Genomic DNA, 57,671 nt, shown 5'->3' on the forward strand with positions numbered 1-57,671 from the left:
GTAGAAAGCATTCACATTTGTGGATGCTTTTTTTGTGTATTGCTTTTCATTTCGTTTGAAATACGTTATCATAATAGTAATGTAACTATGAATCTTTGGGGAGAAGGGATTGATAGACAATGCTACGCCTTCCGGTGAAAAATCTTAAGCAAGGTATGATAATCGCACAGAGTATCTATAATCGGCATGGTGCCTGTTATTTGGTTAAAGGGCAGCCAATTACTAACGAGTACATCCGGCAACTTGAGAAAATTGGGATTCCCACGGTAGCGGTTACTTCCGCCAATCCAAATTTCCAGTTGATGCCGCCAGAGGATATCGTCCAGGAAAAGACACGCATCAATGCTATCGAGAAGGTTTACGATACATTCCAAAGTGTTGAGGAACAGGGGCAGATCGATGTCGATGCTATGCAGGGCGTTTCGGAAAATATCATTTTCGATATCATCGATCGCAGGGAAAATCTTGTCCAGCTTACGGATATCCGCCTTCATGACACTTATACCTTTGCTCATAGCGTTAATGTAGCCATTTTGTCGGCAATGCTCGGGATGCTTTGCCATTATACCAAAAAAGAGTTGCTGCTGCTTACTTTAGGGGCGCTCCTTCACGACCTGGGAAAGATTAATGTTCCAGCGGCTATTCTGACAAAAACAACCGGTCTTTCGGACGAGGAGTTTTCTCTCATCAAACGTCATCCCTTAGATGGCGCCAAGCGCATCAAGGAAATGGAGCTTAGCCTGCCCTCGCCAGCTATTTTGGCAGCGATTGCCTCAGAGCATCACGAACATATTGATGGGCATGGATACCCGCGAGGCTTGAAAGCGGACCAGATTCACCGCTATGCCAAAATCGTTGCGATTGCGGATGTTTATGACGCTTTGACCAGTGAGCGTCCTTATAAGAAAGCGTATACCCCGAATATTGCCTATAATATTATGCGGAATGTCAATCAGGGGCAGTTTGACCAGGATTTGCTGACCTTGTTCTTTAACAATATATCCCTTTATCCGACAGGAACCGTGCTCAAGACGATTTATGGGTATGGTATTGTCAAGGAGTGCAGTTTTGGCAAGACGGAGACGCCGACGATTGTCCTGTTTGCCGATGAGGATGCGAATATTATAAGTGTTCCCCATACGATTGACTTGTCAAAAGATGTTGCAGGAAATCATGCGATATCGATGGTAATAAACGACAATGACCTGCGCCATTTCATTCATGAAATCAATATTGACCCATCAATTTATCTGGTTTGAGGGAATCTTTCGAAAAGGCCGTTTCCGTTTGCGGAGGGGGCCTTTTTTTGTTATACTAATGAAGTTAATATAAAAGCTAAGGAGCGCGATGGGATGCGGCAAAGACGCAGACAGAAACGCAGTTATAAACGCATCAAAATTGTTTTGATGATTCTGTTGGTAATACTGGTTGCTGTCATGGGAGTTGTCTGGGGACAACACGTAAAAGAACATAACCAGTCTGGAATCGAAGCGGCACTGTCCGATGATGAGATTGTCCATGTGATGATTTTGGGCATTGACAGCCGTCAGGGAGATACCGGCCGTAGTGATACGATGATGGTTACGGCTATTGATACCGATAAGGGCAAGGCCGCTCTTATGTCGGTGCCGCGCGATACGCGTGTTCCGATAGAGGGCCATGGCTACGAAAAAATCAATCATGCCTATGCGTATGGCGGGCAGGAACTCACGCAGAAATCTGTTGAGTCGCTGCTCGGCGTGAAGATTGACCATTATGTACTGATAAACACGACGGCTTTTGAACGCATTATCGATGCCTTAGGCGGTGTGGATATCAATGTAGAAAAGCGCATGCATTATGAGGACCCATGGGATGACAACGGGGGACTTGTTATTGACCTTTACCCGGGTGAGCAGCATATGGATGGCAAGAAGGCAATCCAATATGTGCGCTACCGTGATGGCGAGGGCGACATCGGCCGTATCGGCCGCCAGCAGAAATTTGTGAAGGCATGCCTTTCGAAGATGATTTCCCCGCAGATGCTGCCAAGACTGCCAAAGCTTATCGAAGAAATCAATTCAGCAGTAACGACGGATATGTCGCTGGCAGAGCTGCTGCGTTTTGCCAAGCTCATGAAGAGTGTTCATGATAATGGCCTTACGGCACAGATGGTTCCAGGTCAGCCGGCTTACCTGGAGGATGTCAGCTATTGGATTCCGGATATCACGGATTTGCGCCAGCTCATCATGGAAGAGTTGGGGCTCGAATTATCCGATGAAGCGAAGGCCAAGGCCCAGGCTGATGAAGATGAATACATGAAATCTTTGCCAAAGAACATGCAGATTTTGGCTCAGTCCAAGAATTCCTCAGGGAAAATCCAAGAGGATATGGCAGCTAAAGAGCAGGAGAAAAAGCCGATGAAGCCGTCGCAGATTTCGGTTATGGTTATCAACGACAGCGGTATCAACGGTGCTGGTGCGGAAGTAGCTGGTATCCTGCAGCGCAAGGGATTTGTCATTTCGGGCGTGGAAACGGGTATCACCAATTCCCGCACCCAGACGACGATTACGACTTCTACGCGCAATACCGACGTCTTTTACGGTATGCCGTTTAAGTGCGTGATTATGGATGGCGGCAGTTCGAATCAGGCGGTTGTTCATATTGGTGTGGATTATCGAAAATAAGCAGAGGATGACGGAGCTAGGCTCCGTCATCCTATATAAGACGAACAAATATTCTTGAGGTGAAATAATTTTGGGTATATTGAAAGTCAATGGACTGGCCAAGGCCTTTGGCATTGAAGAGTTATTCCATGATGTAAACTTTGAGGTAAGACGTGGTGAGCGCGTGGGATTTGTCGGGGCAAATGGCGCTGGCAAGAGTACGCTGATGAAAATCCTCATGGGACAGGTGGAGGCCGATGGCGGCCAGATTCAATTTGACAGTGCGGACACGATTGGCTATGTGGAGCAGCAGTCTGATTTTGGCGAAGGTACACTCTATGATGAATTCCGCCGTGCCTTTGATGACATCATCGAATTGGGTGAGCGCAAGCGGGCTTTGGAGAAGAAGATTGCGGTGGACCACGATGAGGAGACAATGGCTGCTTACAGCAAAGTGGTAGAGCAGTTCGAACGCCTCGAGGGCTATGATTATGAGAGTAGAATCCGCCGGGTTGCGTTTGGCCTTGGCTTCACCGAAGAAGATTTTGCCAAGGATGTTCAGCATTTTTCCGGCGGACAGAAGACGCGTATCTGCCTCGTAAAGGCCCTGCTGCGGGAGCCGGATTTCCTGTTCCTCGACGAGCCGACAAACCATTTGGACATCCACATGATTGAATGGCTCGAGGGCTTTTTAAAAAGCTATAACGGCGGTGTGCTGCTCATTTCGCATGACCGCTATTTCCTCGATAAAGTGGCAACCCGCATCATCGAATTGGAGAATAAAACGGTTACCAGTTATGAGGGCAATTACACGTATTTCATGAAGGTCAAGACGCAGCGCCGGGCCGCCTTGCAGTCAGCCTATGAAAAACAACAGGAGCACATCCGCAAAACGGAGGAATACATCCGCAAGTATAAGGCCGGTATCAAGTCAAAGCAGGCCCGCGGACGCCAGAGTCAGCTCAACCGCCTCGAGCGGATTGTCCTGCCACCGGAGGATGCTTCCTTTAACTATTTTGCGCTCAATACGCCGCCGGAATGTGCACAGCGTGTGGCCGAACTCGAAGATGTATCGATGTCCTTTGGCGCGCATGAAATTTTTCAGCACATTTCCCTGTTGATTCGAAACGGTGATGGTGTGGCGCTCGTCGGCCCGAATGGTGCTGGCAAAACTACGCTGTTGCGCGTGCTGGTAGGGGAACTGGAGTCGCCTACTGGCCGTGTCAAGATTGGCAGCCGCGTTAAAATCGGTTATTTCTCCCAGCAGCATGAAGGGCTCCATATGGAGAATACGGTTCTCGATGAAATCATGTATGAGTACGGTATTGGCGAAGAACAGGCACGCAAATACCTCGGGGCGTTTTTGTTCCATGGTGACGAAGTGCTTCGCCGCATTGGCGATATGTCCGGCGGTGAGCAGTCACGCGTGGCCTTTTTAAAACTCATGCTGACCGGTGCCAACTTTTTGGTGCTCGATGAGCCGACGAACCATTTGGATATTCCAGCCCGTGAGGCAGTCGAGGAAGCGCTCATGGCTTATCCGGGAACTTTCCTGGCGGTTTCGCATGACCGCTATTTCCTCGATAAGGTGGCAAATTGCACCCTTGAACTCGAAAATGGTTCTATCACGGAGTACATGGGCAATTACAGCTACTATCTGATGAAGAAAGAGCTGGCTGAAGCCGAAGCAGAGGAAGAACGGCTGGAGGCCGAAAAAGCTGCCAAGATTGCTGAAGCCCGCGAGAAGGAAAAACAGGCCAAGGCCAGAAAAAAGGCAGGCCTAAGTACAAAGCCTTCCGCGGAGGAGAAAGCCAAGGCAGAGGCAAAGCAACAGGCAGAACTTGGCCGCATTCAGAGCATGAGTGATGCCAAGCGGACGGAAATGATTCAGCGCGCCGAGGCCGAAATCGCTATGGCGGAAGCCGAACTCAAGGGGCTCGAGTACCAGATGAACGACCCGGCGGTTCAGGCCGACCCGGCCAAGAGCCAGGAAATCGCGGAAGCCTATGCGGCCAAGGAAGAAGAAATCGAGCAGCGCTATGAAAAATGGGAACGCCTGACGGAGGCATAAGGAAAGGAGCAGCAGGCTATGGCAAATTCGGAGTATCAGCAGATGGCATTGGGATTACAGGCTGAAGAAGAATTGGAAGGGCTTGTAGACAGTATCATCTTTGCCAGTGATGATGGGCAATTTGCCGTATTCCGCCTGCGGCCGTCACATCAGAACAGCCGCGTCAACGTAACGGTAAGTTCGGAACCGCCCTTGGTAGGGCAGCAGATTCACCTCAAGGGGAGCTGGATTACCCATCCGCGGTTTGGCCAGCAGTTCAAGGCTGTCAGTATGCGGCTGGAGGCGCCAACGAGTGTGGAGGGCATCGAACGATTCCTGGGTTCAGGCGTTATTGATGGCGTCGGACCGGCAATGGCCAAGCGGATTGTGGCCAAGTTTGGGGCGGATACGCTCGATATAATTGAAAAGAAGCCCCATCAGCTGGAATTGGTAGAGGGAATTGGACGCAAGACAGCCGAGAAGATTGCCGCTTCCTATATGGACCAGTCCGAACTCCGGGACATTATGGTCTGGCTCGAAAGCCATGGCGTTTCGGGTTCCTTTGCGGCGCGCATCTACAAGAAATACAGTTCCTTTGCGCTGGATATGCTCGAGAGTCATCCGTATCAGCTGGCACAGGAAATCGAAGGTATCGGCTTTGCCACGGCCGATGCCATTGCCGCCAGCCTGGGCATGACGAAAGATAACGAGGATCGCGTGGCGGCTGGCATTGATTACGCGCTGCAGCAGATTTCCCTGAACGGGCATTGCTGCATTCCTGAAGGGCCGTTGGTGGAAAAAGCGGCAAAGCTTTTGCAGGTAGACCGGGAAAGTGTCCGGAATGTCCTTAAAAAGCAGCTGGAAATGCAGCGGCTTTCGGTGGAATACGTGGGGGCGGAGGCGCTCATCTATCCGCCGTATCTCTACCGGGCCGAAAAGAAAGTGGCCAGAAAACTGCTGTATCTGCAAAAATATGCCAATCCGCTTTCGGTGGCCGATCCTGCTAAGCTTGTGACCGAATGGGAGACAATGACCGGGCTTGATTTGGCCAACGAGCAGCGCGAAGCCATGGCCGCGGTACTTACCCATGGCATCTTTGTATTGACCGGCGGACCGGGTACCGGCAAGACGACGGTCGTCCGCGGTATGCTCGATATGCTGGAACTGGCAGGGCTCGAAATCCTGCTCGGAGCACCGACGGGAAGGGCGGCAAAGCGTTTGGCAGAGGCAACGGGACGCAAGACCATGACCATCCATCGCATGCTGGAGGCACAGGGGGGACGGCAGGAAGATGGCGGCTCGATGTTTGCCAAGGATTCAGACGAGCAGCTCGAAGCTGATGCCATCATTCTCGATGAAGTTTCGATGATGGATATTGTGCTGATGCAGCACTTCCTCGAGGCCGTTCCCGATGGCTGTCATGTGATCCTCGTCGGGGACGTTGACCAGCTGCCAGCCGTAGGACCCGGTTCCGTATTAAAGGATATCCTGCGTTCGGGGACAATCCCCAGTGTGCGCCTGACGGAAGTATTCCGTCAGGATGAGGAAAGCACGATTGTGCTCAACGCTCATGCCATAAACGCCGGCCGTCTGCCCGAGTGCAGGCAGAGCGGAGATTTCCAGTTCATCGAGTGCCGTGATGCCCAGCAGACAGCCGAGGTAATTGTCCGCCTTTGCCAGGAATCCCTGCCGGCTATGGGATATAATCCCTTGACCGATGCGCAGGTGTTGTCGCCGATGCACCGGCAGGAATGCGGAGTAGCAAATCTCAACAAGCTGCTTCAGGAAGTTTTGAATCCCAAAAGTCCCCGTAAGGCGGAATTTGTCAACAGCGTGCAAACTTTCCGTTATGGGGATAAGGTCATGCAGACGAAAAACAATTATACAAAACAGGTATTCAATGGGGATATCGGTTTCATTACGGCCGTTGAACCCAGCCATATCACCGTGAAATTCAGCGAAGAAATCAGCGCGGATTACGAGAAAAGTGAACTTGGGGAGCTGATGCTGGCTTACGCCATGAGTGTGCATAAGAGCCAGGGCAGTGAATACCCGGTCATCATCCTGCCGCTTACGCCGGGACATCATATCATGCTGCAGCGCAATTTGCTCTATACAGCGGTGACCAGGGCCAAATGTCTCGTTATTTTGGTTGGCAGCAAGGGCGCCTTGTCGACGGCAGTAGAAAATGACCGCACGCGTAAGCGATATACATTGCTGGCTGAACGATTGAGCCAAAAGCTGGAAAGTTAATTATTTTAAGCCATAGGTCCCATTTACCCGAAACCATGCGAATGATAGAATAATAAGAGTGGTTCAATTCTAAGGGGGATACTATGTCTTTATTAACAATCATGTTGTTTTTGGCCTGTCCATTACTGGTTTTTGCCGTTGGTGGCATTTTCCTGCGCCGCCGCCGCTATCCGTTGGCTGCCCTGGCAGTGCTGCTGGGCGTGGTGGCTGCTGTTATTGGCGGTATCAATGGATTTCATGAGATGAAGGCGCAGGTCGTTCACGAGTACAGCCAGGAATTGGATGGCGAATACAAGGCTGCTTTGGCGAAGAAATACCAGCAGGCGCTGAGCATTTTGCAGGGACTGTCGTTTACGAAGCCGGACCCGGAGCAAATTGATAAAGCGCTGGAGCTGCTGCATGATTTTGATAGTGCGCAAATTGCGGAAAAGATGGCAGATGACTGCCCCAATGCCGATGCACTTATCACCTATGCCAAGGCGATGAAGCAGGTCAGTACGTATGGCGGTCACATGACGAATATGAATGTCAATGAAAATACGGAGCTGCAAAAGCTCGTAGCGTCGTTCCCCGAAAATTACAATGGTGTGCTGCAGGATAAGATTATTCCGTTCCGGCGGCTGATTATCGGCATGGAAAAGGAAGCCAAGAAACAGGCCAAACTTGATGCGGAAAATGCAGCGTCCCATAAACAATCGATGAAGGAAGGGCAGTATGGCAACATTCGCCCCGGTGACCCCGAGGAAAAGATTTCTGCGGCTATGGGACAGCCTGACCATGTAAATTCGAGCAAGACCAGCGATGGTGAAATCAAGCAATACGTGTTCAATCACAACGGCAAGAATTTTTATGTTTATACCAAAAACGGTGTAGTTACGGAAGTCCGTTAAATACGAACCCCCGCCAGCTCGTAGTGAGCCGGCGGGGTTTTTGTCATTGCCGTTGGCAGATATTTTATTTGTCACCACGGAAGCAGCCGTGACCGTGACGGCCGTGATTCTTTCCATCCGCATTCGGGCAGTCGTTATGCTGGCGGCAGTAGCCTGGGCCATAGTCATTTGCATCCTTGCTGCTGGATGCGGCAAAAGCCGGAACGGCAGTGAGTACCATAAGGCCGGTGAGAAGTGCAGCAAATTTCTTTTTCATCATAAATTCCTCCTGAAATATGGGTTGTTTTTCTTTTCTGGGTTTAGTATAACAGGCAGTTGTGACAAAACTGTTACAGAAAAATTTATTTTTTATTTTCAGAGAGAACCCTTATAATGGTTTGTTGGAGGAGGCGGTGCTATGCGGCTTTTGATTGCGGACGATAATGACGCAATTCGCGATATACTGGATAATTTTGCACGTGCGTCCGGCTATGAAACCGTTCTAGCGGTAGACGGACAAGATGTTTTAGATAAAATGGCAGCAGGGGGAATCGACCTTATCCTGCTCGATGTCATGATGCCGAAAATTGATGGCTTTGAAGTCTGCCGGAAAATCCGGGAGCAGTGTGAGGTGCCGATTATCATGATAACGGCCCGCGGTGAGGATTATGACCGGATCATGGGGTTGGAAATCGGAGCCGACGATTATGTCGTGAAACCTTTTTCAGCACCTGAGGTCATGGCGCGGGTCAAAGCGGTGCTTCGGCGGCTTCAGCTGACACAGCGCGAGACGCCGACGGCAAGCGGCCGGATGATGGGAAATATGGTTTTCGATGAACAGCGCGGCGTTGTTTCCGTAAATGATAAGAGCGTTAGGCTGACGCATAAGGAGTTTGATATCCTCAGGCTGCTGGCGGAATATCCGGAGCAGTTGTTTTCCCGGGACAAGTTATTGGATACGGTTTGGGGCTATGATTACACGGGGGATATCCGCACCGTGGATACCCATATCCGGCGCTTGCGGGCAAAGCTGGAGCAGGCAGGCCTGGAAGGCTGCACAATCGGTACGGTTTGGGGGCGTGGCTACCGCTTGGAGGTTCAGGCATGAGGAAAAAACGTCTGACCAAACGACTGATTCTTTATTTTTCGGTGACGCTGATTTTGTTTGCGCTCATTATGGGAAGCGTGTTTTCGTGGCTGTTTACTCATTACAATCAGCATGCGCATGAAGAAGAAACCATGCAGCGGGCGATGACGCTTGCTGCCGCTATTCCGGCGATGAAAGACAGCGGGCAGTTTTTGGATGCAGCTGACGAGGCTGCCGATGATGAAGGCCGTGAACGTACGGCACCGATGATGCGTCATGGCCATCATGGCCGGATGATACATCAGGGAGCACAGGAAAATGGCTCGGTTAACCGGGAGATGGACTGGTGCCGGAAGCAGTATAGCGTTCACGATTCGGCGGGCAAGGAAATGGCCAAACGGGCTGGCGAATTTTTGCAGCAGCTCGATTCGCTGGCGCAGGGAAAAGTATGGCTCGTGGCGGAAAAAAGCCATACCATTTTGGCTTATGGCGACAATACCGGGGAGGAACGCGGTCAATTGCCGGTTCCGGTCAACGAGGTGCTGCAACAGGTACTCGCGGGCCAGACAGCTGTGAGCCACGATTTTGGCGACTTATTGGATACGCCAGCGGTTACCGTTGGCGCTCCGATTAAAGATAAGGAAGGCAATGTGGTGGGGGCGGTGCTGATCCATCGTCCTTTAAAGGAGCTGCAAAATACGATTAACGGCGGCCTTCGCCTGCTGGCCCTGTCGGTAGTGCTGGCACTGCTTTTGGCGGGGATGCTGGCGGTGTTGTTGGCCCGCCGGTTTATCCGTCCGCTTTATCGCATGCAGCATGTTTCCCAGGCGTTTGCGCAGGGCAAATATGACGAGCGGACAGGAATCCGCCAGCAGGATGAAATCGGGATGCTGGCGGCGGACATCGATATGCTCGGGAGCAAACTAGCTCAGGCCGAGCAGGAACGCGCCGAGCTTTCCCGCAAGCGGCAGGATTTTTTGGCGGCAGTTTCGCATGAATTGCGGACGCCGCTGACGGTTCTTCGCGGTACCGTGGAGCTCTTGTTTTCAGGATTGGTAACCGAAAAAGCGGAGCGGCAGAAATATCTTAATCAAGTCATGAGCAATCTGTCGGCATTAGAACGGCTGGTAGGCGATTTGCTGGAACTAACGCGGCTTAGAAATACGGGTTTTTCGGTGGGAAAAGAGCCGCTTAATCTTTGTGATGCTTTTGCCGAAGCCGCCGAACAGATGCAGACTGCGGCGGGGCAGAAGAATTTGCAGCTGCGGGTAGATTTTGATGGCCCGCTGCCAATCGAGGGAGATTATGGGAGGCTTCGCCAACTCATGTTAATCCTGCTGGATAATGCGGTGAAATTTTCGGCTGCTGGCGGCGAAATCCTGTTGCAGGGAAGACGGCAGGGAAGAAACTGGCAGGTCGTAGTGGAGGACCATGGCTGCGGCATTGCGCCGGAGGAACTTCCGCATATTTTTGACCGGTTCCGGACCAATCGGCAGCGCAATGAACAGGGGACTGGTTTGGGCCTTGCCATTGCGCGGGAGATTGCTGGCCGTCATGAAATTGCGATTACCTGTGAAAGCGAGCTTTCCAAGGGAACAAAGTTTATTCTTACAGGAATTTTGCCTATGGCAAAAATTGAACAATAGCGTTAAAATTATTGGTATGTATTATGATGAGGAGGGCTTCTTTGATGTTATATCCGATGAAGTTGGAAGCACCATTAAAAGATTATCTTTGGGGCGGTACGCGCCTTAAAGACGAGTTCGGAAAAGAGACAAAGCTGGATAAGGTGGCTGAGAGCTGGGAGCTTTCCTGCCATAAAGATGGCCAAAGCATTATAACAAATGGCGAGGCCGCCGGGCAGACGCTGGCGGAGTGGCTGAAAAAAGCGGGCAGTGGCGTCCTGGGCAGCAAGGCCGAGAAATTTCCGTATTTCCCATTGCTCATCAAATTTATCGACGCCAAGCAGAGCCTCTCAGTGCAGGTTCATCCGGATAATGACTACGCCATGCGGGTTGAGGGAGAATACGGCAAGACCGAGATGTGGTATATTGTCGATTGTGAACCGGGAGCAGGCCTGCTTTACGGCTTTAACCGTGAGCTTACGAAAGAGGAGTTTAAGCGCCGCATCGAGGACAACACACTGCTCGAGGTATGCAACCGCGTTCCCGTTCATAAGGGCGATGTGTTTTTCATCGATTCGGGCACCCTTCATGCGATTGGCGAAGGGATTTTGATTTGTGAGATTCAGCAGAGTTCCAACTCGACCTATCGCATTTACGATTATGGCCGGGTCGGCAGTGATGGCAAGCCACGGGAGCTTCATGTCGATAAAGCCCTGGATGTGACCAAGCTCGAAGTTCCGAAGCGCGGAACGAAGCCGCTGGCTCATATCGATATCATTCCCGGTGCGAAGATGGAGCTTTTGGCTCAATGTGAGTACTTTACCGTTTACCATGGCGAGTTGATGGATTTGTGCAGCCTGACTGCGGGCCGCGATTCGTTCCAGTGCCTTACGGTGCTGCAGGGAAATATGCGCGTGGTAAAAGGCGGTCACGAACTCGAACTTTCGAAAGGGGATACGGTATTTTTGCCGGCAGGTCTTGGCGATTATTCCCTGGTTGGCCAGGCTGAATTTATTTTGAGTAAGTTGTAATAGGAAAATGAGAGAAAAACATACAATTGATATGCTTCATGGGCCGTTGGTAAAACCTATGGTCCTTTTTGCCCTGCCGCTGGCATTGACGGGGATTTTGCAGCAGCTCTTCAATACGGCTGACGTGCTGGTGCTGGGGCAATTCGTAGGAACTACGGCGTTAGCGGCCGTGGGCAACAATTCCCCGATTATCGGCCTCTTGGTCAATCTCTTTATGGGCGTGTCGTTGGGAGCCAATGTGGTCATTGCCCGGTTCATCGGCGCCCATAACCTCAAGGAGACGACGCAGGCGGTGCATACGTCGTTTTTGCTGGCTTTGATTTTGGGCGTGGCCATGGCGGTACTTGGAGAGCTTATGGCGGCTCCCATGCTGCAGGCGCTCGGCGTTCCCGCGGAAGTCATGCCGTCGGCGGAGTTGTATCTTCGCGTATATCTTCTCGGTATGCCTGCCATGGGGCTCTATAATTTTGAGTCGGCGATTTTCCGGAGCCGTGGTGATACGCAGACACCGCTGAAGGCATTGGCTGTGGCCAGTGTCTTGAATATCGTGCTGAATCTGGCGGCGGTAACTGTAGTGGATTGGGGAATTGCTGGCGTGGCAGCGGCCACAGCGATTTCCAGTTATGTCAGTGCCTGGATGCTTTACGACAACCTCTGTCATGCGCATGGCATTATCCGCATCGAACCCGGTGCTATCCGCATGATATCTTCTTATGCCAAAGAGATTCTGCGGATTGGTGTTCCAGCGGGAATCCAGGGAATGGTCTTCTCACTTTCGAATCTCGTCATTCAGGCGGCCATCAATAGTCTCGGAGAAGAAGTCATGGCGGCTTCGGCCTCGGCTTTTATCATCGAAATCAACATCTATGTGTTCCTGGTGGCTTTCGGCCAGACCGTTACGACCTTTGTGAGCCAGAATTACGGTGCTGGCAATTTGCCCCGCTGCCGGAAGGTCACTAAGGTGGGCATGCAGGTCGCCATGGCGGTCATTGTCGCTTTGTCCGGAATGGCCTGCCTGTTTTCGGATGAACTGTTGGCATTGTTCAATGGAGCCGCGGCAGTTATTGAGATTGGCCGCATCCGTGTATGGTATATCGTCGGGTTTTATTTTGTCTGCGTGTTTATCGAGGGATTGTCAGGAGCCATGCGCGGCTATGGGTATTCCCTGCCGCCGGCGCTGTTGATGCTCGGCACGGTCTGCGGCGTGCGCATCGTATGGATTTATACGGTCTTTGCCGCCAATCCTTCGTTTAAGACCATTATGCTGTGCTATCCAATCAGTTGGACGGCTACCGCAGTACTGCTCGTAGTAATCTATCGGTTCTACCGGAAACATATTAAGGTGATTCACGTCTAAGATGCGAATGGGATTTTTCCTAACATAGTCTTGCCTGAGTGAATCTTCCTGCGTATAATATTGAACGGTATAGTATAACGAGGAAAAGGAAGATGTAACTATGGAACAGAATACAAGCCAGCCAAAAGCCCGCGGGATTGCACTGCTGCCAATACTCGTGTTTTTGGTGCTTTATTTGGGTGCTGGTATTTGGTATGAGTATATTGCCCCGATTGAGGGGAAAATGGGATTCTATGTGATGTCCGTTGTCGTTGCCTTTGGCGTGGCCCTTATCGTGGCCTTCCTGCAGAACCGGAAGCGTCAGTTTATCGGCAATATCCAGCTTTGCGCCAAGAGCATTGGTGATGTCAACATCACGATTATGCTGTTCATCTTTTTGATGGCCGGTGCCTTTAGCGGCATTGCCAAGGCGGCGGGCGGCGTGGAAAGTACGGCTCATCTGCTGCTCAATCTCGTCCCGGCAGCCTTTGCCATCCCGGGGCTGTTTATCATTGCTTGTCTGATTTCGATGTCGATGGGAACGAGCGTGGGAACGATTACGGTATTGGTGCCGATTGCGGCGTCGGTTGCCGAGAGCGCAGGATTCAGCCTGCCGCTTATCGTTGGCACCGTGGTGGGCGGCGCCATGTTCGGCGATAATCTTTCCTTTATTTCCGATACTACCATTGCCGCTACGCGCACGCAGGGAACCCGCATGCAGGATAAATTCTTTGCCAACCTCAAAGTGGCTCTGCCCGCAGCGCTGGTTACGCTGGCCGTGCTCATAGCAGGCGCATTCAATAGCAATGTTGCTGAGCTTGGGGCGTTTGAATATTCGCCGCTCTTGGCGATGCCATACTTTATCGTATTGGTATTGGCCATTACCGGGATGAATGTCTTCACGGTGCTCGGAACGGGCATATTCCTGTTCTTCGTGCTGGGAATTGCCACTGGCGTAACGAACTTTTCTGAGGCGTTTTCGGCTATGGGCGTTGGCACCAATGGCATGTTTGAGACGATGATTGTCACGATACTCGCGGCGTCAATCAGTGCGATTATGCGTGATGGCGGTGGGTTTGAGGCCATTCTGTCCTTTATTCGCAGCAATTTCAAGGGTATCCGTGGTGGCCGGCTGGGCATTGGCTTATTGACCGTGCTCATGGACATCGCTACGGCAAACAACACGGTGGCTATCGTGGTGGCTGGTCCGATTGCCAAGACCATCAGTGAGGAATACGGCATCGACCCGAAGGACAGTGCTTCGATTCTCGATACCTTTTCGTGCATTACCCAGGGCATCATCCCTTATGGCGCCCAGCTATTGATTGCTTCGGCCCTGGCGGGAATCACCAGCCTTAGCATCATTCCGTTTCTCTTTTATCCGTTCTTTTTGGCCGCATCCGTTAGTCTTTGGATTTTGTTGTCGGCCAAAAAAGCTTGAGCTATTTTGAAGGGGCTGTGAAAGGCCTGTGGTTAACAAACTGCAGGTTTTTCGCAGCCCTTTTTTCGGTAAACGAGAAAAGAATCTTTACATATTTGGGTAAAATGTTTCTTTACAGAGGAATATGTGTTACAATGTGCTTTAAAGGGGGATGTGTAAAGATGTTAAAAACGCATAAGTTAGCAATTATTGGTCTGGGACATGTCGGTTCGGCCGTGTTGGCAAGGGCGATTGCCTGCCAGCTGGCTGCTGAAATTGTTTGCATAGACATCAAGCCGGAGGTAGCACATGGTGAAGCGGTGGATGCGACGCATTCTATTGCGTGTGCATTGACGCCGAATGTCCATGTATACTCGGGCGGTTTTGAGGAAGTGAAAGACGCGGATGTCATCATTTGCGCAGCTGGTCCGAGTATCTTGCCGGGCGGTGTTATGGACCGCCTGACGCTGGCCAAGGAAAATATTGCCGTTATTCGCAGCATCATGACGGAAGTTACGAAATATACGCGCGAGGCTGTTTTCATCATGATTACCAACCCGCTCGATGTCACGACCCATGTGGCGGCTACAGAGTTCGGTTATCCGGAAGGCCGCCTTTTCGGTACGGGCACGACGCTGGAGACGCTGCGATTTAAGAGCATTCTCGGCGCGCACTATCATGTGGACCCAACCGATGTGCAGGGATATATGTTAGGCGAGCATGGCAACTCGGCTTTCCCGGCTTGGAGCACGGTCAGCATCGGTGGCGTACCGCTGGAAAAACTGGATGATTTCTTCGAGCATGAGGAAGGCTTTGATTGTGAGAAAGTCGGCGGCGAGGTCGTCAATACGGCTTATGATGTCCTCAATTCCAAGGGCTGGACTAATACGGGCATTGCTATGGGAGCCTGCCGCCTGGCCAAAGCAGTGCTCTATGATGAGCATGCCGTGCTGCCGGTATCGATGCCGTTTTCCGGTGAGTATGGCATTGAGGATGTATCGCTTTCCCTGCCGAGTGTCATCGGCAAGGAGGGCGTGCTCAAGCGCGTGCCGCTGCCGCTTCCAGCAGAGGAGGAAGACGCGCTTCGCAAGAGTGCCAAGAGCGTAAAAGCCGTTCTTCGTGGCAATGGCGTTATTGCGTGATGATTCGTAAATAGCGAAGGCTGAATTTGACGGGGCATTGCCTCGTCAAATTTTTTGGGAAAAGTTTAGCAAAATTTGGAAACCTGTTTCGGTTTTTTCATGGTAGAATAGATAGCAGATAAACGAAGGGAGTTTTTTCGGATGCTTTATACGCTGGAAAACAAAAAGCTCTGTGTGCTGGTGCGCAGTCAGGGCGCAGAACTGCGGTCCATCAAGGAGCGCGAAGATGAAACGGAATATCTTTGGGACGGCAACCCCGAGTGGTGGAAATACAGCTCGCCGGTACTCTTCCCGATTGTCGGCAAACTGCTGGATGGCAAATATACGGTCGATGGCCAGGAATATAAACTGCCGGGCCATGGACTCGGGCGCATTTCGGAATTTGAGCTCGTATCGCGAGAGGAGACGCGCATCGAGTTTGCGCTGAAATGGACGGAAGACACGCTCAAGGTCTACCCGTGGAAATTCCAGCTGAATATTGCCTATGAGTTGGATGACAACCAGATTAAAGTCATTTGGAAGATACAGAACCTCGATGACAAGCACATGGTTTATTCCATTGGTTCGCATGGCGCCTTCCGCTGCCCGATTGTGGCCGGGGAGAGCTTTGACGATTGCTATTTGGAATTTAATGCGAGCGAGGACATGAAGAACCTCCCGATTGACAGCAAGGGACAGATTCAGCACGAATACGGCGACCAGGCAGTCAAAGGCACGAAACTGCCGCTTAACTATGAGATGTTTAAACATGATGCGCTGGTCTATGATGCACAGAAATCCGACACGGTCAGCATCTGCTCCACCAAGAGCGATAAAAAAGTGACGGTTCAGGCGAAGGGATTCCCGTACTGGGGTTACTGGACGCCGGACAAGGGCGGCGCGCCGTTCCTCTGCATCGAACCGTGGCATGGACATGCGGATTACGTTGACTTCCAGGGCGACTTCAAGGACAGGGAAGGCAGCGAGACGCTGGCACCGGGCGAAGAAAATAAAATCAGCTATACGATAACGATTGGCTGAGGACAGAAAGAGGTCTGTTGACGCAGAGGGTTGGCGGACCTTTTGTTTGATTATATTGCATGGTAATTGCAATAGATATACAACGCAGGCGGCTGACAAGTCATTTTTTGACAAGTCAGCCGCCTGCGTTGTTATTGTCTCACTGAAGGCTTCATGCTATAATATGCCTGGCAGGAAATCCTGTCAGGCCACCAGATACGGTAGGCGGATTATTTGCAACGTACACCCTCGCAGAAAGGTGCTTTGAGGCCAAGCGTAAGCGTGGTCGATTGGTCAACCCGAAGTGGAGGTGTTACCGATAGATGCGGACACGCTGAAGCTTCTGCTTCTCCTGCTCCTCATTATAGAGGTAAAAAAGAAATAACCGCCGATCCCTTACCTCCGGCGGTTATTCTAACTAGAATAGATTAACCATCGAGCGAGGGAATAATCCGTCTATCGGTGGCTTTTTTCTTATCTTTATTATAGCGGCTGTAGATGTTTTTTTCAATATCTGCTTGTTTATTCTTGCACGTTCAAACACGCATGAACCAACCTCTTTCCTGAGATGTTGGTTCATTTTTTCGGATAATTGTGCATTATTTTGGATTGTTAGCTATTTATTTAACCGTTATTATATAAATGTAATAACAAACAAAGTAATACACGATGAACGGAGGCGTTGCATATGAGTGTGGCGATAAATGTGGATAATGTGGTCAAGAAGTACGGAGACCTGACGATTATCCCTGGGCTTACGGAACACATAAAAAATGGTGAATTTTTCACGCTCCTTGGGCCATCAGGCTGTGGCAAGACAACGCTTCTGCGCATGATTGCCGGATTCAACAGCATTGAGGGCGGTGAAATAAAGTTCAATGAGCAGGTCATCAACGATATCCCAGCCCATAAGCGCAATATCGGCATGGTTTTCCAGAGTTATGCGATATTTCCGCATCTGACGGTGCGGGAAAATGTTGAATATGGCTTGAAACTTCGCAAGATGCCGAAGGATGAAATGAAGAAAAAGGTGGATAAGATTCTCGATGTGGTTCAGATTACCGAGTATCAGGACCGCCTGCCAGAGCGTCTGTCGGGCGGCCAGCAGCAGCGTGTAGCGCTGGCCCGCGCCATCGTCATCCATCCGAGTGTATTGCTGATGGATGAGCCGCTGTCGAATCTCGATGCCAAGCTGCGTGTGGAAATGCGCTCGGCAATTCGGGAGGTACAGAAACAGGTCGGAATCACTACGGTTTACGTCACCCATGACCAGGAAGAGGCACTGTCGATTTCGGACCGCATCGCGGTCATGAAAAAGGGCGTTATCCAGCAGACGGCTTCGCCGCATACGATTTATACGCGGCCGTATAACGTATTCGTTTCGACCTTTATTGGTCATTCCAATCTGTTCAAAGGTCATATCGAAGCCGCAGGCAGCGAAAAGACGGTGGTATTTGCCGATGGCTATAAGATGAACATGACGACGCTGAGCGAGGAAGCTGCCGATGGGCAGGAGGTTGTCATTTCGGTCCGCCCGGAGGAATTTTCGATATGCCGCGAGGGCGAAGGTGTCCGCTGCAAGGTCGCAACGAAGGTATTCTTAGGCAAATATGTCAATTACAGTCTGGAATTTCCCGAGGAGATGCTGGTTCCTGACCAGCCATCCATCGAATACAGCCAGGACCTCGGCCATGCCGAGAAACTACTGGAAGTAGGCGATACCGTTTATCTGAAACCAAATGCCATGAAAATCAACATTTTTGTAGCCGATGGCAGCCGCAGCTTGATGGAAGGTGTGGTGGAAAATGAATAAACGATTTCAATGGGATTTTTGGGCGTGGATTACGCTGTTGTCCATCGTAGTCTTTGGCCTGTTTTTGATCTATCCATTGTTCTCCCTGTTTGTCAGCGCCTTTCAGGATGCGGCGACGGGAAATTGGTCGATGCAGAACTTCATTCATTTCTTTGAGCGGAAATATTACTATCAGTCCATGATAAACAGCTTTACCGTTACGACCAGTGTCACAGTGCTGGCCGTTATAATCGGCACGGCGTTGGCGTATTTCATGACGCTTTATCGCGTGCGCTGCAAGAGTATCGTGGAAATCTGCATCATCATTTCCTTGTTATCGCCGCCGTTTATCGGTGCTTATTCCTGGATTTTGATTGGCGGCCGCAGTGGTATTTTGACGCGCTATCTGGCAGAATACGGCATTAACTTTCCGTCTATCTACGGATTTGCTGGAATCCTGCTCGTGCTCACGCTGAAACTTTATCCGTTTATTTACCTCTATGTGGCCGGCGCGATGAAAAATATCGACTCGGCACTTATCGAGGCAGCCGAGAGCCTTGGCTGCAGTGGCATCCGCAAGGTGGTAACGATTATCCTGCCACTGATTACGCCGACAATTCTGGCCGGAGCCTTGATGGTTTTTATGAACGCCATGGCAGATTTCGGTACGCCAATGCTGATTGGTGAGGGCTTCAATGTCATGCCGGTCATGATTTATTCGGAGTTCATCAACGAGGTCGGTGACCAGGCTAATTTCGCCGCGGCGATGGCAGCAATCATGGTCCTTATCACTTCGACGATTTTCATGCTGCAGAAATATGTTGTCAATCGCAAGTCATTTACGATGAGTTCTCTTCGTCCGATGCAGACGGGGGCACTTCACGGTGTCAAAAATGTGGTCATGCATGCCTGCATTTATCTGCTCGTGGCGCTGTCGATGATTCCGCAGCTCGTGGTCATCTATACCTCGTTCCTCAAGACAAATGGTTCGATTTTCGTGGACGGCTATTCGCTTGACAGTTATATCCGGATTTTCAATGAACTGGGAACGGCGATTTCCAACACGTATATTTTCAGTACCGCAGCGATGGCAGCTATTGTGTTCCTGGGCATGACGGTGGCGTATCTTACGACGCGCCGCAAGAGCTGGCTCACGGATATCATCGACACGCTTACGATGTTCCCCTACATCATCCCCGGGTCTGTCCTTGGTATCACGCTGCTTTTGGCATTTAATGAAGAACCGATGCTGCTGTCGGGGACGGCGCTCATCATCATCATTTCGCTGGTCATCCGGCGTCTGCCATATACGCTGCGTTCGAGTTCGGCTATCCTCTATCAGTTGAGTCCGAGTCTGGAGGAAGCTTCGATAAGCCTCGGCGCCTCGCCGGTAAAGACATTCTTCAAGGTTACGGCGGTCATGATGCTGCCCGGTGTCATGAGCGGTGCAATCATTTCCTGGATTACCGCTATCAATGAATTGAGTTCTTCGGTTATCCTGTTTACTGGTGCCACTAAGACCATGTCGGTTGCCATCTATACGGAAGTCATCCGTGCCAGCTACGGTACCGCGGCGGCACTGTCGACAATTCTTACGTTAACGACCATCACGGCTATGGTGATATTCTTCAAGGTATCCGGCCGCCGCGATGTCACGTTATAAATCAATCCATGAGGTTATAGGGAACAAAGGAGGAATTATTCATGAAACTCAAAAAGATTATTGCTACGCTTTTGGGCGCGGCAATGCTGACTACCTGCTTCGCCGGCTGCGGCGGTGATAAACAGGCCGCCAAGGGTTCAGCCGGCAGTGGTGATGATGAAAACAAAATTGTCATCTACTGCCCGCATCCGCTGTCCTTCATCAATCCGCTCGTGGAAGAGTTTGAAAAGGAAAGCGGCGTCAAAGTGGAAGTCGTAGCAGCAGGTACCGGTGAGCTCTTAAAACGCGTGGAGTCCGAGAAAGCCAATCCGCTGGCCGATATCTTCTGGGGCGGTTCGCTTTCGACGATGAAACCGAAGGCTGACCTTTTTGAGCAGTATAAATCGGTCAACGAAGACCATATCCAGCAGGCCTTCAAGAACGAAGAGGGTTCCATCACCCGCTTCACGGATATCCCGAGTGTCATCATGGTCAATACCGATCTCATTGGCGACATCAAGGTTGAGGGGTACGAAGACCTCCTGAATCCGGCCCTCAAGGGCAAAATCGCCATGGCTGACCCGTCGAAATCCTCGTCCTCCTATGAGCATCTCATCAACATGCTCTATGCAATGGGCAAAGGCAATCCGGATAACGGCTGGGACTACATCAAGAAATTCTGTGCCAACCTCGATGGCAAACTGCTCTCCGGTTCGTCGGCTGTCTACAAAGGCGTAGCTGATGGTGAATATGCAGTTGGCTGCACCTTCGAAGAAGGCGGCGCAAAATATGTAGCCGATGGTGCGCATGTAAAACTCGTTTACATGAAAGAGGGCGTTATCTCCAAACCGGATGGCATCTACATCATCAAAAATGCCAAACACATGGAAAATGCGAAGAAGTTCATCGATTTCATCACGAGCAAAAATGCTCAGACGCTGATTACACAGAAACTGCATCGCCGCAGTGTCCGTGACGACGTCCCGGCACCAGTAGGCCTCCTCGAAAAATCGCAAATCAACACGATTACGGACAATGAGGAAGTCGTCAACAAGAACAAGAAATCCTGGCTGGATAAATTCAAGGATATCTTCACTAGCGTACAGTAACATTTAAAAAATCAAAAGATGGTGTTTTCATGTCTTTGTATATGAAAACACCATCTTTTGATTTTGGGGGATAATAAAATCGTTACACCGTGCGAGGGGGGAGTGGTAAATATACTTTGAGGGGCTCTAACTATGCAGGTTGTTTTTGTATAACTTCAAGGATAGCGTTGCTGGTGACAATACGATATAATAAGAACAAAGACGAAACTATGGGAGGGCAACATGCGGCATAGATTTCAAGATGAGGTCAGGGGGGCGCTGACGAAATACGCCTTGGTCCCGGTCTTTGTTCTGGCTGTCGTGGGGTCGGTGCTGATGCTTTTCAGCTGGAAGCATTATGTGACGGATGCGAATCACGAGCAGCGCGAGATGGTAACGGATGTCATGTATGGCATTTTTTCCGATTACTGGCAGCGGACTGAGCGGGCCGTGGGAACGTTAGCGGCGGAAACAGACCTTCGCGAATGGCAGAACAATCCGGGCAAACGGGCTGAGATTTATCAATACCTCTACCATGAGGTCAACATTGCCCATGATGGAACGCAGTTTTATCTGGTGGACACGCAGGGAAACGTTCTGCTGGGAAGTCAGGAAACTTTGCCACTGGCGATGCAGCCCTTTCATCAGGAGTGGGGAATCCTCCATCGCATGATGAATTATCCCGAGCAGCCGGTGGCTGAATTCGTGAGCCGCGGTGATTCGGCAAAACACGATTTGCTTATTGGGCAGGCGGTGGCTTGCAAGGGCGAGCTAAAGGGCTGGTTTTTCTTTTTGATTCCCGGGGACTATCTGGAAAATAATATCGCCTCGGGAACTACGGATTTTATCGTGGCGGATTCTTTTGGCAATGCGCAGATTGCAACTGGAGCTTCGGCGGCAGTGCGAATGGGTAAGGTGACGGAACCATTTGCTTCGGTACGAGCGGGGCTCGTGCAGGTTAAGAATCAGGAATACTATGTGACCCGGGAGGAAGTGCCCCGCGTGGAGTCGGTGGCAGGTTATACCGTCTATGCTATATCGCCCGTGACGGACCTCTTGCTTCGCTATGCGCTGGGAGCAGGAATCCTGCTGGGGCTTGTGCTGATTATGGTTCCGATTATTCTCGTCAGTGTGCGGCGCGAGAGCCGGGCACGTTCCCAGGCGGTGGATGACCTCGTGGATGCTTTCGCCGAGGTTAAAGAGGGAAGGCTGGACAACCGGCTGGCCGTTCATGAGGGAAGCCAGCTGGCGATTATCGAGGAAGAATACAACCGCATGACCGAGAGCTTGCAGGCTTTGATACGTCAAAATGAAGCGGAGGCAAGGGCTTCGGTCATTTCGGAAGTACGCCAGCTTGAATCGCAGTTCAATCCGCATTTCTTGTTCAATACCCTCGAGAACATCAAGTTCATGGTGAAAATGGACAGCGATGCCGCGATGCAGATGATACATGCGCTGTCTTCCCTGCTTCGTTACAGTCTGCATGAAGAAACCCGCCGGGTGAAACTGGTAAGGGATATCGAATACCTCCATAGCTATATGGAAATCCAGCAGTATCGCTTTGGTGACAGGCTTCATTACAGTGAGTATATTGATGACGCGGTGAAGGATTGTATGATTCCCAAGCTGCTGTTCCAGCCAGTTCTGGAAAATGCCATCAAATACGGTGAGGATGACGAGGGGCGGATTGAGGTGCGCCTGAGTGTCACGGCAATGGAGCAGGACCTGCTCGTCATTGTGGAGGATAAAGGCCTCGGCATGTCGAAACCAGTATTTGACCATTTGCAGCAGCTTCTGCGCGAGGGAGAGAACAATACAGTGCATAAAGGAATTTATAATGTCCATCGTCGTATCCAGTTGATGTTTGGCATGGACTATGGCGTGAAACTCAGCCAGCCGCCAGCGGGCGGCACGCGGGTAGAGATGCGGCTGCCGAGACAGGAGGGGGTATCATGTTAAAACTTTATATCGCTGAGGATGAGGAAATCATCCGCCGCGGCCTTATTTGTACGGTGGATTGGCTGCGGCTCGGCGTCAAAGTGGTAGGCGATGCGCCCGATGGCCGGACGGCGCTTTTGGGAATCCGTGAGACCAAGCCTGATGTCGTGCTGACGGATATCAAGATGCCCCGCATGGACGGCTTGGCACTGGCGCGGGAATTGCAGGCCGAGCACAATCACGCAAAAGTCATTTTTCTGACCAGTTATGCTGATTTTGACTATGCGCAGGAAGCGGTGCGTCTGCAGGCTGCCGATTATCTGCTAAAGCCTATCGATGAAAGCGTGCTGGCCCAAGTGCTGAGTCGGCTGGAAAATGCCAGGGAGGAGCCGCTGCCAGAGGAAACTGGCCCCGTGGATGGGGCCGGAAAAAACTGGACGGATGAACTCATACGCGAATATCACAGTGGCAATCCCTATGTGAAGCATGTCTTGGCGGCCATCAAGCGTGGCTATCAGGGGAAATTGAGCATTGAGACGCTGGCGGCCGAGCAGGGAGTATCGATGAGTTATCTTTCGCGGAAAATCAAGGAAGAGACCGGTCTGACATTTGGCAGCCTGCTGGCACGGTACCGGCTCAAAAAGAGTCTTGAGCTCTTGGCAGCGGGAACCTGGCGGGTTTACGAGGTGGCTGAACAGACAGGTTTTGGCGACTATAAAAATTATTGCATCGTGTTTAAAAAATACCTGCACACGACGCCTAAGGTGTTTATGCAGCAGGTGGCTGGCGGTTTGAAGCTGGAGGAATAAAGGCATAACAAAAGACCAACCCGGCGGGTTGGTCTTTTGTTATGCCAAATATATCAGGACTCCAGAACGGTTTCGAGTTCTTCGAGCGTCTTTTGTTTGCTTTCCTTGCCAAGGCCGATGACGATGGCCGATACGATGATGAGCACGGAAGCAAACATCATGAAGATGGTGTTCATGCCCATGGCGTTTCCGAGCATGAGGCCGACGAGCATCGGGGCGAGCATGCCGCCGATGCGGCCAAAACCAGCGGCCCAGCCACTGCCAAGGGCGCGGATGGTGGTCGGATACTGCTCCGGTGTGTAGGTGTAGATGACGCCCCAGGCCCCGAGGTTAAAGAAGCTCATGGCTGCACCCCAGGCGAGAAGCGACGATGCGTCAGATGCATTGCCGAAGAAGAAACTGCAAATACCCGAGAGCAGCAGGAAAAGCGACAGCGTGTATTTGCGGCCGATGATATCAACGAGCCAGGCGGCGGCATAATATCCCGGCAGCTGGGCGAGCGTCATGATGAGCACGTACTCGAACGTCTTGACAACGGCAAAGCCTTGGGCGTAGACGATGGACGGCAGCCACATGAAGATGCCGTAGTAGCTGTAGACGATGCCGAACCAGGCGAGCCAAAGCATTGCAGTACGCGTGCGGAAAGGCTTCGACCAAAGTGTAGCAAATTTTGGCGCAGCCGTTGCCTTCTTGCCTTTTTCGGTGTCGCTGAGTTCAGTGGCAAAAGGCTGGCTCTTTACCCGAAGTTTTGCTTCGAGGTCCAGGATAATCTGCTTGGCATCATCGATGCGGTTCTGCGAGATCAGGTAACGGATGGATTCCGGCATGTGCAGGCGAATCAAGAAGACGTAGAGAGCCGGAAGCGTGCCGATAGCGAAGGCGATTTTCCAGCCAAAGGCCGGAATCAACAGGTAGGCGATGCAGGCGGCAACGAGCCAGCCAATACCCCAGAAGCTTTCGAGCAGGACGATAAAGCGGCCGCGAAGGTGCGACGGCGCATATTCACTCATGAGCGTAGCGGCTACTGGCAGTTCACCGCCGAGGCCAAAGCCGACGAGGAAGCGGAAGAACAGCAGGGATTCATAGCTCCAGGACAGGGCGCACATGCCGGTGGAAAGGCTGTAAAGCAGTACCGTAATGGTAAATACTTTTTTGCGGCCGATGCGGTCGGCAAGGGTTCCGGCCAGCACAGCACCGAGTGCCATGCCGATGAGGCCGATGGAGCCAATCCAGCCAACCTGTGCCGGGGTAAGACTCCACTCTTTGGCCAGCACTGGCAGGACAAAGGCGATGAGGCCCGTGTCCATGGAGTCAAAGAGCCAGCCAAGGCCCGTGATGAACAGCAGCTTATACTGGAATGAACCTACAGGAAGTTGTTCCAAGCGTTCAAGTATCATGAGATATAACCTCTTTTCGTAAAAATGTCAATTGACTACTGACAAGACAATTGATGCTTTTGTATTATAAACTGTCTTGTCACATAGGGCAAGTATTTTGACAGGAAAAGTTTTTGCCGTTGGCAAAATAGGATCAATGGCGTTATAATAATGGATGTTGTCAATTAGAAAGAAGATATTAGGATGGAGTTTTAGACTATATCATGAAGATAAAGCTGAAGAACAAGAAGTGGCTTATGATAGGAACGCTTTGTCTGGCGGCTGGCCTGCTGGCAGAGACAACCGCGATGGCTGCGACAACGAATCAGACGAATAAGCGTGTGATTCAAAAAACGGCGCAGTCTCCAAGAGTTATCGCGTTCGGCAGAAATGATGAAAAGACGTCGCCAGCAAAGACGGTGGAAGAAAAACAGGTGAAGCCTTTGGCAATGAAAATCGGAAAGATCCGTTTGACTTGGCCGGAGCGGCCAAGCGCGGTGCAATATCAGGTAGTGGTGCTTCGTTCCGAGCAGGATGTGGAAGCCAATATTGCTCTGGCGAAGGAACAGATTTTTACCAATGGCGTTGATTTGGATTTGAGCCGTTTCGGGGAAGACGCGGGCAAATTCTATTGGAAGGTCTGTGCACTGGATTACAATGGCAACCCCATTGGTCATTTTTCTAAGCCGCAGCCTATTCTGGAGGGCAGTGAGCTGAATCCTATTGCGCCGAAACCGACGACGCAGTTTGAACAGATGGATTATGCGCCGGTTTATCCGGTGTATTCCTGGATTCCCACCGAGGGAGCCAAACATCATGAGGTTCAGGTATACCGCACGTCGCCGGATGGCGATACGCTGGTTCATTCCCTGCGGGCCGGGACTTATGATGTATACGAAGACGGCGGCTATACGACGCCGGGAAAATATTATTGGCGGGTTCGTGCGGTAGATGCGTATGGCTTTGCAATCAGCGAATGGTCTGGCCGGAAGTATTTCACGGTTACGGCACCGACGCCGATTGCGGCTCTGGGCGACAGCATCACGCATGGCGGTGGCGCTATGTCGGTGCCGCCGGGATATCTGCTCTATGATTGGGAGACCTATAGCAGTGTGCCGGTAAAGAATATCGGCTTTAGCGGCAATACGACTGGCGATATGCTTGAACGCTTCGAGCGTGACGTACTGCCCTTTTCGCCGCGGGTACTGGTCATCATGGGCGGTGTCAACGATTATCGTGCCGGTACCAACGGCTGGCATATTGTTCAGAATCTCAAGGCGATTAAGGAAAAATGCGATGCCTACGGAATCATTCCGGTGTTTTTGACGCCGACGCCAATCAATCCGACGCTGATGGTTAAGCGCGCTCATATTGATCAGCCGCCTTATGATTGGAAGACGCATCAGGATTATGTAAACGATTGGGTTATGCAGCAGACCTATCATTTGGATATTGCCTCAATGCTTTCGGACAGCAGTGGCTGGCTCAATGCCAGCTATACAACCGATGGGCTTCATCCGGATTACTTTGGCAAAAAATATATTGGCGAGCAGGTCGGCTTGTATCTAAAGCAGCATTTTCCGTGGGTTACCAATACGCTGACGAAAAAGCCGGTCCCGCAGTACATGGGACACTAAACAGGGTTTGACCGGTCAAATTCATTTTTTCTACAGGGACACATGATAAAGTAGGAAAAAATTGGTGTGATTGAGAGGTTGGTATTATGCGTATGAAAAATATCATGCTGATACTGTTTGCTCTGCTAGTGGCAGCCGGCGGTGGTATCGGTTATACCTATCAAGCAGAACGCACGCCGGAATATGCTCTGGAGCAGCTCGCGGATGGTGTTAAGTCGCGGGATTATGACAAGGTTAAGAAATATGCCGATGTAGACCATCTTATCACGACTACGTATGATGAGAGTACGGCTGTTTTGGCAGATAACATACAAGCTTTGCATGAGACGTATCCGCAGGATTGGTTTTTCCGTCACGATACGGCATTCATGAAAGAGTATATTGCCGGACGCCGGAGTGATGATATTGTTTTCATCCAGCGGTCGCTCGAGTTCTATATGGATCCCAAGCTCATGCCTATCAGCCGCAGTGATGGACAGGCCAAATGGGTATCTGATGAGATGGCGAAGTTCGAGGACAGCTACTCGGCAGAGCTGAAAACCGTTCAGAAAAAGGGCAAGACGGCCATTGCGGTCTTTGAAATCACTGGCAGTGAGGACGCCTATGGCAAACTGGTTCCGCATCTGACGATTGAAGCAGAGCTGGAACAACAAGCAGACGGTCATTGGCAGGTCGTCCACCTGGCCAATATCGAAGATGCTTTTTACCCTGTGGTAAAGGGAATCGAAGACTATTGGACTATGCAGGGGTGGCAGTAAATTAAATAATGAAACGGCTGAGATAAGACCACAAGGTTTTGTCTCAGCCGTTTTTTATATGCGAATTTATAAAATTCTGTCAAAGGCAGGAATTTATGGGATGGTGTCGAACTGATACAACAGAAATTATGGGAAGAATAAGGATATAGGAGGAGATTGCCATGTCATTGAAGGGACGCTTTGTTTTCATGGTAGTTGGGACAGCTGTACTTACCGCTGTGCTGGTAAGTGCTATCTTTATTACCAATTTGAGAAGCGAGACGAATCGACAGGTTGAATCGTTTCGTCAAACATTGACGCAGGACGTAGAACGGGAACTCAAGATTGAGACGGAATCTGCGATTGCGGCTATCAAGCACGTCTACGACCGGCAGCAGAAGGGAGAACTTACCGAGGAACAGGCCAAGAAGGAAGCCGCCGGTATCGTAAGGGATATGCGATATGATGATGGGAAAGGGTATTTCTGGATTGATACCTATGAAGGGGTTAATGTGGTGCTGCTCGGGCGCGATACGGAGGGAAAATCCCGTATTGATTTGGTAGACCCGGAGGGGCGTCATTTCATCAAAGAAATGATTGAAAACGGCCGCAAAGATGGCGGCGGCTATACGGATTTGATGTTTGCCAAGCCAAATGAAACGACTCCGCTGCCCAAGCGCAACTATACGGCGACGTTTGCTCCGTATCAGTGGGTAGTGGGTACGGGCGTATGGATTGACTACATTGATGCGCGGGTCGCCGAAGCGCAGGCTGCGGCCGATGAAAACTTTTATTCCAGTCTCTTGAAACTCGGTGGCAGCATCGTGTTATTGATGAGTATTTTTGTTGGCTTTGGCCTTTGGTCAGCCAATACGGTTGTAGGGCCGATTCGCATTGTAACCCGGAAGCTGGGGGTTCTGGCTACTGGCGATTTCCGTAAGGGCGAACCGTTGGATGAAGTGCTTCATCGGCAGGATGAGATTGGCGAGATGAGCCGTGCCCTGGAGAAATTGCAGGAGCAGGTTCACGATATGATGCGGCAGGTAGCGGAGTCAAGTCAGCAGGTTTCTACTTCGTCGCAGCAGCTGACGAACAGCTCCGAGCAGTCGGCAGAGGTTAGCGGTCAGGTCGCTGACTCGATTGTCAATGTGGCCGGCTCGTGCAGTGAGCAGTTCACAGAAGTTGAGAATGCCAGTGAGCACATCGGCAATCTGGCGCTGAACATGGAAAAATTCGAAAAGGCCCTCGATCATGCCGGAACGGTTGTCGGCTCGGCTAAATCCCAGGCTGATGATGGTGAGCAAAAAGTCGCCAGCGCGGTGCAGCAGATGAAGCTTATCGAGCAGTCGGTCAGCGAGTCGGCCAAGGTCATTGAGGAGCTTGGACGGGAATCGGATAAGATTGGCACGATTGTCGATGCGATTTCGGAGATTGCTGAGCAGACGAATCTGCTGGCACTCAATGCCGCCATTGAGGCTGCGCGGGCCGGTGAGCATGGCCGCGGCTTTGCCGTCGTCGCTGATGAGGTCCGCAAGCTGGCCGAGCAGTCGAGTGAGTCGGCTCATGAGATTGCCGGTATCATTGGTTCTATTCAGTCGAAATCGCGCAGTGCCGTATCGGTCATGCAGGAAGGCGTCAACCAGGTGCAGAATGGTGTCGGGGCAGTAAATGGTGCCGGTACGACCTTTAAGGATATTGCCGGAATGGTTGAGAAGGTAGTCGAGGAAACGCGGGAAATGGAGCGCATTGTCGTGACCCTTTCCGAGAGCACCAGTACGATTTCTGGTGCAATTGCCAAGATTAGTGCCATGAGCCGCACTGTTGCCGGCGAAGCCGAGACGGTATCGGCGGCAACGGAGGAGCAGACGGCGACGATGAACGAAATCGCCAGCTCGAGCCGGCAGCTCACTGAAATGGCGCAGTCCATGGAGGCAGCGGTCGAGAAATTCAAGATTTAGTTTGCTGAGTAAAAAGCTCTGTTTTTGTGAAGCGGTGTGAAACCGTGATGCGCAGAAACAGAGCTTTTTGTTTACAATATTACATAGTTTTTGTAAAAAATGCTTGACGAATGGAAAGAAAAGGTATATCATACATTATAAATTAAACATATCTGATAAGTATATTTTAAGAGGGTGAATGGATGGCAGGACGAAAATTGAAGAGGGGAGAAGTACCCCATGATGTTATGACTGAAATCCTGAGAATCTTACAGACTATCAGTTATGGCGAAGTTGTTTTAGTGGCTCAGGATGGAATTCTGGTCCAAGTGGAATGGAATGAAAAGCTGCGAATGGATTGTTTTGGCGTCCCTTCGCAAGTGCAGGTCTGGTCTGAAAAGCAGCGGCAGCATATTTCCGAGCATGTTAAGCAGGAATTTGGGCGCTTGCAGTATGGACGATTGGTCATCGTAGTAAAACGAGGCGATATCGTACAGATGGAACGGACGGAAAAACAGCGCTTTACCGGACTTGATGGTGAAGGCATATAAGATAATTTATGATTAAACGGATAACCGCAGGTCATTCGAAAACGAAAGCCTATGGAACCGTATGGCATGCGCTAGCAGTGCTAGGCATGTCGTACGTCCATAGGCTTTTTTATATATTTATTTTGGAAAAGTAGTACAAGGATAAGGAGTGTTTGAAATGAAGGCGAGAAAATGGTTTGGACTGGCAGCTGGGGTTTTGTTTACAATTGGAGCGCTGACTGGCTGCAGTGGAGATACAGCGGCAGATAATGGCAGTGCGGGCAAGGAATTCCTCAATGTTTCCTATGACCCGACGCGTGAGCTCTTCGCGGAGTTCAATGAGAAGTTCAAGGAGGAATGGAAGAAGGAATCCGGCGAGGATGTGACGTTCTCGCAGTCCCATGGCGGCTCGGGCAAGCAGGCGCGTTCGGTGCGCGATGGCCTCGAGGCTGATGTCGTCACGCTGGCGCTGGCCTACGATGTCGATGAGATTGCGCAGGCAGGCCTCATCGATAAGGATTGGATCAAGAAGTTCCCCGATAACTCGGCACCGTATACGTCGACTATCGTCTTCCTCGTGCGTAAGGGCAACCCGAAGAACATCCACGATTGGAATGACCTCGTGCGCGACGATGTGCAGATCGTAACGCCGAATCCAAAGACGTCAGGCGGTGCGCGCTGGAATTATCTGGCGGCCTGGGAATATGCCAAGGAGCATAACAATGGCGACGAGGCCAAGATAAAAGATTTCCTCAAGGTAATGTTCAGCCATGTCGTAGCACTTGATTCCGGTGCGCGCGGGGCAACGACTTCGTTTGTCCAGCGTGGCCAGGGCGATGTGCTTATCGCTTGGGAGAATGAGGCCCTGTTGTCGGTCAAGGACGCGCCAAACGATTATGAGATTGTCGTGCCGTCCATCAGCATCCTGGCAGAGCCTTCGGTCGCTGTTGTCGATGAAGTTGTTGAGCGCAAGGGTACGCGCAAGCTGGCTGAGGCCTATATCAACTTCCTCTACAGCAAGGAAGGACAGGAAATTGCCGCTAAGAATTTCTACCGTCCGCGTGATAAAGAAGTTGCTGCCAAATACGCCAATGTATTCCTGCCGCTCAAGCTCGTGACGATTGACGGGGCTTTCGGCGGCTGGACGAAGGCGCAGAAGGAGCATTTTGCCGATGGCGGTACGTTTGACCAGATTTATGAGAAGAAATGATGTGGTGAAGGAGGCAGGAAAGTGAAGAGTTTCAGCAATAAGAAAGTCATTCCGGGATATCGCTTTACCTGCGGCATAACATTCTTTTATCTATCGCTTATTTTACTGATTCCATTAGCTGCGTTTGTCCTGTATACGGCAGGCATGGGCTGGGAGAAGTTTTTGGCGGTGGTACTCGATTACCGCGTGTTTCATGCGTATTATATCAGCCTGCTGACGGCGCTGGCGGCAGCCGTGATAAATGGTGTCTTTGGCCTGTTGCTGGCCTGGGTGCTTGTCCGCTATGACTTCTTTGGCAAGCGGCTGCTCGATGGGCTTATCGATTTGCCGTTTGCCCTGCCGACGGCGGTGGCAGGTATCGCGCTTACGACGCTCTATGCCGAAAATGGCTGGCTCGGCCAGTACCTGTATGCACTGGGCATTCCTTCGGCCTTTTCGCCGCTGGGCATTACGCTGGCGATGGTCTTTGTCGGTTTGCCGTTTGTGGCGCGCAGTGTGCAGCCGGTGCTGCGGGATCTAGACCCGCAGGTGGAGGAGGCCGCCGCTTTGCTGGGGGCCGGCGATTGGCTGACCTTCCGCCGCGTGATTTTTCCCGAACTGGTATCGCCGCTGCTCACCGGTTTTTCCCTGTCGTTTGCGCGCGGGGTCGGTGAGTATGGCAGCGTGGTTTTCATTGCGGGCAATCTTCCCTATGAGACGGAAATCGCACCGCTCTTAATCATGGCAAAACTGGAGCAGTTTGATTATCAGGCTGCGGCGGCCATTGCGCTGGTCCTGCTGCTGCTGTCGTTTGCCATTCTGTTGGTCATCAATGGGTATCAGCGCTATCGCGTGCAGAAACAGGGGGTGTGAATGGTGGCTGTGAAACCGCATAATTTCCGTCAATGGGGGCTTATCGGGCTGGCTGCTGTATTCCTGCTGGTTATGCTGGTGCTGCCGCTCATCCTCGTGGCGAGCGAAGCCCTGGCTAAGGGCTGGCAGGTTTATCTTGATGCGCTCAATGAGCCCTTTGCGCGCAAGGCGCTTTTCCTGACTTTGGAGGCAACGGTGGCGGCGGTGCTGGGCAATACGGTGTTTGGCCTGGCTTCGGCCTGGCTGCTCACGAAATACGATTTCCGCGGCAAGGCTTTTTGGAGTTCGCTGCTGGATCTGCCCTTTGCCATTTCGCCGGTCGTAGCCGGTCTGTTGTTTGTCATCTTGTTTGGCCGCATGAGTCCAATCTATCCGTTTCTGCGTGCTGAACACATCGCAATCATCTTTGCGGTGCCGGGCATCATCCTCGCGACGGTGTTCGTGACGTTTCCATTCATCACCCGGGAGCTCGTGCCCATCATGGAGGCGCAGGGGCGCAGTGAGGAGGAAGCGGCGGCGACGATGGGCGCAAGCGGCTGGACGATTTTCCGGCGCGTTACCTTGCCGAATATCAAATGGGCGTTAATCTACGGTGTGATACTCTGCACGGCCAGGGCTCTTGGCGAATTCGGCGCGGTATCGGTCGTCTCAGGACACATCCGTGGCAAGACGAATACCCTGCCGCTGCATATTGAAATCCTGTATAACGAATACAATTTTACGGCGGCATTTGCCGTAGCATCGATTCTGGTAATTCTGGCTGTCGTTATCCTGATTCTGCGGAATCTGGTAGAATGGCGGGCCAAAAGGGGGCTAAGAAATGGCAATTGAAGTAGAACTCAAACATATTCATAAGAATTTTGGCACATTCAAGGCCTCAGATGATGTGAATCTGACTGTGGAAAAAGGAAAACTGATTGGCCTTTTGGGACCGTCGGGCAGTGGCAAGACGACCATCCTGCGCATGATTGCAGGTCTCGAGCATCCCGACAGCGGCGATATCTTCATCGCGGGCAAGCGGGTCAACGACCTGCCGGCGGGCAGGCGCGGCATCGGTTTTGTGTTCCAGAACTACGCGCTGTTCCGCCATATGACGGTGCGCGAAAATATCGCATTTGGCCTCAAGGTACAGAAGGTGCCGCCTAAGGAAATCAAAGCCCGCGTGGACAAGCTGGTGGAGCTTATCGGCCTGGCAGAGTTTGACGGGCGCTATCCGCAGCAGCTGTCGGGCGGCCAGCGGCAGCGCGTGGCTTTTGCCAGAGCACTGGCACCAGAGCCTGAGCTCCTGCTGCTCGATGAGCCATTTGCGGCCATCGACGCGAAGGTGCGCAAGGAATTGCGGCAATGGCTGCGCGCGACAATCCATCAGCTTGGCATTACGAGCATCTTTGTCACGCATGACCAGGATGAGGCGGTCGAGGTGGCCGATGATATCATCATCACGAATCACGGCCATGTGGAGCAGGCTGGCCCGCCAGCTGCTATCTATCAGCATCCCGAGACGCCATTTGTCGCGGATTTTATCGGCGAGTCGGTGCATGTGCCCGATTATACGGTGTTCAAGGGCTTTTCGAATGGTGCTGGCAGCCATGAGGGTATCCTGCGGCCGGAATTCCTGGAGATTGCTGCTGATGAAGAGGAAATCCTGATGCCGCTGGCGGCCGAGCAGGGTACGGTCAAGGCCGTCTACTTCCGGGGCAGCAATGTGCAAGTGGCCGTCGAGGTAAAGGGGCAGCTCCTGCATGGCTGGCGAAGTCTCGAAAAGAAGCCGCTCCATGAGGGCGACAAGGCGCTGGTGCTTATCCATCGCGTCTACAGCTTTGCCGGTGGTAAGACGCAGATTATCGAAAACAGTGCGAAACAGGAAGAGTCAGTAGTTATTTAAGGCAGGATGTGTTGGATAAATGGAATTTTTGGATAAGGCGGCGGATGTGCTGATCATAGGAGGTGGTGCCGCGGGCTGCTATGCAGCGATTACGCTGGCGGAGGAACATCCAAAGCTAAGTGTGCTGCTCGTGGATAAGGCAGGCATCAAGCGCAGCGGCTGCCTGGCCGCCGGTGTCAATGCCTTGAATGCTTATATCACGCCGGGGCACACCCCGGAAGATTATGCCGATTATGCGGCTAAAGACGCAGCGGGCATCGTGCGCGATGATTTGCTGTTGACGATGTCGCGCGGGCTCAATGAGGTGACCCGCCGCATGGAAGAATTGGGGCTGGTCATCCTGAAGGATGAAGCGGGGCAGTATGTTTCGCGCGGCTGGCGCAATCTGAAAATCAATGGCGAGAACATCAAGCCGCTGTTGGCGGCGGCGGTGCGCCGGTGTCCGAATGTGGAAGTGCTGGAACATGTAAGTGCCGTCGACTATCTGCAGGCGGATGACGGCGCGGTGACAGGGGCTTGGGGCGTTGGCGTGCGGCAGGATAAAGTATATTTCCTGCAGGCTAAGGCCGTCATCTGTGCCACGGGCGGTGCAGCTGGCCTGTACCGGCCCAATCATCCGGGCAGTTCCCGCCATAAGATGTGGTACAGCCCGTTCAATACCGGGGCTGGCTATGCGATGGGCCTGCGGGCTGGCGCAGAGATGACGACGTTTGAGATGCGGTTTATCGCCTTGCGCTGCAAGGATACGATTGCGCCGACAGGGACGCTCGCACAGGGTGTCGGTGCGGCGCAGGTCAATGCGGCGGGCGAGCGCTATCAGCATAAATACGGCAACACGACGTCGGAGCGCCTCTATGCCGTGGTCAGCGAGAATCTGGCCGGACGCGGGCCCTGCTACCTGGAAACTGAGGGCATCACGGAGGCGCAGCAGGATTCACTGGAGCGGGCTTACCTCAACATGGCGCCGGCCCAGACGATGAAGTGGCGCGAAACGGGGCTTGGCCCTGCCAGTGCCAATGTCGAGGTCGAAGGTTCCGAGCCCTATGTGGTCGGCGGTCATACGGCCAGCGGCTATTGGATTGACGCGGCGCGGGCAACGACGCTGCCGGGACTGTTCGCGGCTGGCGATGTCGCTGGCGGCTGTCCGCAAAAATACGTGACGGGCGCCTTTGTCGAGGGAAAGATTGCCGCGCAAAGCGCCGCTGCGTATGCGGCGGAACGGCCTGGGGCGGCACTTTCAGCTGCGGCCCGCGAAAGGATCCGCACGCGGATTGAGACGCTGCTTACGCCGCCGGCTGCAAGCCCGCTGTTTACGGTTGAGAGCCTTGAGGAGGCCATGCAGCAGGTCATGGATGAGTATGCGGGCGGCATTACGGCCGGTTACCGCTATACGGAAAAACAACTGGGGCTGGCGGCAAGGCACATCGAGCGGTTGACGCGGCTCAGTGAAAACCTGCGGGCGGCAGATGGCTATGGACTCGTGCAGCTTTTTGAACTGCAGGAGCGCCTGCTCATTTGCCGCGTGCTCATCGAGCATCTGAAGGCCCGCCGCGAGACGCGCTGGCATGCCTTTGCCGAGAACCTTGACTATCCGGGTACGAATCCGGCCTTAGAAAAATATGTCAATTCGCGGCTTTCAGATGGCAAGGTGCAGATCATCTATCGGGATTTAGTCAAGCGGGGGGATCGGTATGAGCATCAGCATTGAACCGGAAAAGTGCGTGGGCTGCGGCCGCTGCACGGAGGTCTGTCCGGGAAATCTATTGGAAATGACGGCGGGCAAAGCCGCCATCCGCGAGGTGCGGGACTGCTGGGGCTGCACGGCCTGCGTCAAGGAGTGCCCGCGGGATGCGATTTTCTACTATCTGAGTGCTGATCTTGGCGGTGCCGGCGGCCGGCTTTATGCCCATGATACGGCGGTGTCGCTTACCTGGCAACTAAGACTTCCCGATGGGAGCGAGCAGGAAATCATCGTAGCAAAGAATAAAGCAAATGCGTATTGAGGTTAGGAGACGATAACAATGGCAATGGATCATTTGGACCAACTGGAGGCGGAGAGCATCTACATCCTCCGGGAGGCGTATAAGAAACTGGGCAAGCTCGGCATGCTCTGGTCAATCGGCAAGGACTCGACGGTGCTGCTGTGGCTGGCCAAGAAAGCCTTCTACGGCCATGTGCCGTTTCCGTTCATCCATGTGGATACGAAACACAAGATTCCGGAGATGATTGCCTACCGCGACCGCGTCGCCAAGGAACTCGGCCTTGACCTCATCGTGCATACGAATTGGGATGCCATAAATGCGGGTATTGGCCCCGATAAGGGACGGCTTGCCTGCTGCAAGGCGCTCAAGACTGAGGGCCTGAGGCAGGTGGTCAAGCAGCACGGCTTTGACGGCCTTATCGTCGGCGTGCGCCGCGATGAGGAGGGCTCGCGTTCAAAGGAGCGCGTTTTCTCCGAGCGTACCCAGGATGATGGCTGGGACTACACCAACCAGCCGCCGGAGCTCTGGAATCAGTTCAAGACGGATTTCCCCAAGGGCAACCACATCCGCGTGCATCCGATTCTTGCTTGGAGTGAGCTGGATATCTGGGAATACATCCGCCGGGAGAATATTCCCATCATCGACCTGTATTTTGCCAAGAACGGCAAGCGTTACCGCAGCCTGGGCTGTGCCTGCTGCACGGGACAGATTGAGTCGGAGGCTGATACCCTTGACAAGATCATTGAAGAATTGAAACATACGAAGACTGGCGAGCGTGCCGGGCGCAAGCAGGACCAGGAAGATGCTTATGCGATGCAGAAACTGCGTAAAGAGGGGTATATGTAATGGATGAGAAATTGAAACAAGAAGGTCTGCATATCGTGGTAGTCGGTCATGTGGATCATGGCAAATCGACGGTCATCGGCCGTCTGCTCTACGATACGGATTCCCTGCCCCAGGGCGCAGTGGACAAGGTCAAGCGCATCGCCAGGGAAACGGGCAAGCCCTTTGAGTATGCCTATCTCCTCGATGCCTTTGAGGAAGAGCAGAAACAGGGCATTACGATTGATACGACCCAGATCCAGTTTGCGACGAAAAAGCGCGAGTACGTCATCATCGACGCACCGGGTCATAAGGAGTTCCTCAAGAATATGATTTCGGGGGCAGCCAATGCCAATGCGGCTCTCTTGATTGTTGATGCCAAACAGGGGGTGCAGGAGCAGTCCAAGCGCCATGGCTATATGCTGTCCCTGCTGGGCATCGAGAAGGTCTATGTGGTTGTCAACAAGATGGATTTGGTGGACTACTCCGAGGATGTATTCCACAAGGTTGCTGACGATATGAAGGAGTTCCTGGAACCGCTGGGGGTAAAGCCCCTGCGCTATTTGCCGGTATCGGGGTATCAGGGCGACAACATCGCTACTAAGTCGGTCAATATGCCCTGGTATGATGGCCCGGTGCTGCTGGATTCTCTCGATTTGCTCGAGGCCAGCAAAGAAATTATCGACAAGGATCTGCGCCTGCCCATACAGGACGTGTTCAAGTTCGACGACCGCCGCATCATTGCCGGGCGCATCGAGGCCGGCAAGCTCGCCGTGGGCGATGAGATCGCCATCTATCCCTCGGGGCGCCGCACGGTCATCCAGTCCATTGCCTACTGGCATGAGCGGGACAAGAAGGAGCGCGCCTTGGCCGGGGAATCCACGGGCATCATCGTCCGGGATGAGTTCTTCAACCAGCGCGGTGAGATCATCACGACGCCTGCGGCCACGGCGCCGCATGTGTCGAACCGCCTGCGCGCCTCCATCTTTTGGATGGGACGCAATCCACTGCGCAAGGGTAGCACCTACAAATTAAAGCTAGCTACGCAGGAGGTCGAGGCGGAGGTCGCCGATATCGTCAAGACTATCGATGCGGCCAATCTCGACAGCCGTGAGGGTGCCAAGGAACTGCGCCTCAACGACGTCGCCGAAGTCATCCTGAGCCTCAAGGAGGCAATAGCCTTTGATGTGTTCCAGGAACATCAGGCAACGGGCCGGTTCGTGCTTGTCGATGGCTATGATGTCGCAGGCGGCGGCATCGTCGTCGCTGCTGAAAAGGCCGACGAGGGCGCAGGCTTTGCCTTTGTCAATGGCGATATCCGCGCCCGCGGTGATGTCTTCGATGAGTTCTACTACGACGTCGAAAGCTACAACGTCACGAAGGTGGCGGCCGCCGTCAAGCAGCCGTACCATGTGGGCGATGAGATTCCGCGCAAGGGCATCAGCTATGAATATCCGGCTGACTTTGATATCCTCATCCTGCGCGATCAGGTGGCGGTTACGGTACGGCAGGGCAGGATTGAGGATATCCTGCCGCTCGCTGGCTACGAGTATTCGGGCCGGACGCTCGTCAATGGCCGCGGCTTTGGTATCAAGGTCTATAAGGCCAAGGAACTTCGCGAGATGCTCTCGGTCTATCGGGAACTTGCCTCGAGCCATGTCGAGCCGCGCGTGAAAGCCGCTTTCTTCAACCGCTATTTCTTCCTGAACCAATACCGCCGCTTGCAGTTCTACTTTGACTACGTTATCTGATGAATTTGCTTTTTACCGTAAGCTGACGTATAATAGTCAAAGACAATTGCACAGCAAGGGGAGCTTGCCGATGGCAACATCACAGCAGGCTGAGAGGGAGTTTGTGACTCCGACCCATAACCTGATTTGGATAATGCCAACGTAGGGACGAGCGGTGAATGATACGTGTAAACCGAAGGGAACTTGCCAATCAGGCAGGTTCCCTTTTTGCATGGTAGGAGGATGCAAATGGTTAAGATAAATGGAGAGGCAAAAGAGGCTGCAGGCAGGAAGCTCTGTGATTACCTTAAAGAGGCGGGCTATGACAGCCGCGCGATTGCCGTCGAGTACAATGAGGCCATCCTGCCGAAAGCGGATTACGAGACGACCATCCTGCAGGATGGCGACGTCGTGGAAATCGTCTGCTTTATGGGTGGCGGCTGAGCAGCGGCTCAGCCGGAAATCGCTTGGAGAGGAGTAATGACAGATGGAAAAACAGGAAGATTGTTTGGTGATTGGCGGGCATGCGTTTCACTCCCGCTTTATCCTCGGCTCGGGCAAATATTCCCTGCAGCTTATCGAGGCTGCCGTGCAGGATGCCGGTGCTGAAATCGTGACGCTGGCCGTGCGCCGTGCCAATACGAAGGAGCAGGAAAATATCCTCGACTATATCCCAAACGGCGTGACGCTCTTGCCGAATACCTCGGGGGCGCGCAATGCCGACGAGGCCGTGCGCATTGCAAGGCTCGCGCGCGAGCTCGGCTGCGGGGATTTCGTCAAGATTGAGATTATGCGGGATTCGAAATACCTGCTGCCCGACAATGCTGAGACCATCAAGGCGACCGAACGGCTGGCCAACGAAGGTTTTGTGGTCATGCCGTATATGTATCCGGATTTAAATGTCGCCCGGGACCTCGTGGAGGCCGGGGCGGCGGCCGTCATGCCGCTGGCCGCGCCAATCGGTTCGAACAAGGGCCTGGCGACGAAAGCGTTTATCCAGATTCTCATCGATGAGATTGACTTGCCGATTATCGTCGATGCCGGCATCGGCAAACCTTCGGAGGCCTGCGAAGCCATGGAGATGGGGGCCGCAGCTATCATGGCCAATACGGCGCTCGCGACGGCGGGCAATCTGCCGCTGATGGCCGCAGCGTTCAAGGACGCCATCGCGGCCGGACGCAAGGCCTATCTTGCCGGGCTTGGCCGCGTGCTGACACGCGGTGCTGCCGCCTCCGACCCGCTGACTGGCTTTTTGCATGACTGAGGGGGCGGAATCATGGAGAATCAGTTTTTTGTCGATTCGGAAAAACTTAGCGAACGGGCGCTGGCCAAAAAGCATCAGCTCGAACAGGATCCCACCAGCCGCAAGGACCCCATGGAATATTTCCCCGACATGGAGCAAATTCATTCGCCGGTAAGGGAGAAGGTCATCGCGGCGATGGAGGCCTACGATTACGATTCGTATACGGCCGTCGATGTGCGGCGGGCACTGAATCACGAGACCTGCACCGTGGAGGACTTCAAGGCGCTGCTGTCGCCGGCGGCTCTGCCGTTTCTCGAGGAGATGGCCGCGCGGGCAAGGCTTGAGACGAGCCGTCATTTCGGCAATACGGTCTATCTGTTCACGCCGCTCTACATCGCCAACTACTGCGAGAATTACTGTGTCTATTGCGGCTTTAACTGCTACAACGACATCAAGCGCCTGCAGCTTGATGCCGGACAGATTGAGCACGAGATGAAAGTCATCGCCGCGTCGGGCATGGAGGAAATCCTGCTGCTGACTGGCGAGAGCAAGACGAAGTCAAACGTTTCGTATATCGGCGAGGCATGCAAGCTCGCGCGCAAGTATTTCAAGAACGTCGGCCTTGAAATCTATCCGGTCAACACCGAGGACTATCGTTATCTTCACGAATGCGGGGCTGATTATGTCACGGTCTTCCAGGAGACGTATGACCTCAAGAAATATGAGACGCTGCATCTTCTGGGACATAAGCGCGTCTGGCCTTACCGCTTTGAGGCACAGGAGCGCGCCTTGCGCGGCGGCATGCGCGGCGTTGGTTTTTCGGCACTCTTGGGCCTGTCGGATTTCCGCAGGGATGCGCTCGCGACGGCGCTCCATGTCTATTACTTGCAGCGCAAGTATCCGCAGGCCGAGTTTTCGCTTTCGTGTCCGCGCCTGCGGCCCATCATCAACAACGACAAGATCAATCCGCTCGATGTCGGCGAGCGGCAGCTCTGCCAGATTCTCTGCGCTTACCGCATCTTCCTGCCGTTTGCCGGCATAACGGTCTCGTCGCGCGAGAGTGCGGCCTTCCGCAATGGCATAGCCAAGATTTGCGCGACGAAGATTTCGGCCGGTGTCTCGACAGGCATAGGCGACCATGAAGAAAAATATACGGGCAAAGATGAGGAGCGCACGGGCGATGAGCAGTTTGAGATCTGCGACACGCGCAGCCTCGAGGCCATGTATGCCGATATGGCCGCCGAGGGCTTGCAGCCAGTGCTCAATGATTATCTCTATGTTTAAGCAAAAGATTGACAAGTCAACAATTGACAAGTCAGGATTTGACCGGTCAAATGTTGACTTGTCAAAAGTCATCGCCATTACGAATCGTAAATTATGCGCGGATGATTTTTATGCGCAGCTGGCGCGGATTGCCGCGCAGGGTCCACGGGCCATCGTCCTGCGGGAAAAGGATTTGGCGGCGCCCGAGTATGAACAGCTGGCCCGTGACGTCATGGGGATTGGCAGGCAGTACGGTGTGCCGGTAATCCTGCATGGACAGGCGGAGGTGGCTGCAAGGCTGCGGGCGGACGGCCTGCAGCTGCCACTTCCCAAGCTGCGGCAGCTTTCCGCCAAGGTGCGGTCAGGCTGGCAGGTCCTTGGCACTTCCTGCCATTCGCTGGCGGAGGTGGCGGAGGCTCAGCGCCTTGGCTGCTCTTATTTGGTGGCGGGGCACATTTACGAAACGGATTGCAAAAAGGGCCTGCCGGGGCGTGGTTTGGATTTCCTGCAGGCGGCCTGCCAGGCAGCAAAGATTCCGGTCTATGCCATCGGCGGCATCACGCCCGACAGGCTGGCGGAAGTAATGGCGGCCGGCGCAGCCGGTGCTTGTGTGATGAGCGGTTTGATGCAGGGTAAACATTGGCTTTACAAAAAATAAAAAATGGTTGACATTTCATGGGCGCTGTTGTAATATATCATTATCGATTTGTAAAACATATCTGTTTAATATGATTGAACGGTATCACCGTAGGTCATTCGATACACGAAAGCCTATGGGAAACGCTCAGGGCATTGAATTTACAGCTCGTGACATCTGCGGGCTGTTGTTATGGATTGCCTGGCGTTTCTCATAGGCTTTTTCTAGTTTTTGGAGGTAGAGAAAATGAAACTGACGGTTAATGGCGAGGCTTTGGAAATCGAGAAATCTATCAATGTAAGAGAGCTGCTGGTGGTGGCAAAGGCCGACCAGCCGGAATATGTAACGGTGCAGTTAAATGGCGAGTTTGTCGACCATTCCGGGTTTGACAATACGTTTGTCGGCGATGGCGATACGGTGGAATTCCTGTACTTCATGGGAGGCGGTGCAAGATGAGTGTCAGCTTGACGAATGAACAGATTGAGCGCTATTCGCGCCATATCATCCTGCAGCAGGTCGGCGGCAAGGGGCAGGAAAAACTGCTCGGCGGCAAGGTGCTCGTCATCGGCACGGGCGGTCTTGGGGCTCCGGCGGCCATGTATCTTGCGGCAGCTGGCGTCGGCCAGATTGGCCTCGTCGATTTCGATGTGGTTGACCTTTCCAATCTGCAGCGCCAGATCATCCATCAGACGAAGGATGTCGGCAAGCCGAAAATCCAGTCGGGCAAGGAGACCATCGCTGAGATGAATCCCGATGTGACGGTCCATACCTATAATGAGCTCGTCAATTCGGCCAATATCCGCGACATCATCCGCGATCAGGACTACGATTTCATCATCGATGGCACGGATAATTTCCCGGCGAAGTTCCTGATTAACGATGCCTGTGTCATGGAAAAGAAGGCCTACTCCCATGCGGGCATCATCCGGTTCCAGGGACAGCTCATGACTTATGTGCCGGGACAGGGGCCGTGCTACCGCTGCGTATTTCCGACGATGCCGCCGAAGGATGCGGTGCCAACCTGCCGCCAGGCGGGCGTGCTCGGCGTCATGGGCGGCATCATCGGCACTTTGCAGGCGACCGAGGCACTCAAGTATATCTTAGGTATCGGCGATTTGCTCAATGGCTATCTGCTGACTTATGATGCGCTGACGATGACGTTCCGCAAGGTCAAGATTCCGCACAATCACGATTGCGCGGTCTGTGGTGATCATCCGACCATCACGGAGCTCGTCGACTATGAGCAGCCAGCCTGCGACCTGCGCAATCATTAAGGAGGGAGTGCGATGGTGATTGACCTGAAATTAGCGGACTACCTGGAAATGGTGCGCCATGCCCGCGCCACAGCTCCCATTGAGGACTGTGGCCTGCTCGGCGGCCGGATCGAAGACGGTGTCAAAAAGGTGGAGAAGGTCTTTTATCTGACGAATACCGACCAGAGCGAGGAGCATTTTTCCCTGGATCCCAAGGAGCAGTTTGCGGCGGTCAAGGAGCTGCGGGCGCAGGGCCTCGTGCTTTTGGGCAACTGGCACAGCCATCCGGCCAGCCCCTCCCGACCCAGTGAGGAGGACAAGCGGCTGGCCTTCGATACCCAGGCAAGCTATTTTATTCTATCCTTGAATGGCGGCGAGCCGGTGCTCAACAGTTTCCAGGTCAGCCGCGATAAAGTGGTGACGAAGGAAGATTTGCGGATTCGCTAATGCAATGTGTGATATTTAGGAGGAATTACGATGGCAGTTGATTATAAAGAGCTCAAAAAGGGTGGCTTCATGCGGCAGAGACAGAAGGATTGTTTTTCCATGCGCCTCAAGTCCGTGGGCGGTCACTTTACGGCGGCCCAGCTGGCCACCGTGCAGCAGGTGGCGGAGAAGTTCGGTCAGGGCTATGTGCATCTGACGAGCCGGCAGGGCATCGAAATTCCGTTCATCAACGTGCAGGATATTGATGACGTCAAGAAAGCCCTGAAAGCAGGCGGCGTGGAGGTAGGCGTCTGCGGCCCGCGCGTGCGCACGATTACGGCCTGCCAGGGAGCGGCGGTCTGCCCCTCCGGTCTCATCGATACGGTCAAGCTGGCCAATGAATTTGATAAGCGCTATGGCGGCCGCGAACTGCCGCATAAGTTTAAGTTCGGTTTCACGGGCTGTCACAACAACTGCCTGAAAGCTGAGGAAAACGATATGGGCATCAAGGGCGGCGTGCGGCCCGAATGGAAGTCAGCTGCCTGTATCTACTGCGGTGTCTGTGCGGCGGTTTGCCCCGAGAAGGCCATTGAAGTGGACAAGACGGCAAAAAAACTGTCACTTGATCTTGATAAGTGCGTCTACTGCGGCAAATGCATCAAGAGCTGCCCAACCGATGCCTGGACAGGCGAGAATGGCTTTGTCGTTTCGTTTGGCGGGCTCTATGGCAACCGCATCGCCGTTGGCCGTCATTTCCTGCCGATTATTTTTGACGAAGAGAAACTCTATGAGATTGTCGATGTTGCCTTGAAATTCTTTGAGGACAACGCGAAGCCCAGTGAGCGGTTTGCCAATTGCCTGGACCGCGTCGGCTGGGAGAAGTTTGAGCAGGCAGTGGAGGAAGTATTATGAGTGAAGCATGGAAGATTGACGATACGATTGACATCACCGATGTCGTTTGTCCGATTACGTTCGTGAAGGTTAAGATGGCCCTCGAAGATTTGGACGATGGGCAGATACTGGGCGTTCACCTCAATGAAGGCGAGCCCATCCAGAACGTGCCGCGCAGCCTGAAGGATGAAGGGCATAAGGTCCTGTCGGTCAGTCAGGCTGCCGATGGCACCTATGACCTCGTCGTGCAAAAAGGCGGGCGGGAGTTATGAGATTCACGACCCGGCTGCTGCATGATTCCTTCGCGCCCGATAAGGCGACGGGGGCGGTGACGCAGCCACTTTACCAAAGCACGGCGTTCTATCAGGAAACGGCCGAGGATATGGAAAAGGTTTTTGCCGGGCGTAAGCCCGGTTTTGTCTACACGCGCGTCGGCAATCCGACGATTGCCAGCTTTGAGATGCGCATCCGTGCGCTCGAAGGCGGTGTCGGCGCAGTGGCCTGTGCCTCGGGCATGGCGGCCGTTTCGCAGGCGGTGCTCAACGTCGTCTCACAGGGCGATGAGATTGTGGCCTCGGGCGGCCTTTACGGCGGCACGAGCTCGATTTTCCGTGACCTTGCCGAATTCGGCATCACGGTGCGTTATGCCAAAGGCGATGCGCCAGCTGACTTTGAGGAACTGATCACGGAGCGCACGCGGCTCATCTATGTCGAGACCATTGGCAACCCAAAACTCAATGTCGTCGACATCAAGGCGCTGGCGGAACTTGCGCACAGCCATGAGATTCCGCTGTTTGTCGATAATACCGTCACGACGCCATATCTTTGTCGGCCGCTCGCGTTAGGCGCCGATGTCGTAATCCATTCGACATCGAAATCACTGAATGGCAATGGCAATTCCGTTGGCGGCATCGTCGTAAGCGGCGGCCGTTTTAAATGGAATCCGGTGCGGTTTCCCAAGTTCCACGATTTCCAGTTCGGTCCGATGAGTTTCAGCGTGCGGCTGCGCATGCGCATGGTCACGGATTACGGCGGCTGCATGGCGCCCTTTAATGCCTATCTGACGGGCATCGGGCTTGATACGCTGGCCTTGCGCCTGGATAGGGCCTGTACGAATGCGCTGGAACTGGCCAGGTTTTTGCAGGCGCAGGGGCTGGCGGTCAATTATCCGGGGCTTGCTGACAGTCCCTGGCATGAGACGGCGGCCAAGCAGTTTGGCAACCATTTCGGCACGCTTTTGACCGTGCGGCTCGGCACCAAGGAAAAAGCGTACCGTTTCATCAACGCGCTGAACTATGCGCTCAATGTCTCGAATATCGGCGATGCGCGCACGCTTGTTGTCCACCCGGCTTCGACGATTTTTGCCCATGCGAGTGAGGAAGAAAAACAATATGCCGGCGTGACCGATGACCTCGTGCGCATAAGTACGGGGCTTGAGGATATTGAGGATTTACTGGAAGATTTTGGCCAGGCGCTGGCAAAGCTGGTGGAATGAGAGGCACGCTTAGAAATCGGTTTTGATTGACAGACATACGCTTGTATGCTACCATGAAACAAGAATCCAATGAGTGGACAAATCAAAGGGTTCCGAATCCTGTTTTAGACAGGTTTTGGAACCCTTTTTGTATATTATATGGATATTGCCAAGAAGGAGTATCAGCATGAAGGACTATATTTCAACGGAGATACATGATATTACGAAAGATATATTGGCGGATTATGACAAGAAACGCCATATCGATAAACTCGACGTATTCAACCAGCCGGATACGAAGGTTATCTACGAGCTGATTCAGGAACTCGTGCGCGTGGCCTATCCGGGCTTTACGAAGGACAAGAGCTACCGTATCTACGATATCCGCAACAACCTGTCGATGGTCATCGAGGATATCGCTTTCCGTCTCAACAAGCAGATTGCCATCGCCCTGCGCTATGGGGAGCATCCCGACGAGGAAAAACTCGAAGCGACGCGTCTGGAAGCGCAGAAGATAACGCTGGCGTTCCTGCGCCGCATTCCCGAGATTCGCGAGTATCTGGCGACCGATGTCGAGGCGGTCTTTGATGGCGACCCCGCCGCTGAGAGCGCCGATGAAATCATCTTTGCCTATCCGGGACTCTACGCGATTACAATTTTCCGCTATGCGCATGTGCTCTATGAACTCGGCGTTCCGGTAATCCCGCGCATCATGACGGAGCTTGCTCACAGCAAGACGGGCATCGATATCAACCCGGGGGCGACGATTGGCAAGTACTTTATGATTGACCACGGCACGGGCATCGTCATCGGCGAGACGACTGAGATTGGTGAACATGTCAAGGTCTATCAGGGTGTGACGCTCGGAGCCCTTTCGACCTCAGGCGGCCGCAAACTGTTCAACAAGAAACGCCATCCGACCATCGAGGATAATGTGACCATCTACTCAGGCGCATCGATTCTCGGCGGCGATACGGTCATTGGCAAAGGGGCGGTCATCGGCGGTAACGTATTCCTGACAAAGTCGATTGCGCCTGGTACCAAGGTCAGCGTCAAGAATCAGGAACTGCGCTATAATCAAGGCAAACGCGAAGTGCAGGAAATTGAGGCGTATCCTGATTCGGCTTGGTTTTATGTGATTTAATATATGGGAGAATCCGCTGGCTCGGTATAGGGTTAGCGGATTTTTTTCTCAATAAACTGCAAGTTGCAGATGTAATAGGAGATGATATGCTATAAAACATATTGACATAGTATGCATACGGTTGTATACTTCTTTTAACATAACAATGTTGCACTATATGTAGTTGCGGAGGTACACTGTATGAGAAAAACTATCCTTTTAATACTTACGATTGTGTTTGCTGCGGCGGCGGTATTTAGTGGCTGCGCCAATGACCAGCAGGCAGTGAGCTCTGGGGAGCAGGGGCAAAGACCGGTGCTCAAGGTAGGCATGGATGCAAGCTATCCGCCGTTTGGTTCACAGGACTCGGCATCTAATGACTATGTTGGCTTTGACGTGGATATCATCAAGGCGATTGGCGAGGTTGAGGGCTTTGATGTGTCCATCAGCAATCGCGCATTCGATGGCTTGATTCCCGCGTTGCAGTCGAGGGATATCGATGTGGCAATCAACGATATTACCATTACCGATGAGCGCAAGAAGAATGTAGATTTCACCGAACGCTATTACATTGCCGGTCTGGGCGTAGTGGTGAAGGCCGACAACGATACGATCAAGACGGCCAAAGACCTTGAGGGCAAGAAACTCGGCGTATCAATCGGTTCGACGGGCGAGGAAGCGGCTCGCAAGATTCCAGGGGCTGATGTCCGTGTGTTCAATGCCATCAACGAGGCGTTCCTCGAGGTACAGAATGGCGGGGTGGATGCTGTCATCAACGACATCCCGACGAATGAATATTATGTGAGTCATACGAACAACAAGAATGTCCGCGTAGCCGAAGTCGCATTGACGCAGGAAGATCTCGGCATTGCAGTCCTCAAAGGCAATACTGAGGTGTTGCAGAAATTGAACGATGGCCTGGCAACTATCAAGAAAAACGGCAAGTTCCGTGAAATCTATCAGAAATGGTTTGGCAAGGAACCGCCGCAGGAATTGCTGCAGTAAGCTCGCGGAGGGAGGATAACCATGAATACGATAGCAGAATATTTGCAGGAATATCCCCTCATCGTGCTGGATGGTGCCTTTGGGACGGAACTGGCCCGGCGTGGCTTTGATACGAATGATGAACTCTGGTCGGCTAAGGCGCTGTTTGAGCAGCCGGAGCTTGTGCGGGCAGTACATCATGACTACTATGCGGCCGGTGCCGATATTTCCACGAGTGCAAGCTATCAGGCGACTGTTGAGGGCTTTGAGAAGAAGGGCTTTACGCGTGAGCAGGCCAGGGAGCTAATCACGCGTTCGGTGCGCTTGGTACAGGAAGCCCGTGATGATTATTGGCAGGCGACTGCGGAGGCGGGAAAGCGGCCGCGTCCGCTAGTTGCAGCCTCCGTTGGTCCATATGGTGCGTATTTGGCAGATGGCTCGGAGTACCGTGGCGACTACTCGGCCAGCCGTGCCGAGCTGGCGGATTTTCATGCCGAACGGCTCGCTATCCTCGTCGCGGCTGCGCCGGATATCCTGGCCTGTGAGACTTTGCCGCTCTTCTCTGAGGCCGAGGCAATCCTGGCGGATTTACAGCGTTATCCTGCGGCGGGGGCCTGGATTTCTTTCTCGTGCTGTGATGAGGTGCATACTTGTGGCGGGGATGATATAGCGGATTGTGCGCGTTTCCTCGACAAGCAGGAACAGGTAGCGGCTATTGGCATCAACTGTACGGCGCCGCAGCATGTGGCAGGTCTTATCCGCCGCATCCGTGAGCAGACAGACAAGCCGGTCGTCGTCTACCCGAATACGGGCGAGACCTACGATGCGGTGACGAAGACCTGGCATGGCAGTGCGACGCCATATCGTGAATTCGTGCGGCAGTGGTATGAGGCAGGGGCTCGTCTCATCGGCGGCTGTTGCCGCACGACGCCGGATGATATTCGCGGCATTGCCGCGCTGCGGCAGTCGTTGCAGGAGAAAAAATAAAAACATATTGACTATATATGCATGGTATGATATAGTATCAGCAACGATAGGAACTGACCAAAAAATTGGAGGTTCCAAGGACAGTGAAGCTTTGGGCTGGAGACTGTCCTTGGAACCTCTTTTTGTTTCTATCAGCAATTATCTTTATTTTTCGTCAAGGATTGAGCTCGTAAGAAAGGAGTGGATTGGTATGACAGCAGAACCGCATGAACTGCTTGTACAGAAACCGGGATTTTTTAGGAGTGAAGATTGGTGGGCCGTATGGCTGGGACTTTTAATCGTTGCCTTGGGGGCAGGACAGGCAGCAGGCGTTGATCTTTTGGGCTGGGTCGCCAAGTACAATGTCTGGTCGGATATCGGCAAGGCCGTGGCCCCGAATTCCAAGGAATTTGCTTTCCTCGGGGGCTTTGGCTCGATGCTGGCGACATACTTGTTCCTGCTCAGCCTCACGACGGCAGGAGCGTACTTCATGGGAAGTTCGGTCAAGCGCTTTGTTGCCGGTTTTACGATTCTCTACTGGGTAACAGTGGCTGCTAATACTGCTGGCAACTTTGCGTATCTGGCAGCTACGCCGAACAATCTGGAGAAGTTTGGTATCGGCTGGTCATTGGGCCTCGGTGAGCTCGGCTTTGTCATTGCCCTGGTGCTTGGCCTTATCATCGGGAATTTCTTTCCGAAGACTGCGGCCTTTCTGTCCACAGCTACCAAGCCGGAGTGGTATATCAAAACAGGTATCGTGATCTTAGGCATGACGATTGCCATCAAGACCGTCGGTGCGATGGGGCTGGCGAGTACCGTTATCTTCCGCGGTATCTGTGCGGTGGTTGAGGCGTATCTGATTTACTGGCCAGTCGTTTATATCATTGCCCGCAAGTTCTTCAAGTTCACGCCGGAATGGGCGGCACCGATGGCTTCTGGCATTTCCATCTGCGGTGTGGCAGCTGCGATTGCCACGGGCAGTGCCATCCGGGCCCGGGCAATCGTGCCGACGGTGCTTTCTTCGGTCATCATCGTATTCGTGGCCGTGGAACTTTTGATCCTGCCGTGGATTGCCACGACGTTTTTTGCGGATGACCCGCTGGTTGCTGGCGCCTGGATGGGACTGGCAGTCAAGAGTGATGGCGGTGCGATTGCGTCCGGTGCCATCACCGATTCGCTGATTCGTGCCAAGGCACTGGCCGAGTATGGCGTAAACTATCAGGAGGGCTGGACGCTGATGGCGGCAACGACGGCCAAGGTGTTCATCGATGTATTTATCGGTATTTGGGCGTTTGTACTGGCCGTTGTCTGGTCGGTATACCAGATTGGCGCGAAACGCAGCGAAGGCAAATCCTACAAGGTTTCGTTCCGTGAGATTGGCGATCGTTTCCCGAAATTCCTGATTGGATTCCTGGTGGTATTCGGCGGTGTGTTCCTTTGGGGCATCACGAATCCCGATATCGTAAAAGCTGCTGGGGCCGGTGCCGGACAGGCCAACCTGCTGCGCAGCATCTTCTTTGGTCTCTGCTTCTTCTCGATTGGCCTCATCACCAATGTGCGCAAGCTGTGGGCGGAGGGCCTTGGCCGCATAGTCGGTGTCTATGCCATCGCGTTGTTCGGCTTTATCCTTTGGGTAGGCCTGGGCATTTCGTATCTGTTCTACCATGGCATCCTGCCGCCAGTAGTTGGTTCGTAAACAGAAAGGATGAGATATCATGAGTGATCTTGCCATCAAAAACAGAACTGCAGACGTGGAAACAAGCGGTTATGAAGAACATCCGGAACTTATCCAGCAGAATGCAGAATGGACGGATCTTTCGCCGGTTGAGGTGAAACTGTGCGGGATATCGTTGGGGTTAGGCTTGATTTTGTTGGGCATATTCCTGTATGCATTCCGAGGCTGAAAGTAGTTGGGAGCACCAAGAGGGGGCTGTTGTCTAGACAACAGCCCCCTTTTGGTGCTCCGTTAGTTTGAAAGGAAACGGCAGTTTTGCTTGACCGGTCAAAAATAGATACGGGAAAGGTCAAGCAGTCCGTCTTTTAACAGATGGGTAAATTCCGCTTCGGAAATATTTTCGGCATAGGCGGAGAACAGCATGCCATCCTGCTGCCAATAGGCGGCATAACCATCATGACAAGCTTTGGATTCAGCGGGAACTTTTGCCATAAATACCGTTGTGTCGTCGATATTGCGCTGCAGCCATTTTACGCCGTAGATGCCGCTGATATCTTTGGTCTGCTGGCGTTTGGCCGGTGCGGTGCGCAGGGTCAGCGTCTTGCCTGGCTCACCATCGCGGGTATAGCGGATGTCTACCAGATTTTTGCTGATGACAAAGGCGTTGGAGACATGATAGCCGGAGATTTCCGGCAGGTACAATGGGGTAAAGCCGGCTGCCTGGGAGGCTTCGTGAACCGAAGCGTATTCGACCATCGGATTTGGCATACCGACAGCTGGCGAAGCACTTTTGGCAGCGGCGCTGCCAAAACTTCCCGATGCGAGCAGGCAGGCAGCAAGTAGAGCGGCCGCGTGCTTTTTTGAGGCAGAAACGATGGGTTCCATCATAAAATCACTCCTTTTACGGAAAACGTATTGTTTAATAGGATACCTCATTATAACACAATAGTTGAGTGAGTCAATATTTTTATGAAGGACAATATGAGATTTGTTTGTGGTTGACGGTTTTTTCGGGCTATTGTACGATAGGGATAGAGGAATAAAGGAGTTTTTGCTATGGATAGTTTGACCTGGGTGGTTTTTGATATTATGGGTACCATCGCCTTTGCGGTATCGGGGGCGATGGTAGCCATTGACAAGCGGATGGATGTTTTTGGCGTAATCGTGCTGGCTCTGCTGACAGCTGTGGGCGGCGGCATGGTCCGCGATGTGCTGGCCGGCATAACGCCGCCGGTAGCCTTATGCAACATCACGGATTTTATGCTGGCAATCCTGACGGCATTGTTTATTTCCTGGGGATATACCAGATGGCCCATATCCCATCGCAATCTGCAGCGTTTTTTGCTGCTCTACAATATTTGTGACACCATTGGCCTGGCGTCGTTTACGATTACGGGCATGTTGACTGGTCTGGGGCGTGAATACGGCAATCCCTATGTGCTGCCGGTACTTTTGGGCGTCATCACGGCGGTGGGCGGCGGTGTTTTGCGTGACGTTATGGCGCGGCGCATGCCGGTCGTCCTCTATAAAGATATTTATGCGACGGCGTCCTTAGTGGGAGCGTTGGTGTCGTGCCTGCTTTATCCCTATATCGGCATTCTCGCGGCGTCGTGGCTCTGCTTCGCGCTCGTCATTCTTTTGCGGGCAGGGGCGCTTCGCTACGACTGGCATTTGTTCCATCCACGTCCGGGAAAACGACTGGGGAAATAAGCGGAAAAAACAATAGATTTCTTGATTTTTTGACCACAGTTATATTATAATATGATAGGAATTAAGAGGTAGTAATCGTAAACAATCCGGGACGGGGCTGCTTTATGGAACAAGATTTGTTGTCGAGTTATGCGGTACTTTATGCGAAATTGGTTCAGCTAAGAGAAGAAGTCGAGTCGTTACAGGAAGAGGAAGCGCTTTTTCAGGAGGAAATGAATAGCAAAGCCGATGAATGGGATGAATCCTGTTTTTCGATGAATCGTATATGATTTTCGTTGTGAAAAATGGCCTGCCTGCCGTTGACAAGTCAAATTGACCGGTCAACGGCAGGCAGTTTTTGTCATTTGCTGTCTGCCGCTTGACGATTGACGCCTGGGTGCGTATGATAGTAGAAGAATTCCTATGAATTGGCATACAGTCTGTATTGTGATAGGAGGCAAGCGGAAGATTGCTGGAGAAACTGACTTTTTTGATGGAGGAATACTCGCTGAGGGTTGACCTGGTGTTTAAGGACCGTCAGCTGTATTATCGTGTGAGCAAGGGCAGTGATGAGGAAAAGGCACCGATGCAGGTGCTGGAAGGCGGCCGCCGCTGGCTGCGCCGGCTCGAAAAACTGCATCTGCCGTCCTGGCGGGCAAGCTACCAGCCAGAGACGCCGCCGGAGGTGCATCACCTTTGGCGCCTGGCTTTTAAAGATTCGAAAATCGGTATGCGCCGTATTGTTGGCGACCAGGCGTATCCTGGCAGCTGGGCAGCGTTTATTGACCTGATGAACGATATTCCGGGCGTGGAGCTTCACCGGGTAAAACAGCTCGAGCAGGTCTCACTGATCCTTCAGGATACGATGGAGAATCAAGGCGGCAATATCTATCTGCCGAAACAGAAGCGGCTGGCACTTACCGAAAAGCTCATCATCAACCGTGGCAAGCACCTGCTTGTCTTTACACGTCATAAGCAGGGCGTGGGGACGGAGCGTCATGCGTTTGATTCGGCGCGCAATGTGCCCTTGTTGCTTGAGCGCATTGCTGCGCAGGCAGCAAGATTTGGCATCCAGTCAGATACGATTGCCGACGATTTCCTGCCACAGGTAGAGTGGAAGCTGGTCTGGCACGACGGCACCGAGGACAGCGGCAGCTACACCATGCGAGGTGAAGATATGCCCGAGGCATGGAAGGAATTCATGCACGAGATTGAACTGTTTACGGGGAATGTCCGCGGCAGGATTTTTTAACCGCTGGCGGTCAGCATAGTACTAAAAAAGGGAGTCTCTGCCGGCTGGCAGAGACTCCCTTTGATTTACAAAATCACTAACTATAATTCGCAAAAATAATGCGAAATCCTTCTTTTTTCGGTGCGGTAAAAAAATAAAGCGAAAGGCGCCAGAATGGGATGAAAAAGGCTTGCTTTTGAAATTTTGAAGTGCTATTATATTAGCCAAGGGATAGGCAGACGAATGAAATGCATCCCACTCAGGAAAAAATTTCTCAAGTACGACAGCAAGGATTGTGCTTGGCGTGAAAAATTCCTTGCATAAGAGCTTCGCGGTTCGTGGATGAGGGCGGGGCTCTTTTTCTATGCAATGGTATGCCTGAGAAAATCGCAAAGGAGCGAGGTTTATGTATACGTTGGCAGGAAATGAATTTCAAGGAATCCGTCCGCAGATTCATGCGGAAGCCTTTGTGGCACCGCAGGTATTTGTGGCGGGGGATGTGCGTGTGGCAAAATATGCCAGCCTTTGGCCCGGCGTGGTGGCCAGAGGGGATGTGAACTACATCGCGGTCGGCAAGTGCTCGAATGTGCAGGACCTTGCCTGCCTCCATGTGGCCGATGACCATCCCTGCCTGATTGGTGATTATGTGACAATTGGTCATGGCGCTGTAGTTCATGGCTGTGAAATCGAGGACCATGTACTCATTGGCATGAATGCGACCGTCCTGACCGGGGCGAAAATCGGCCGGGGGTCAATCGTGGCAGCTGGTGCTTTGGTCCGTGAAAACGAGGTGATTCCGCCAAATTCGCTGGTGGTCGGCGTGCCGGGGAAAGTGGTGCGGACCCAGGACCGTTTGGAGAGCATCCATGCCCAGGCCATTAAATACAAGTGCGAATGGGCAATCGGCTACGGGGTAAAACCGGATATCGGCGGGGAACTTTATCACGGTGAAACGATTATTTGATTGGGGATTAAAGCCCTATTTCATGCGGCTTCATTTTTCGGTATAATAGAAGTGAAACCAATAAGGAATGAGGTGAGTATATGGAAATCGTATCGATTCCCAATGTGCTCTATAATCCCACGGATCGGATATCGCCTTATCTCATGGGCAAAGCAGGGGCTGCAAATCCATCAGGGGATGATGGGGCTATTGAAACGCTGCGGGCGCAGAAATTCAATTATCGTTCACAGATTGCGGAACTTAATCGCATGGGCGGGGAAGCTAATGTGGAAAAAATCAGCAATCTTAGTGAACAGCTGCGCACCGTTGAGGACAAAATCAAAGATGTGGCAGATGATCACTTCTTTGGAGAGGCCTTCTCGGTCAGCATCAGCCCGGAAGCCAGCGCTATGTATGGCGCTATGGTATCCAAGGCTCAAGCGGCAGCCCAGGACAAAATGTTGTAATCGCAGAAACGCAAAATGACCAGGGCGTGTTGAAAAACTCGAGGCTGTCCCAAATTCTGTGTAAACTCCCTGTAGTAATGTAAAACAGGGATAGTATATTTTCTCTTTCTATATCGAAGTATAGAAACCCTTTTGTCTGCACGTTAAGAAATTCTTGGCAGTGCAGACATTTTTTATTCCGGAATCCTCCCATCAAAATAAATGGCAAGTTGGGCATGAATAAGGCTCCAGTCCTGGCGGCGTCCTGTCCATTTTCTGGTAATATCCATCATGGCCAAATAGAGCATTTTCAGCAGGCTGTCATCCGTGGGGAATACAGACTTGGCTTTTGTCACTTTCCGTAATTGGCGGTTAAAGCCTTCAATGGTATTGGTGGTGTAAATCAACTTTCTCAGCTCCGTGGGGAATTTGAAGTAGGTGCTCAAATTGGCCCAGTTATCCTGCCAGGATTGGGAAATCTTGGGATATTCCTTATCCCAACGATCTAAAAATCGCTCCAATGCAGCCAGGGCAGAGGGCTCGTCTACCGCAGCGTAAACCGCCTTCAAATCAGCCATAAGAGCCTTGAGGTCTTTGTAGCTGACATATTTGCTGGAATTACGCAATTGGTGGATAATGCAGTTCTGTATATCTGTCTGAGGGAAAACCGCCTCAATGGCTGCTGCGAAGCCTGTCAGGTTGTCCGTGCAGGCAATGAGGATGTCTTCTACGTCGCGGTTTCTAAGACTGTTCAGGATATTGGCCCAGAATTTGGCACTTTCGTTCTCGCCTACCCACATCCCCAGTACATCCTTATGTCCATCCATGTCAATGCCAATGGCGATATATACGGCTTTCTTGACGATCTGACCCTCACTGCGGACATGGTAATGGATGGCATCCATAAATACTACAGCATAAAGGCTTTCCAGTGGACGCTGCTGCCACTCTCTGGCAATGGGCAGTATTTTGTCTGTGATGCGGCTGATGGTGGTATCCGACACATCGATGCTATATATGTCACGGACATGTGATTCAATGTCACTGGTAGTCATGCCTTTGGCATACATCGAAAAAATCTTCTCTTCTATGTCCTGACTGATGCTGGTCTGATTCTTTTTGATGAGCTGCGGGTCGAATTCTCCCTTGCGGTCTCTGGGAACAGAGACTTCAACCTCGCCAAAGCTGGTGCGAAGGTTCTTTTTGCTATGTCCGTTGCGGCTATTGTAGGTATCTTTGTTTTTATAGTCATACTTACCATAGCCAAGAGACTCATCCAGCTCGGTTTCAAGGCCGTTTTCCATAAACTCGGCAATGGTTTCCTTGAACAAGTTTTGGATGTCCTCCATACTGCCAATGTTGCTTGCCTGCAACAACTCCCGAATCTTTGCTCTGCGAGCCTGTTCTTCTGGACTGCGTGTTTTTCTGCTCATGATAAAACCTCCCCAAGTGATGCTCCTATTTTACATCACTGGGGAGGTTTACACAAAATCCGGGATAGACTCAAAAACTCAATAATCCAATATACATGTATTTCTAAAAACGAGAATCCTTTCTTTTTCCATAAAAAACATAGGTAACCTCCCCTATAATGAATTTGACGAAATATCCAGAAAAGGGGGATCACCTATGTCAGATTCATTATATACAATCCATGAGTCATATGCAAGATACAGTTTAACTGAGTATGTGTCAAGAAGTTCTCGGTAAATTTTACCTGTATACAAATGTATTCTGTTTATAGACTTTTTATGCTATGGCTTTAGCCAATTTTCCTATCGGGCTGCTGCTCGGTGCATCAAGATGAATCCGGCCACGCCGCACTCCTTCATGGGGGCGGTGCTTGGCCTTTTTTAATGCCTGACGAACAGCACCCCGGAATTCTTCGCTAGGCGCGTGTTCAAAGTATTCTTCTTTTGCAGCCAATGCAGACCGCAGGTCGCCGTTCTTTAGGCCGGTTATTATCTTTACCATGCCCAAGCCACCTGTTTTTCTTCATCTGCGCCCTTGCTTTTTCATGCGGTAACTGTACAGGCGGTGGTTGCTTTCACAAGTACCTATCAGCTTTACATAATTGCTCAGACCACGTTGCCTCATGTTGCTCAAAAAGGCCCAGTTCCTCTCCAGATAGGCGCGTAGTTTCTCTGTATGTTCAACCTGACTGTCATCTTGTGCCTGCGATTGGACTGTGTCCAGTACAGTGCTTACCTTACCCCAATCATGCCCACGCAATGCATTGTGGAGCTTATTGGTCAGTTCTTTACCGACCCAAGCAATCCGGTCTTTTATCTTTTTGTTTACATGGTAGGAATCCATGAAATGCTCATGCCGCTTGGTTCTGCCAAGGATTTCTGCAAAAACGGACTGCGTATAGCCGGAGCCGCCGTCGCTATTGCTCATCACTATGGTTTTGCTTAAATCGTAATGCATGGACAGATAATCCGTCATCGCTTTGACTGCTTTTCTATGATCAAAGTCTGCGATATAATGCGTTCCCACCAATTCACGGCGGTTTTTATGCTCCTTAACGCCTTCTGCTATCTGAAAACGATGTACTTCCATGTGCTTGCCCTTTTGTTCCTTGAGTTCCAGCCCGTCGCCCTCAATATAAAGAACCTCTGGCTTTTTCAGTTCCGTTATGTGGCCACCTTTGTCCTGTTGCTGTTCCTTTTCCTTTTCCCATTCCGCATATCTTTCGCCTACATGCTTTATGATATTGCCCACCTGCTGGTGGCTGATGGTAACTGGCGTAAGGGCATTTATGGCCATGGCAGTAGTTCGGTAGACAGTCTTTGCGGCAATTTGGGCAGCCTGATACTCAAAGTAGGCGCTGTATCTCTGGTACCGGTGAATCCCAAGCTCCTTGTCCAACGGGGATATGCTTGCTTCGCCGTCCTTGCCATACTGTGCCGCCAGTTCCCGGTCTATTGCCTCCAGGGCTTCGCTTACCATTCTGCACGTTTTTGCCTCGAAATATTTTCTCAGCGTATCTTCTCGATCAAT

General features: G+C 52.3%; 55 protein-coding genes and 1 riboswitch (1 of these 56 running past the window's edge). Of the genes, 49 read left to right on the plus strand and 6 right to left on the minus strand.

Annotated elements, in window-relative coordinates:
• Positions 1-155: 155 nt before the first annotated feature.
• The 5 genes from FZ040_RS05450 (at position 156) to FZ040_RS05470 (ending at position 7,838) form a co-directional block, all read left to right on the plus strand.
• On the plus strand, positions 156-1,259 hold the full coding sequence (locus FZ040_RS05450) for an HD-GYP domain-containing protein (protein ID WP_369407137.1): 1,104 nt from the start codon (positions 156-158) through the stop codon (positions 1,257-1,259).
• A gap of 93 nt (positions 1,260-1,352) precedes the next feature.
• A complete protein-coding gene (locus FZ040_RS05455; protein ID WP_149171083.1) occupies positions 1,353-2,666 on the plus strand; it encodes an LCP family protein in 1,314 nt (437 codons plus the stop codon).
• Between the two features lie 70 nt (positions 2,667-2,736).
• Positions 2,737-4,716, plus strand: a complete 1,980-nt coding sequence (gene abc-f, locus FZ040_RS05460; RefSeq protein WP_149171084.1) for a ribosomal protection-like ABC-F family protein — start codon at positions 2,737-2,739, stop codon at positions 4,714-4,716.
• 18 nt (positions 4,717-4,734) lie between these two features.
• A complete protein-coding gene (gene recD2, locus FZ040_RS05465) occupies positions 4,735-6,948 on the plus strand; it encodes an SF1B family DNA helicase RecD2 (RefSeq protein WP_149171085.1) in 2,214 nt (737 codons plus the stop codon).
• Between the two features lie 83 nt (positions 6,949-7,031).
• Positions 7,032-7,838: a hypothetical protein gene (locus tag FZ040_RS05470; RefSeq protein WP_149171086.1), complete on the plus strand. Its 807-nt coding sequence runs from the start codon at positions 7,032-7,034 to the stop codon at positions 7,836-7,838.
• 64 nt (positions 7,839-7,902) lie between these two features.
• Here FZ040_RS05470 and FZ040_RS05475 read toward each other — a convergent pair whose 3' ends face one another.
• Complete coding sequence (locus FZ040_RS05475; RefSeq protein ID WP_149171087.1) at positions 7,903-8,097, minus strand: hypothetical protein; 195 nt, start codon at positions 8,095-8,097, stop codon at positions 7,903-7,905.
• A gap of 138 nt (positions 8,098-8,235) precedes the next feature.
• Here FZ040_RS05475 and FZ040_RS05480 point away from each other — a divergent pair, with 138 nt between their 5' ends.
• The 12 genes from FZ040_RS05480 to FZ040_RS05535 all read left to right on the plus strand — a co-directional run bounded on the left by FZ040_RS05480 (position 8,236) and on the right by FZ040_RS05535 (position 23,726).
• Positions 8,236-8,925, plus strand: coding sequence for a response regulator transcription factor (locus FZ040_RS05480; protein ID WP_149171088.1), 690 nt, complete (start codon positions 8,236-8,238; stop codon positions 8,923-8,925).
• Positions 8,922-10,550, plus strand: a complete 1,629-nt coding sequence (locus tag FZ040_RS14235) for a sensor histidine kinase (protein WP_255448768.1) — start codon at positions 8,922-8,924, stop codon at positions 10,548-10,550. Before FZ040_RS05480 ends, FZ040_RS14235 begins: the two co-directional genes overlap by 4 nt.
• A gap of 44 nt (positions 10,551-10,594) precedes the next feature.
• On the plus strand, positions 10,595-11,560 hold the full coding sequence (locus FZ040_RS05490) for a type I phosphomannose isomerase catalytic subunit (protein WP_149171089.1): 966 nt from the start codon (positions 10,595-10,597) through the stop codon (positions 11,558-11,560).
• A gap of 7 nt (positions 11,561-11,567) precedes the next feature.
• On the plus strand, positions 11,568-12,917 hold the full coding sequence (locus FZ040_RS05495) for an MATE family efflux transporter (RefSeq protein ID WP_149171090.1): 1,350 nt from the start codon (positions 11,568-11,570) through the stop codon (positions 12,915-12,917).
• Positions 12,918-13,017: 100 nt separating this feature from the next.
• Positions 13,018-14,337 carry a Na+/H+ antiporter NhaC family protein gene (locus FZ040_RS05500; protein ID WP_149171091.1) on the plus strand — a complete coding sequence of 440 codons (1,320 nt, stop codon included), beginning with the start codon at positions 13,018-13,020 and terminating at the stop codon, positions 14,335-14,337.
• A gap of 161 nt (positions 14,338-14,498) precedes the next feature.
• A complete protein-coding gene (locus FZ040_RS05505) occupies positions 14,499-15,458 on the plus strand; it encodes an L-lactate dehydrogenase (protein WP_149171092.1) in 960 nt (319 codons plus the stop codon).
• 141 nt (positions 15,459-15,599) lie between these two features.
• Positions 15,600-16,478 (plus strand): aldose 1-epimerase family protein, encoded by an 879-nt coding sequence (locus tag FZ040_RS05510; RefSeq protein WP_149171093.1) that lies wholly within the window; start codon positions 15,600-15,602, stop codon positions 16,476-16,478.
• A gap of 667 nt (positions 16,479-17,145) precedes the next feature.
• Positions 17,146-18,270 carry an ABC transporter ATP-binding protein gene (locus FZ040_RS05515; protein ID WP_149171094.1) on the plus strand — a complete coding sequence of 375 codons (1,125 nt, stop codon included), beginning with the start codon at positions 17,146-17,148 and terminating at the stop codon, positions 18,268-18,270.
• Entirely contained in the window at positions 18,263-19,912 is a 1,650-nt protein-coding gene (locus FZ040_RS05520) for an ABC transporter permease (protein WP_149171095.1), read from the plus strand. Before FZ040_RS05515 ends, FZ040_RS05520 begins: the two co-directional genes overlap by 8 nt.
• A 41-nt stretch (positions 19,913-19,953) precedes the next feature.
• Entirely contained in the window at positions 19,954-21,000 is a 1,047-nt protein-coding gene (locus tag FZ040_RS05525; RefSeq protein WP_074514206.1) for an ABC transporter substrate-binding protein, read from the plus strand.
• Between the two features lie 222 nt (positions 21,001-21,222).
• Positions 21,223-22,938 carry a sensor histidine kinase gene (locus FZ040_RS05530; protein ID WP_149171096.1) on the plus strand — a complete coding sequence of 572 codons (1,716 nt, stop codon included), beginning with the start codon at positions 21,223-21,225 and terminating at the stop codon, positions 22,936-22,938.
• A complete protein-coding gene (locus FZ040_RS05535) occupies positions 22,932-23,726 on the plus strand; it encodes a response regulator transcription factor (protein ID WP_149171097.1) in 795 nt (264 codons plus the stop codon). Before FZ040_RS05530 ends, FZ040_RS05535 begins: the two co-directional genes overlap by 7 nt.
• Positions 23,727-23,779: 53 nt before the next feature.
• On the opposite strand, the gene FZ040_RS05540 is transcribed toward FZ040_RS05535, so the two are convergent.
• On the minus strand, positions 23,780-25,123 hold the full coding sequence (locus tag FZ040_RS05540; protein ID WP_149171098.1) for an MFS transporter: 1,344 nt from the start codon (positions 25,121-25,123) through the stop codon (positions 23,780-23,782).
• Between the two features lie 203 nt (positions 25,124-25,326).
• Between FZ040_RS05540 and FZ040_RS05545 the strand changes: the two genes are divergently transcribed.
• The 27 genes from FZ040_RS05545 (at position 25,327) to FZ040_RS05675 (ending at position 50,588) form a co-directional block, all read left to right on the plus strand.
• Positions 25,327-26,739, plus strand: coding sequence for an SGNH/GDSL hydrolase family protein (locus FZ040_RS05545; protein WP_255448769.1), 1,413 nt, complete (start codon positions 25,327-25,329; stop codon positions 26,737-26,739).
• An 86-nt stretch (positions 26,740-26,825) separates the two neighbouring features.
• A complete protein-coding gene (locus tag FZ040_RS05550) occupies positions 26,826-27,497 on the plus strand; it encodes a hypothetical protein (RefSeq protein WP_149171099.1) in 672 nt (223 codons plus the stop codon).
• Positions 27,498-27,658: 161 nt separating this feature from the next.
• Positions 27,659-29,434, plus strand: a complete 1,776-nt coding sequence (locus FZ040_RS05555; protein ID WP_149171100.1) for a methyl-accepting chemotaxis protein — start codon at positions 27,659-27,661, stop codon at positions 29,432-29,434.
• Positions 29,435-29,616: 182 nt separating this feature from the next.
• Complete coding sequence (locus tag FZ040_RS14110) at positions 29,617-29,964, plus strand: YezD family protein (RefSeq protein WP_222930947.1); 348 nt, start codon at positions 29,617-29,619, stop codon at positions 29,962-29,964.
• A 157-nt stretch (positions 29,965-30,121) separates the two neighbouring features.
• Entirely contained in the window at positions 30,122-31,153 is a 1,032-nt protein-coding gene (locus FZ040_RS05565; RefSeq protein WP_149171101.1) for a sulfate ABC transporter substrate-binding protein, read from the plus strand.
• Between the two features lie 21 nt (positions 31,154-31,174).
• Entirely contained in the window at positions 31,175-32,005 is an 831-nt protein-coding gene (gene cysT / locus FZ040_RS05570) for a sulfate ABC transporter permease subunit CysT (protein ID WP_149171102.1), read from the plus strand.
• On the plus strand, positions 32,006-32,836 hold the full coding sequence (gene cysW / locus FZ040_RS05575; protein ID WP_149171103.1) for a sulfate ABC transporter permease subunit CysW: 831 nt from the start codon (positions 32,006-32,008) through the stop codon (positions 32,834-32,836).
• Positions 32,826-33,890, plus strand: a complete 1,065-nt coding sequence (locus tag FZ040_RS05580) for a sulfate/molybdate ABC transporter ATP-binding protein (RefSeq protein ID WP_222930948.1) — start codon at positions 32,826-32,828, stop codon at positions 33,888-33,890. Before cysW ends, FZ040_RS05580 begins: the two co-directional genes overlap by 11 nt.
• A 19-nt stretch (positions 33,891-33,909) precedes the next feature.
• Positions 33,910-35,598 carry an adenylyl-sulfate reductase subunit alpha gene (locus FZ040_RS05585; RefSeq protein WP_149171104.1) on the plus strand — a complete coding sequence of 563 codons (1,689 nt, stop codon included), beginning with the start codon at positions 33,910-33,912 and terminating at the stop codon, positions 35,596-35,598.
• Positions 35,582-35,893: a ferredoxin family protein gene (locus tag FZ040_RS05590; RefSeq protein WP_149171105.1), complete on the plus strand. Its 312-nt coding sequence runs from the start codon at positions 35,582-35,584 to the stop codon at positions 35,891-35,893. The genes FZ040_RS05585 and FZ040_RS05590 overlap by 17 nt, the downstream gene beginning before the upstream one ends.
• An 18-nt stretch (positions 35,894-35,911) precedes the next feature.
• Positions 35,912-36,718: a sulfate adenylyltransferase subunit CysD gene (gene cysD, locus FZ040_RS05595; RefSeq protein WP_255448770.1), complete on the plus strand. Its 807-nt coding sequence runs from the start codon at positions 35,912-35,914 to the stop codon at positions 36,716-36,718.
• Positions 36,718-38,445: a sulfate adenylyltransferase subunit 1 gene (locus tag FZ040_RS05600; protein WP_149171106.1), complete on the plus strand. Its 1,728-nt coding sequence runs from the start codon at positions 36,718-36,720 to the stop codon at positions 38,443-38,445. Before cysD ends, FZ040_RS05600 begins: the two co-directional genes overlap by 1 nt.
• A 46-nt stretch (positions 38,446-38,491) precedes the next feature.
• Positions 38,492-38,612, plus strand: a riboswitch (TPP riboswitch).
• A gap of 61 nt (positions 38,613-38,673) precedes the next feature.
• Positions 38,674-38,868 (plus strand): sulfur carrier protein ThiS, encoded by a 195-nt coding sequence (gene thiS / locus FZ040_RS05605; protein ID WP_149171107.1) that lies wholly within the window; start codon positions 38,674-38,676, stop codon positions 38,866-38,868.
• A gap of 43 nt (positions 38,869-38,911) precedes the next feature.
• Entirely contained in the window at positions 38,912-39,688 is a 777-nt protein-coding gene (locus tag FZ040_RS05610) for a thiazole synthase (RefSeq protein WP_149171108.1), read from the plus strand.
• Positions 39,689-39,700: 12 nt separating this feature from the next.
• Positions 39,701-40,951 carry a 2-iminoacetate synthase ThiH gene (gene thiH, locus FZ040_RS05615; RefSeq protein ID WP_149171109.1) on the plus strand — a complete coding sequence of 417 codons (1,251 nt, stop codon included), beginning with the start codon at positions 39,701-39,703 and terminating at the stop codon, positions 40,949-40,951.
• Positions 40,944-41,588 carry a thiamine phosphate synthase gene (locus tag FZ040_RS05620; protein ID WP_149171110.1) on the plus strand — a complete coding sequence of 215 codons (645 nt, stop codon included), beginning with the start codon at positions 40,944-40,946 and terminating at the stop codon, positions 41,586-41,588. The genes thiH and FZ040_RS05620 overlap by 8 nt, the downstream gene beginning before the upstream one ends.
• Before the next feature lie 225 nt (positions 41,589-41,813).
• Positions 41,814-42,023: a sulfur carrier protein ThiS gene (thiS, locus tag FZ040_RS05625; protein WP_033170735.1), complete on the plus strand. Its 210-nt coding sequence runs from the start codon at positions 41,814-41,816 to the stop codon at positions 42,021-42,023.
• Complete coding sequence (locus FZ040_RS05630; RefSeq protein WP_149171111.1) at positions 42,020-42,841, plus strand: HesA/MoeB/ThiF family protein; 822 nt, start codon at positions 42,020-42,022, stop codon at positions 42,839-42,841. The genes thiS (FZ040_RS05625) and FZ040_RS05630 overlap by 4 nt, the downstream gene beginning before the upstream one ends.
• 12 nt (positions 42,842-42,853) lie before the next feature.
• On the plus strand, positions 42,854-43,267 hold the full coding sequence (locus FZ040_RS05635; protein ID WP_149171112.1) for a M67 family metallopeptidase: 414 nt from the start codon (positions 42,854-42,856) through the stop codon (positions 43,265-43,267).
• Positions 43,268-43,297: 30 nt separating this feature from the next.
• Complete coding sequence (locus FZ040_RS05640) at positions 43,298-44,158, plus strand: 4Fe-4S binding protein (protein WP_149171113.1); 861 nt, start codon at positions 43,298-43,300, stop codon at positions 44,156-44,158.
• On the plus strand, positions 44,155-44,409 hold the full coding sequence (locus FZ040_RS05645) for a sulfurtransferase TusA family protein (protein WP_033170738.1): 255 nt from the start codon (positions 44,155-44,157) through the stop codon (positions 44,407-44,409). The genes FZ040_RS05640 and FZ040_RS05645 overlap by 4 nt, the downstream gene beginning before the upstream one ends.
• On the plus strand, positions 44,406-45,632 hold the full coding sequence (locus tag FZ040_RS05650) for an O-acetylhomoserine aminocarboxypropyltransferase/cysteine synthase family protein (protein WP_149171114.1): 1,227 nt from the start codon (positions 44,406-44,408) through the stop codon (positions 45,630-45,632). The genes FZ040_RS05645 and FZ040_RS05650 overlap by 4 nt, the downstream gene beginning before the upstream one ends.
• Before the next feature lie 166 nt (positions 45,633-45,798).
• Entirely contained in the window at positions 45,799-46,755 is a 957-nt protein-coding gene (locus FZ040_RS05655; RefSeq protein WP_149171115.1) for a serine O-acetyltransferase, read from the plus strand.
• Positions 46,756-46,935: 180 nt separating this feature from the next.
• On the plus strand, positions 46,936-47,739 hold the full coding sequence (locus tag FZ040_RS05660; RefSeq protein WP_149171116.1) for a basic amino acid ABC transporter substrate-binding protein: 804 nt from the start codon (positions 46,936-46,938) through the stop codon (positions 47,737-47,739).
• A gap of 21 nt (positions 47,740-47,760) precedes the next feature.
• Positions 47,761-48,705, plus strand: coding sequence for a homocysteine S-methyltransferase (gene mmuM / locus FZ040_RS05665; RefSeq protein WP_149171117.1), 945 nt, complete (start codon positions 47,761-47,763; stop codon positions 48,703-48,705).
• A gap of 190 nt (positions 48,706-48,895) precedes the next feature.
• Positions 48,896-50,380 (plus strand): putative sulfate exporter family transporter, encoded by a 1,485-nt coding sequence (locus FZ040_RS05670; RefSeq protein ID WP_149171118.1) that lies wholly within the window; start codon positions 48,896-48,898, stop codon positions 50,378-50,380.
• Between the two features lie 19 nt (positions 50,381-50,399).
• Positions 50,400-50,588, plus strand: coding sequence for a hypothetical protein (locus FZ040_RS05675; protein ID WP_149171119.1), 189 nt, complete (start codon positions 50,400-50,402; stop codon positions 50,586-50,588).
• A gap of 98 nt (positions 50,589-50,686) precedes the next feature.
• Here the strand turns inward: FZ040_RS05675 and FZ040_RS05680 are convergent, their stop codons facing one another.
• Positions 50,687-51,247: a hypothetical protein gene (locus FZ040_RS05680; protein WP_149171120.1), complete on the minus strand. Its 561-nt coding sequence runs from the start codon at positions 51,245-51,247 to the stop codon at positions 50,687-50,689.
• A 168-nt stretch (positions 51,248-51,415) separates the two neighbouring features.
• Between FZ040_RS05680 and FZ040_RS05685 the strand changes: the two genes are divergently transcribed.
• The 5 genes from FZ040_RS05685 to FZ040_RS05700 all read left to right on the plus strand — a co-directional run bounded on the left by FZ040_RS05685 (position 51,416) and on the right by FZ040_RS05700 (position 54,689).
• A complete protein-coding gene (locus FZ040_RS05685) occupies positions 51,416-52,069 on the plus strand; it encodes a trimeric intracellular cation channel family protein (protein WP_149171121.1) in 654 nt (217 codons plus the stop codon).
• 104 nt (positions 52,070-52,173) lie between these two features.
• Positions 52,174-52,338 carry a hypothetical protein gene (locus tag FZ040_RS13980; protein WP_187620261.1) on the plus strand — a complete coding sequence of 55 codons (165 nt, stop codon included), beginning with the start codon at positions 52,174-52,176 and terminating at the stop codon, positions 52,336-52,338.
• A gap of 179 nt (positions 52,339-52,517) precedes the next feature.
• Positions 52,518-53,300, plus strand: a complete 783-nt coding sequence (locus tag FZ040_RS05690) for a hypothetical protein (protein WP_149171122.1) — start codon at positions 52,518-52,520, stop codon at positions 53,298-53,300.
• Between the two features lie 385 nt (positions 53,301-53,685).
• Positions 53,686-54,243, plus strand: coding sequence for a gamma carbonic anhydrase family protein (locus tag FZ040_RS05695; RefSeq protein ID WP_149171123.1), 558 nt, complete (start codon positions 53,686-53,688; stop codon positions 54,241-54,243).
• Positions 54,244-54,323: 80 nt separating this feature from the next.
• A complete protein-coding gene (locus tag FZ040_RS05700) occupies positions 54,324-54,689 on the plus strand; it encodes a hypothetical protein (RefSeq protein ID WP_149171124.1) in 366 nt (121 codons plus the stop codon).
• 173 nt (positions 54,690-54,862) lie between these two features.
• On the opposite strand, the gene FZ040_RS05705 is transcribed toward FZ040_RS05700, so the two are convergent.
• From FZ040_RS05705 to FZ040_RS05715, 3 genes are all read right to left on the minus strand, one after another.
• Complete coding sequence (locus FZ040_RS05705; protein ID WP_149171125.1) at positions 54,863-56,101, minus strand: IS256 family transposase; 1,239 nt, start codon at positions 56,099-56,101, stop codon at positions 54,863-54,865.
• A gap of 316 nt (positions 56,102-56,417) precedes the next feature.
• Positions 56,418-56,642, minus strand: coding sequence for a hypothetical protein (locus FZ040_RS05710; RefSeq protein WP_149171126.1), 225 nt, complete (start codon positions 56,640-56,642; stop codon positions 56,418-56,420).
• A 21-nt stretch (positions 56,643-56,663) separates the two neighbouring features.
• A protein-coding gene (locus tag FZ040_RS05715) for an ISLre2 family transposase (RefSeq protein WP_149171127.1) crosses the window boundary here: on the minus strand, positions 56,664-57,671 show its 3' portion. 54 nt of this gene lie beyond the right edge of the window; 1,008 of the gene's 1,062 nt are visible here — the last part of the coding sequence; the start codon falls outside the window, past its right edge; its stop codon occupies positions 56,664-56,666.

Source organism: Pseudoselenomonas ruminis (genome assembly GCF_008271295.1).
In the GTDB taxonomy this organism is placed as follows: domain Bacteria; phylum Bacillota; class Negativicutes; order Selenomonadales; family Selenomonadaceae; genus Selenomonas_A; species Selenomonas_A ruminis.

Coding starts and splice junctions, on each gene's coding strand:
- FZ040_RS05585 (WP_149171104.1), top strand. CDS start 33,910: ATGGAATTTTTGGATAAGGCGGCGGATGTGCTGATCATAGGAGGTGGT.
- FZ040_RS05695 (WP_149171123.1), top strand. CDS start 53,686: ATGTATACGTTGGCAGGAAATGAATTTCAAGGAATCCGTCCGCAGATT.
- FZ040_RS05455 (WP_149171083.1), top strand. CDS start 1,353: ATGCGGCAAAGACGCAGACAGAAACGCAGTTATAAACGCATCAAAATT.
- FZ040_RS05565 (WP_149171101.1), top strand. CDS start 30,122: ATGAAGGCGAGAAAATGGTTTGGACTGGCAGCTGGGGTTTTGTTTACA.
- FZ040_RS05580 (WP_222930948.1), top strand. CDS start 32,826: ATGGCAATTGAAGTAGAACTCAAACATATTCATAAGAATTTTGGCACA.
- thiS (WP_033170735.1), top strand. CDS start 41,814: ATGAAACTGACGGTTAATGGCGAGGCTTTGGAAATCGAGAAATCTATC.
- cysW (WP_149171103.1), top strand. CDS start 32,006: ATGGTGGCTGTGAAACCGCATAATTTCCGTCAATGGGGGCTTATCGGG.
- FZ040_RS13980 (WP_187620261.1), top strand. CDS start 52,174: ATGGAACAAGATTTGTTGTCGAGTTATGCGGTACTTTATGCGAAATTG.
- FZ040_RS14110 (WP_222930947.1), top strand. CDS start 29,617: ATGGCAGGACGAAAATTGAAGAGGGGAGAAGTACCCCATGATGTTATG.
- FZ040_RS05480 (WP_149171088.1), top strand. CDS start 8,236: ATGCGGCTTTTGATTGCGGACGATAATGACGCAATTCGCGATATACTG.
- FZ040_RS05540 (WP_149171098.1), bottom strand. CDS start 25,123: ATGATACTTGAACGCTTGGAACAACTTCCTGTAGGTTCATTCCAGTAT.
- FZ040_RS05535 (WP_149171097.1), top strand. CDS start 22,932: ATGTTAAAACTTTATATCGCTGAGGATGAGGAAATCATCCGCCGCGGC.
- FZ040_RS05685 (WP_149171121.1), top strand. CDS start 51,416: ATGGATAGTTTGACCTGGGTGGTTTTTGATATTATGGGTACCATCGCC.
- FZ040_RS05525 (WP_074514206.1), top strand. CDS start 19,954: ATGAAACTCAAAAAGATTATTGCTACGCTTTTGGGCGCGGCAATGCTG.
- FZ040_RS05530 (WP_149171096.1), top strand. CDS start 21,223: ATGCGGCATAGATTTCAAGATGAGGTCAGGGGGGCGCTGACGAAATAC.
- FZ040_RS05610 (WP_149171108.1), top strand. CDS start 38,912: ATGGAAAAACAGGAAGATTGTTTGGTGATTGGCGGGCATGCGTTTCAC.
- FZ040_RS05520 (WP_149171095.1), top strand. CDS start 18,263: ATGAATAAACGATTTCAATGGGATTTTTGGGCGTGGATTACGCTGTTG.
- FZ040_RS05650 (WP_149171114.1), top strand. CDS start 44,406: ATGAGATTCACGACCCGGCTGCTGCATGATTCCTTCGCGCCCGATAAG.
- recD2 (WP_149171085.1), top strand. CDS start 4,735: ATGGCAAATTCGGAGTATCAGCAGATGGCATTGGGATTACAGGCTGAA.
- FZ040_RS05635 (WP_149171112.1), top strand. CDS start 42,854: ATGGTGATTGACCTGAAATTAGCGGACTACCTGGAAATGGTGCGCCAT.
- FZ040_RS05680 (WP_149171120.1), bottom strand. CDS start 51,247: ATGATGGAACCCATCGTTTCTGCCTCAAAAAAGCACGCGGCCGCTCTA.
- FZ040_RS05590 (WP_149171105.1), top strand. CDS start 35,582: ATGAGCATCAGCATTGAACCGGAAAAGTGCGTGGGCTGCGGCCGCTGC.
- FZ040_RS05495 (WP_149171090.1), top strand. CDS start 11,568: ATGAGAGAAAAACATACAATTGATATGCTTCATGGGCCGTTGGTAAAA.
- FZ040_RS05545 (WP_255448769.1), top strand. CDS start 25,327: ATGAAGATAAAGCTGAAGAACAAGAAGTGGCTTATGATAGGAACGCTT.
- FZ040_RS05700 (WP_149171124.1), top strand. CDS start 54,324: ATGGAAATCGTATCGATTCCCAATGTGCTCTATAATCCCACGGATCGG.
- FZ040_RS05515 (WP_149171094.1), top strand. CDS start 17,146: ATGAGTGTGGCGATAAATGTGGATAATGTGGTCAAGAAGTACGGAGAC.
- FZ040_RS05670 (WP_149171118.1), top strand. CDS start 48,896: ATGACAGCAGAACCGCATGAACTGCTTGTACAGAAACCGGGATTTTTT.
- cysD (WP_255448770.1), top strand. CDS start 35,912: ATGGCAATGGATCATTTGGACCAACTGGAGGCGGAGAGCATCTACATC.
- FZ040_RS05555 (WP_149171100.1), top strand. CDS start 27,659: ATGTCATTGAAGGGACGCTTTGTTTTCATGGTAGTTGGGACAGCTGTA.
- FZ040_RS05475 (WP_149171087.1), bottom strand. CDS start 8,097: ATGATGAAAAAGAAATTTGCTGCACTTCTCACCGGCCTTATGGTACTC.
- FZ040_RS05705 (WP_149171125.1), bottom strand. CDS start 56,101: ATGAGCAGAAAAACACGCAGTCCAGAAGAACAGGCTCGCAGAGCAAAG.
- FZ040_RS05710 (WP_149171126.1), bottom strand. CDS start 56,642: ATGGTAAAGATAATAACCGGCCTAAAGAACGGCGACCTGCGGTCTGCA.
- FZ040_RS05470 (WP_149171086.1), top strand. CDS start 7,032: ATGTCTTTATTAACAATCATGTTGTTTTTGGCCTGTCCATTACTGGTT.
- FZ040_RS14235 (WP_255448768.1), top strand. CDS start 8,922: ATGAGGAAAAAACGTCTGACCAAACGACTGATTCTTTATTTTTCGGTG.
- FZ040_RS05510 (WP_149171093.1), top strand. CDS start 15,600: ATGCTTTATACGCTGGAAAACAAAAAGCTCTGTGTGCTGGTGCGCAGT.
- FZ040_RS05645 (WP_033170738.1), top strand. CDS start 44,155: ATGAGTGAAGCATGGAAGATTGACGATACGATTGACATCACCGATGTC.
- FZ040_RS05655 (WP_149171115.1), top strand. CDS start 45,799: ATGAAGGACTATATTTCAACGGAGATACATGATATTACGAAAGATATA.
- FZ040_RS05660 (WP_149171116.1), top strand. CDS start 46,936: ATGAGAAAAACTATCCTTTTAATACTTACGATTGTGTTTGCTGCGGCG.
- FZ040_RS05640 (WP_149171113.1), top strand. CDS start 43,298: ATGGCAGTTGATTATAAAGAGCTCAAAAAGGGTGGCTTCATGCGGCAG.
- FZ040_RS05600 (WP_149171106.1), top strand. CDS start 36,718: ATGGATGAGAAATTGAAACAAGAAGGTCTGCATATCGTGGTAGTCGGT.
- FZ040_RS05550 (WP_149171099.1), top strand. CDS start 26,826: ATGCGTATGAAAAATATCATGCTGATACTGTTTGCTCTGCTAGTGGCA.
- FZ040_RS05620 (WP_149171110.1), top strand. CDS start 40,944: ATGTTTAAGCAAAAGATTGACAAGTCAACAATTGACAAGTCAGGATTT.
- thiS (WP_149171107.1), top strand. CDS start 38,674: ATGGTTAAGATAAATGGAGAGGCAAAAGAGGCTGCAGGCAGGAAGCTC.
- FZ040_RS05500 (WP_149171091.1), top strand. CDS start 13,018: ATGGAACAGAATACAAGCCAGCCAAAAGCCCGCGGGATTGCACTGCTG.
- FZ040_RS05675 (WP_149171119.1), top strand. CDS start 50,400: ATGAGTGATCTTGCCATCAAAAACAGAACTGCAGACGTGGAAACAAGC.
- FZ040_RS05490 (WP_149171089.1), top strand. CDS start 10,595: ATGTTATATCCGATGAAGTTGGAAGCACCATTAAAAGATTATCTTTGG.
- mmuM (WP_149171117.1), top strand. CDS start 47,761: ATGAATACGATAGCAGAATATTTGCAGGAATATCCCCTCATCGTGCTG.
- FZ040_RS05505 (WP_149171092.1), top strand. CDS start 14,499: ATGTTAAAAACGCATAAGTTAGCAATTATTGGTCTGGGACATGTCGGT.
- thiH (WP_149171109.1), top strand. CDS start 39,701: ATGGAGAATCAGTTTTTTGTCGATTCGGAAAAACTTAGCGAACGGGCG.
- FZ040_RS05450 (WP_369407137.1), top strand. CDS start 156: ATGATAATCGCACAGAGTATCTATAATCGGCATGGTGCCTGTTATTTG.
- FZ040_RS05630 (WP_149171111.1), top strand. CDS start 42,020: ATGAGTGTCAGCTTGACGAATGAACAGATTGAGCGCTATTCGCGCCAT.